The 57671-nt window shown below is 34.8% G+C and carries 41 protein-coding genes (2 of these 41 cut by a window edge); 33 read left to right on the forward strand and 8 right to left on the reverse strand.

Going from position 1 to position 57671, the window contains the following annotated elements:
• The 28 genes from ACE01P_RS10760 to ACE01P_RS10895 all read left to right on the forward strand — a co-directional run.
• Positions 1-1119, forward strand: the end of a protein-coding gene (locus tag ACE01P_RS10760; RefSeq protein WP_379697314.1) for a GH92 family glycosyl hydrolase. 1182 nt of this gene lie to the left of the window's left edge; only the last 1119 of its 2301 coding nucleotides appear in the window; its start codon lies off the left edge, out of view; it ends in the stop codon at positions 1117-1119.
• 29 nt (positions 1120-1148) lie between these two features.
• Positions 1149-3413 carry a GH92 family glycosyl hydrolase gene (locus ACE01P_RS10765; RefSeq protein ID WP_379697317.1) on the forward strand — a complete coding sequence of 755 codons (2265 nt, stop codon included), beginning with the start codon at positions 1149-1151 and terminating at the stop codon, positions 3411-3413.
• A 13-nt stretch (positions 3414-3426) separates the two neighbouring features.
• On the forward strand, positions 3427-3993 hold the full coding sequence (locus ACE01P_RS10770) for a hypothetical protein (RefSeq protein ID WP_379697319.1): 567 nt from the start codon (positions 3427-3429) through the stop codon (positions 3991-3993).
• 403 nt (positions 3994-4396) lie between these two features.
• Positions 4397-5170: a DUF4861 family protein gene (locus tag ACE01P_RS10775; protein ID WP_379697322.1), complete on the forward strand. Its 774-nt coding sequence runs from the start codon at positions 4397-4399 to the stop codon at positions 5168-5170.
• 15 nt (positions 5171-5185) lie between these two features.
• A complete protein-coding gene (locus ACE01P_RS10780) occupies positions 5186-7015 on the forward strand; it encodes a metallophosphoesterase (RefSeq protein WP_379697324.1) in 1830 nt (609 codons plus the stop codon).
• A gap of 51 nt (positions 7016-7066) precedes the next feature.
• Positions 7067-11101, forward strand: coding sequence for a two-component regulator propeller domain-containing protein (locus tag ACE01P_RS10785; protein ID WP_379697327.1), 4035 nt, complete (start codon positions 7067-7069; stop codon positions 11099-11101).
• A gap of 392 nt (positions 11102-11493) precedes the next feature.
• A complete protein-coding gene (locus ACE01P_RS10790; RefSeq protein ID WP_379697329.1) occupies positions 11494-12381 on the forward strand; it encodes an inositol oxygenase family protein in 888 nt (295 codons plus the stop codon).
• A gap of 177 nt (positions 12382-12558) precedes the next feature.
• On the forward strand, positions 12559-15696 hold the full coding sequence (locus ACE01P_RS10795) for a glycoside hydrolase family 2 TIM barrel-domain containing protein (protein WP_379697332.1): 3138 nt from the start codon (positions 12559-12561) through the stop codon (positions 15694-15696).
• Between the two features lie 109 nt (positions 15697-15805).
• The gene (locus ACE01P_RS10800) at positions 15806-16948 is read left to right on the forward strand and encodes an acyltransferase family protein (RefSeq protein WP_379697335.1); all 1143 of its coding nucleotides are present in this window, start codon (positions 15806-15808) and stop codon (positions 16946-16948) included.
• A 56-nt stretch (positions 16949-17004) separates the two neighbouring features.
• Positions 17005-18642: a sodium/sugar symporter gene (locus ACE01P_RS10805; RefSeq protein ID WP_379697337.1), complete on the forward strand. Its 1638-nt coding sequence runs from the start codon at positions 17005-17007 to the stop codon at positions 18640-18642.
• Positions 18643-18819: 177 nt separating this feature from the next.
• On the forward strand, positions 18820-20349 hold the full coding sequence (locus tag ACE01P_RS10810) for a glycoside hydrolase family 28 protein (RefSeq protein ID WP_379697340.1): 1530 nt from the start codon (positions 18820-18822) through the stop codon (positions 20347-20349).
• 191 nt (positions 20350-20540) lie between these two features.
• Entirely contained in the window at positions 20541-21980 is a 1440-nt protein-coding gene (locus ACE01P_RS10815) for a glycoside hydrolase family 28 protein (protein ID WP_379697343.1), read from the forward strand.
• An 18-nt stretch (positions 21981-21998) separates the two neighbouring features.
• Positions 21999-23564 carry a glycoside hydrolase family 27 protein gene (locus tag ACE01P_RS10820; RefSeq protein ID WP_379697345.1) on the forward strand — a complete coding sequence of 522 codons (1566 nt, stop codon included), beginning with the start codon at positions 21999-22001 and terminating at the stop codon, positions 23562-23564.
• Positions 23565-23618: 54 nt separating this feature from the next.
• Positions 23619-25598, forward strand: coding sequence for an alpha-L-arabinofuranosidase C-terminal domain-containing protein (locus tag ACE01P_RS10825; protein ID WP_379697347.1), 1980 nt, complete (start codon positions 23619-23621; stop codon positions 25596-25598).
• A gap of 28 nt (positions 25599-25626) precedes the next feature.
• On the forward strand, positions 25627-28095 hold the full coding sequence (locus ACE01P_RS10830) for a glycoside hydrolase N-terminal domain-containing protein (protein ID WP_379697350.1): 2469 nt from the start codon (positions 25627-25629) through the stop codon (positions 28093-28095).
• Positions 28096-28177: 82 nt separating this feature from the next.
• Positions 28178-30547, forward strand: coding sequence for a sugar-binding domain-containing protein (locus ACE01P_RS10835; RefSeq protein WP_379697354.1), 2370 nt, complete (start codon positions 28178-28180; stop codon positions 30545-30547).
• 75 nt (positions 30548-30622) lie between these two features.
• Positions 30623-31993 carry a glycoside hydrolase family 27 protein gene (locus ACE01P_RS10840; protein WP_379697357.1) on the forward strand — a complete coding sequence of 457 codons (1371 nt, stop codon included), beginning with the start codon at positions 30623-30625 and terminating at the stop codon, positions 31991-31993.
• Positions 31994-33922: a family 43 glycosylhydrolase gene (locus ACE01P_RS10845; protein ID WP_379697359.1), complete on the forward strand. Its 1929-nt coding sequence runs from the start codon at positions 31994-31996 to the stop codon at positions 33920-33922.
• Positions 33923-33996: 74 nt separating this feature from the next.
• A complete protein-coding gene (locus ACE01P_RS10850) occupies positions 33997-34410 on the forward strand; it encodes a helix-turn-helix domain-containing protein (protein WP_379697362.1) in 414 nt (137 codons plus the stop codon).
• A 26-nt stretch (positions 34411-34436) separates the two neighbouring features.
• Positions 34437-35279 (forward strand): SDR family oxidoreductase, encoded by an 843-nt coding sequence (locus tag ACE01P_RS10855; RefSeq protein ID WP_379697364.1) that lies wholly within the window; start codon positions 34437-34439, stop codon positions 35277-35279.
• Positions 35246-35932: an Atu4866 domain-containing protein gene (locus tag ACE01P_RS10860; RefSeq protein ID WP_379697367.1), complete on the forward strand. Its 687-nt coding sequence runs from the start codon at positions 35246-35248 to the stop codon at positions 35930-35932. Before ACE01P_RS10855 ends, ACE01P_RS10860 begins: the two co-directional genes overlap by 34 nt.
• Positions 35933-35958: 26 nt before the next feature.
• A complete protein-coding gene (locus tag ACE01P_RS10865; protein ID WP_379697589.1) occupies positions 35959-36051 on the forward strand; it encodes a hypothetical protein in 93 nt (30 codons plus the stop codon).
• Between the two features lie 448 nt (positions 36052-36499).
• Positions 36500-38863, forward strand: a complete 2364-nt coding sequence (locus ACE01P_RS10870) for a hypothetical protein (RefSeq protein WP_379697369.1) — start codon at positions 36500-36502, stop codon at positions 38861-38863.
• Positions 38863-39840 carry a hypothetical protein gene (locus ACE01P_RS10875; protein WP_379697371.1) on the forward strand — a complete coding sequence of 326 codons (978 nt, stop codon included), beginning with the start codon at positions 38863-38865 and terminating at the stop codon, positions 39838-39840. Before ACE01P_RS10870 ends, ACE01P_RS10875 begins: the two co-directional genes overlap by 1 nt.
• The gene (locus tag ACE01P_RS10880; RefSeq protein WP_379697374.1) at positions 39837-40724 is read left to right on the forward strand and encodes a hypothetical protein; all 888 of its coding nucleotides are present in this window, start codon (positions 39837-39839) and stop codon (positions 40722-40724) included. Before ACE01P_RS10875 ends, ACE01P_RS10880 begins: the two co-directional genes overlap by 4 nt.
• Positions 40714-44301, forward strand: coding sequence for a hypothetical protein (locus ACE01P_RS10885; protein WP_379697376.1), 3588 nt, complete (start codon positions 40714-40716; stop codon positions 44299-44301). Before ACE01P_RS10880 ends, ACE01P_RS10885 begins: the two co-directional genes overlap by 11 nt.
• 739 nt (positions 44302-45040) lie before the next feature.
• Positions 45041-45760, forward strand: coding sequence for a helix-turn-helix transcriptional regulator (locus ACE01P_RS10890; RefSeq protein WP_379697592.1), 720 nt, complete (start codon positions 45041-45043; stop codon positions 45758-45760).
• Positions 45761-45811: 51 nt separating this feature from the next.
• A complete protein-coding gene (locus ACE01P_RS10895; RefSeq protein ID WP_379697378.1) occupies positions 45812-46372 on the forward strand; it encodes a GyrI-like domain-containing protein in 561 nt (186 codons plus the stop codon).
• A gap of 308 nt (positions 46373-46680) precedes the next feature.
• Here ACE01P_RS10895 and ACE01P_RS10900 read toward each other — a convergent pair whose 3' ends face one another.
• The 8 genes from ACE01P_RS10900 to ACE01P_RS10935 all read right to left on the reverse strand — a co-directional run bounded on the left by ACE01P_RS10900 (position 46681) and on the right by ACE01P_RS10935 (position 53600).
• Complete coding sequence (locus ACE01P_RS10900) at positions 46681-47025, reverse strand: nuclear transport factor 2 family protein (protein WP_379697594.1); 345 nt, start codon at positions 47023-47025, stop codon at positions 46681-46683.
• 556 nt (positions 47026-47581) lie between these two features.
• The gene (locus ACE01P_RS10905) at positions 47582-48037 is read right to left on the reverse strand and encodes a VOC family protein (protein ID WP_379697380.1); all 456 of its coding nucleotides are present in this window, start codon (positions 48035-48037) and stop codon (positions 47582-47584) included.
• 1268 nt (positions 48038-49305) lie between these two features.
• Positions 49306-49860 (reverse strand): fasciclin domain-containing protein, encoded by a 555-nt coding sequence (locus ACE01P_RS10910; RefSeq protein ID WP_379697383.1) that lies wholly within the window; start codon positions 49858-49860, stop codon positions 49306-49308.
• Between the two features lie 148 nt (positions 49861-50008).
• On the reverse strand, positions 50009-51022 hold the full coding sequence (gene hemH / locus ACE01P_RS10915) for a ferrochelatase (protein WP_379697385.1): 1014 nt from the start codon (positions 51020-51022) through the stop codon (positions 50009-50011).
• Positions 51023-51146: 124 nt separating this feature from the next.
• Complete coding sequence (locus ACE01P_RS10920; protein WP_379697388.1) at positions 51147-52031, reverse strand: helix-turn-helix transcriptional regulator; 885 nt, start codon at positions 52029-52031, stop codon at positions 51147-51149.
• Positions 52032-52078: 47 nt separating this feature from the next.
• Entirely contained in the window at positions 52079-52630 is a 552-nt protein-coding gene (locus tag ACE01P_RS10925; RefSeq protein WP_379697391.1) for a YceI family protein, read from the reverse strand.
• Positions 52631-52677: 47 nt separating this feature from the next.
• On the reverse strand, positions 52678-53217 hold the full coding sequence (locus ACE01P_RS10930) for a YceI family protein (protein ID WP_379697394.1): 540 nt from the start codon (positions 53215-53217) through the stop codon (positions 52678-52680).
• 14 nt (positions 53218-53231) lie between these two features.
• Positions 53232-53600, reverse strand: coding sequence for a hypothetical protein (locus tag ACE01P_RS10935; protein WP_184160480.1), 369 nt, complete (start codon positions 53598-53600; stop codon positions 53232-53234).
• 171 nt (positions 53601-53771) lie between these two features.
• Between ACE01P_RS10935 and ACE01P_RS10940 the strand changes: the two genes are divergently transcribed.
• The 5 genes from ACE01P_RS10940 to hemA all read left to right on the forward strand — a co-directional run.
• Positions 53772-54161 (forward strand): hypothetical protein, encoded by a 390-nt coding sequence (locus ACE01P_RS10940; RefSeq protein ID WP_379697396.1) that lies wholly within the window; start codon positions 53772-53774, stop codon positions 54159-54161.
• A gap of 27 nt (positions 54162-54188) precedes the next feature.
• Positions 54189-55028, forward strand: coding sequence for a DUF5777 family beta-barrel protein (locus ACE01P_RS10945; RefSeq protein ID WP_379697399.1), 840 nt, complete (start codon positions 54189-54191; stop codon positions 55026-55028).
• 129 nt (positions 55029-55157) lie between these two features.
• A complete protein-coding gene (locus tag ACE01P_RS10950) occupies positions 55158-55592 on the forward strand; it encodes a hypothetical protein (protein WP_142452370.1) in 435 nt (144 codons plus the stop codon).
• A 21-nt stretch (positions 55593-55613) separates the two neighbouring features.
• Positions 55614-56207, forward strand: coding sequence for a hypothetical protein (locus ACE01P_RS10955; protein ID WP_142452369.1), 594 nt, complete (start codon positions 55614-55616; stop codon positions 56205-56207).
• 253 nt (positions 56208-56460) lie between these two features.
• Positions 56461-57671: the 5' portion of a glutamyl-tRNA reductase gene (gene hemA, locus ACE01P_RS10960; protein ID WP_379697401.1), read on the forward strand. 94 nt of this gene lie beyond the right edge of the window; only the first 1211 of its 1305 coding nucleotides appear in the window; its start codon is at positions 56461-56463; its stop codon lies off the right edge, out of view.

Genomic DNA, 57671 nt, shown 5'->3' on the forward strand with positions numbered 1-57671 from the left:
CCGCGCGGACCTTCAGGAGGAAATGACACTTATGTAATGACAGGAGCTTCGGCAACACCTTTTATTGTAAGCGCCATTCAAAAAGGAATTGTAAAAGAAGATTTAGAAGACATTTATGTTGCGCTTAAAAAAGGGCATATGACAGACGGAATTATGTCAAAAGCCGGTTATGAGCACAAAACCAATATTGGAGGAGGTTTAAAATATTACTTAGAAAAAGGATATGTTCCGTATCCGCTTCCAGAAGGTAATTTTGGAAGCCATGAAGACGGAGCCAGCCAAACTTTAGAATATGCTTATCAAGATTGGACTTTGGCGCAATTGGCGAAAAAATTAAACCATGAAGACGACTATAATTATTTCATGAAAAGGTCAAAAAACTATCAAAATGTTTTTGATCCAACCATTGGATGGATGCGCCCAAAAAATGTAGAGGGAAAGTGGCGAGAAAATTACGATCCTTATCAATATGAAAACGGATTTATTGAGTCAAATGGAGCACAGTCAACTTGGTTTGTACCGCACGATATTGAAGGTCTAGCGAATTTAATGGGAGGAAAAGAAAAAGCCATTGCAAAATTAAATGAGCAATTTGAAACGGCTAAAAAGCAAAATTATACTTCTGGTACATCGCACGACGCAGAATTGCATCCAGAATTTAGCCGAATTCCGATAAATTTTGGAAATCAGCCTTCCATGCAGACTTCAAATATTTTTACCGTTTTAGGAAGACCAGATTTAACGCAGTATTGGACGAGAAATGTAGTTAAAGAAACCTTCAGCGGATTATCTCCGGCAACAGGTTATAACGGCGATGAAGATCAAGGATTAATGGGAAGTTTGAATGTTTTGCTAAAATTAGGTATATTTCAAATGAATGGAGGAACAGACAAAGATGCTGTTTATCAAATAGGAAGCCCAATATTCAATAAAATCTCAATTGATTTAAATCCAAAATATTATTCGGGAAAAATATTTGTCATTAAAGCCCATAATAATAGTCCTGAAAGTGTATATGTAAAAGAGATTAAATTCAATAATAAAGCAGTTAAGAATTTTACGCTTTCACATCAGGAAATTACGAATGGCGGCGAGTTAATTTTAGAAATGTCAAAGTAAAATTTAGTCCTTAAAGAAATAGATAAATAATGAAAATATATAGTAAAAATATACTTTTAGGAATATCATTTTTGTTTACAGTAGCCGTAAATGCTCAAACCGTACACCAATACGTTGATCCAATGATTGGTTCCGAAGGAGTTGGTAGAGTTTTTATCGGACCATCATGTCCGTACGGAATGGTGAAACCAAGCCCAGACTGTACTTCGAGTCCAAATAGCGGTTGGCTTCCAATGCCAAAAGAAGTAACAGGATTCAGTCAAGTTCACGTAAGTGGAACTGGTGGAGGGCCAAAATATGGAAATATCCAAATTATGCCGTTTTCTGGAGCTTTGGATAAAATGGATCAGACTTCATTCAGAACCGAGGAAAATGTAAAACTAGGTTATTATGAAACGGTTTTTAAAGAAAATAATATTAAAACCGAAATCACGACAGGAGATAAAGTATCTTTTTATCGTTTTACGTATCCGAAAAATAAATCTAAAGAGTTAAAAATCGATCCAGGGTTTTTTCTTGGAGAGGAAAAGATTCCAGAGGCGAGAGAAGCGCAGCAGTTTGTAGGTTCTCAGATTGAAGTGGTTTCAGAAACAGAAGTGAGAGGTTACAGCAGAATTCGCGGAGGCTGGAACAACGGACGTGCTTATACGGTTTATTTCTGGGCAGTTTTCGATCAGCCGATTGCAAAATATGTCACTTTTAAAGACGGAAAATTTTACAATGAAAAAGCGCAATTTGATTCAGGAAAGAAAACTGCAGCTCTGCTTTCTTTCGGAAATGGAAAAGAAGAACTGAATGTCAAAATTGGAATTTCATTTTTAAGTGAATTAAAAGCAAAAAACAATATAGAAGTTGAAATTCCGCATTGGAATTTTGATGAGGTTCTAAAGACTTTAGAAAACAAATGGGAAAACTTGCTAAGCAGAATCCAGCTTTCTAAAGATACATCAGAAGACTATAAGAAAATGTTCTACACAGGTTTGTATCACACGATGATTATGCCTGTAAACCGAACAGGTGAAAATCCGTTATGGACAAATGATGAGCCTTATTATGATGATTTTTACACGATCTGGGATACTTTTAGAACATCAAGCCCTTTAATCACTCTTATTGATTCTAAACGAAAAGTGGAAATTATCAATGCGATGCTGAATATTTACAAACGTGAAGGTTATCTTCCTGAAGGCAGAAGTGGCAACGACAATGGAAGAACACAAGGAGGATCAAATGGAGAAGTTGTAATTGCCGATGCTTTTGTAAAAAACTTAAAAGGAATAGATTACGAGTTGGCTTTACAAGCTATGCTTAAAGATGCTGAAGTGCCGCCTGGAGGAAATGAAGAAAGAGAGGGTAGAGGCGGACTTATAGATTACCTGAAATTAGGCTACGTTCCATACGGTACAGACCGCGCAGGAAATCGAACTATTGATTATGCTTATAACGATTATAATATTGCAATCGTAGCAAGAGGACTTGGTAAAACAGATCTTTATGAAAGATACATAAAACAAGCCGACAGCTGGCAAAATTTGTGGAGAGAAGACTACGAAAATAATGGCGCAAAAGGATTTATCATGCCGAAAGATAAAGATGGAAAATGGTTGGATGATGTTGTTTTTGGCGAATCTAAAATCCAGAAACCAACTTTCAGATATACGCCTGTAATTATCGAATCTCCTTGGTATGTATGCCATTGGTGCGTTTTCTTTTACGAAGGAAATTCATGGGAATATTCATTGAGTATTCCGCATGATGTGCCAGAACTGGTAAAAAAATCTGGTGGAGAAAAAGCTTTTGAAAATAGATTGAATACTTTCTTTGATTCAGAACTGTATAATGTTGCCAACGAACCTTCATTTTTAACTCCATGTCTATATCATTGGATTGGAAAACCGTATTTGAGCAGCGACAGAATCAGAACAATCATAAAGAATAATTTCAATACTTCGCATGAAGGACTGCCAGGAAACGATGATTCTGGAGCGATGTCTTCTTGGCTTGCTTTTCATATGATGGGATTGTATCCCAATGCTGGACAGCCTTATTATCTGATCAATACGCCTTTCGTTAAAGAAACAGTGATGAAGTTAGAAAACGGCAAAAGTTTTAAAATCACCACTAAAAATTGGAGTGATAAAAACGTATACATAAAATCTGCACGATTGAATGGAAAGCCATACGATAAAGCTTGGATTATTCATGAAGACATCAACAATGGAGGAGAACTGATTCTAGAAATGGATTCTAAACCTTCAGCTTGGGGAACCGTGATTTTACCGCCAAAAAAATAAAAGGATAAGCAAAATGAAAAATATGATTTTAATGTTTCTTTTCTGCATTGTTTATCAGAATGGAACAGCACAGAATTACGTGCCAACAATTAAGAACAATACAGAACTTAATTATGTCTGCAAGCTTCACGGCCAGACTAGAACTTTGACTTTGACAGCTCAAACGGTTGGTGATGGACTAACTTTTAAACTGGAGACTAGAGGCGTAAAAAGTAGTATTGTAATGCTTCCAGAAGCGGTAAAGAATGGAACAGAATTGAGTTTCAATCAAGGAGAGTACGCTCCTGTCTTAAACTTAAAACCAAGTGAAACTTTTTTTATGATTTCTAGATCGGCTTATGAGGATTTGGTAAAAAAAGGCTCTTTCGTTTATAATAATACGACTTACATTTTAGATAAAAATGAAGACAAAAATAGTGTTTCAATTGACGGAAAAACGGTAGAGAGCCTGCATGTAATTGCGCAGATTGATGAAACGGAAATGTGGATTATCAAAAATCCCGAGTTTCCTCTAATTTGTAAAATCATCAAGAATCCGTTAGGGATAAATCCAACATTAGTAAAAGTGACGGATAGATAATATTGATTTATCATAAACACATAGAAACATAGGCTTGAGATGTTAAAAAGAGAGTTTTTTAGAAAAACTAGTTTTTACACATAGCTATGTGCATTATTGCAAGTGAAACGCCTTTTAAAAGCATTTAAATCTATGTTTCTATGTGTTAAAAATAATTATAAGCAAAGTATTTGCAGATAAAAAAGAGGAAGAATATCAATTTAAAAAAAATCACATTTTCAATATAAAATGATAATTTCAAAACATTAGGCAAAATTCTTGGTAAATTGTTGAAAGTTGTTTTTAAATTTACAGGAATTACACTTAAACTTTATTTTTATCAATTATGAAATTATCTATCTTAACCTCTTTACTTTTTTGCTGCATTTGTTTCGGACAAAATAATACAGACACCAGTTTGTATATGAAGTCTGATAAAATTACTTATTTAACAGATATTGGCTCAGAATCAGGAGATTTATATAAAACAATTGGTCATCACGGTCCGGCAGTTGAAAACGAATGGATGGCATTGCGAATTTATTTCAGCGATAAAGTAGCAATCGATGTTTATTCTAAAGCGAAACCAGGTTTAGAATTAAGAAAAGCAAATTGGTACCCAACACCGCAACAGCAAAAAGAAGGATGGGGAGCTGATTATTATAAAGTAGCGTCAACTGTAGGATTAGGCGGTGTTAAGCTTTGGGACGGAGAAAAATTAGTTCCGTTGAATCCAGTGACAAATCGTTTAGCGCGCGTGGGCAAAACTGATACAACTTCTTGGATGGAAATGATTTCGAGAGGTGTTCCATATAAAGGAAAAAAAGTTGACATTTTAGTTCGTGTAACCGTGTTTTCTGGAAAAAGAGAAGCAAAAGTAGAAGCCGTTTCTTTAACTGGAGAAAAAGTACAATTTGCAACTGGAATCAATTATTTTAAAGATTTTGGAACTAAAAAAGGGGCTAATTATATCGCAGTTTGGGGAAAACACCCAGAAGACGTAGCAGCAGAAATTGTAGAAATTGGTGCAGCAATTATGTATAATCCAAAAGATTATGAGAAAACAACAGACGATGGAACACAATATTTATTGATTTCAAAACCTGCAAAAACTTTAGAAACTTCAATTATATCTTCGAGTGCGAGAGAAACAGAATTAAATACTTTAGATAAATTGGAGGCATACATTAAAAAATAAACGCATACAAAATACATGTTTAGAATATCGGCTATATTAGTAATATTACTTTCTTTAAATTCCTGCAGATCACAGCAGATTGTTAAAAAAGAAGTTCAAATTGCTTTTATAGCCGATGCTCATTTACAAGATATTTACGCCAAGTTTGAAGACAACAATTATCAAGGCATTCAAAATCCTGTAACGGGCGAATATGCCAATATCAGAACTATGAATGCGCAATTGCATTCTACACGAATTTTCAATGAAAACTATTTTACTTTTTTAGAAGCCTTAAACGACATTGTAAAAAGAGGCATTAAACAAGTAGTGCTTCCAGGTGATTTTAGCGATGACGGACAGCCTGTTCACGTTCGCGGATTAAGAAAAATTCTAAATGAATATTCCCAGAAATACGGCATTTCTTTTTTTGTGACTACAGGAAATCATGATGTTGTAAAACCATTTGCTCAAGATGCCGTTAAAACTGATTTTCTAGGAAAAGATGGAAAGGAACAGATTATCAGCAGTTCTCCAAATAAATTTAGCAAAAGCAAAAGTGAGCTCGAGCCCATTATAACAGCCGATATAAAAAACTGGGGTTATAAAGAAACGATTCAGGAAATGCGCGATTTTGGTTTTTTCCCAAAAAAGACCGATTTATATTGGGAAACGCCATTTTCAGACTACAATTATCAAAATTATAATTTTGAAAAAGCTCAAAAAGAATCTGTTTTAGAAAAAAGAACGTATGTAATTAAAAACACCAATTTGTATCTTCCAGATGCGAGTTATTTGGTTGAACCCGTAAAAGGAATTTGGCTTTTGGCAATTGATGCGAATGCCTATGTTCCGAATGAGAAATTATCGGGAGAACCAAATAATCCAAAAGATTTTTCGGGAGCCAATACGGGGTACAATAACGTTCTGATTTATAAAAGCCATTTAATTAATTGGGTGAAAAAGGTTTCCGCGGAGGCGAAACAGAAAGGAAAAATACTGATTGCTTTCAGTCATTATCCGATGGTTGAATTTAATGATAATGCTTCGCCAGAATTAAAACAGCTTTTTGGCGCTAATAAAATGCAATTGCAAAGAGTTCCCAGTGAAGAAGTGGCGCAGCAATTTGCAGATGCTGGAATTCAAGTTCATTTTGGCGGACACATGCATATTAACGATACAGGCGTTAGAACGACAGCAAAAGGGAATACGCTTTTCAATATTCAGACGCCATCGCTTGCGGCTTATATGCCAGCTTACAAAATCTTGACGATTCATTCGGATTCAGATCTTGAGGTTGAAACGATTGTCATTGGAAAGGTGAAAAAATTCAATAGTTTATTTCCTTTTTACGAACAAGAATATGCTCATTTAAAAGAAATTAATAGCAAAAACATTTGGGATAAAGATATTTTAAAAGCAAAAGATTATAAAGAATTTACAGACTGGCATTTAAAAGAATTAGTTCGGTTACGATTCTTACCTGAAGATTTTCCGGCTGACTTCTTAAAATCGATTGAGAAACTTTCGGGAAAAGATTTGCTAGAAATAAATAAGAATTCCCAAGAAATTCCCAAGGATTTAAAGGAAAATTCCCTAGCATTTTCTGATTTTGAAACTTGGACAGGATTTGATATGATTTTCGATTTTTACCGATTAAAGAATGCTGACGAACTTGCTATTCCAGAAATTGGCAAAAAGAGATTAAAGGAATATGAATTGGTTTGCAAGGAGTTAAAAAAAGCAAATGATGCCAAACTGATTTTATGGGCAGAAATATTTCTTAAAACCATGCTCGGCGAACCTTCAGATCATTTTAAGATTGACTTAAAAAATAATAAAATTGATAATTTGTCTGTTAAATAATTCCGATATTTATTAATTCAAAAAGATTAAATTGCATTTATAATTTATTTCATGAGACAAAAATTCTTTATACTATTCTTATTATTCGCCGTTTTTTGTAATTCTTATTCACAGAATATAAAATTCGCGCATTATAATGATAATAATGGATTGTCTCACAACTCAGTACGTCATATTGTACAGGACAAAAAAGGTTTCATGTGGTTTGGAACATTCTCTGGACTAAATCGTTTTGACGGTTATCAGTTCAAAAACTACATGAGCTCGACGCCTGGAAAAAATAAACTATATAATGATGATATTACGGCTTTAGAACTTGATGAAGATTCTAACCACTTATGGATTGGTACCCGAAAAGGATTGACGCTTTTCAAAATGGACACGCATGTTTTTACCACTTTTTTCCATAAAAAGGATGATCCAAACAGTCTGCCAGATGATGAAGTAAGATCGGTTTATGTAGATAAATTCAAAAGAGTTTGGGTTGGTACGAAGACAAAAGGGATGTATTTGTTCTTTTTGAAAGAAAATCGATTTGAGAAAATTAAATTAAAAGGGTTTGATTACGTCAAAGAAATTTTCGAAGATAAAAAAGGAAATGTCTGGATTGGAAGTTATGAAAATTCATCTGTTGCCAAAATTACAATGGATGCCAAAGGTGCCATTGTAAGAATTACCAATTATACGCTTTCTGTTCCTTATTCCAATATAAAAAATCCGTACATCAACTTTATTTATGAAGATACGAAACAGGATATTTTTGTTGGAACTCGCGAGGGATTATACAAATTGGATAAGGCTACAAATCAGTTTGTTAATTTATATATTGAAAACAAACAGGTTAGAGGTGCATTAGGACCTTACTTTTTATCTGTTGCTCGTGCTCCAGATGGTAAATATTGGGTAGGAACTTTAGGAGGATTGTTGGTTTGCGATCAATTAGAAGACATTCAGAATGGAAATTACAAATGGTATTATTCTATTTTGTCTGATGATACTTCGCTTGTCGATAATTTAATTTCAGCTCTTTATTTTGATAAATCGGGCGTCTTATGGATTGGAACTGAAGATGGATTGGACAAATATGATCCGTATGAAAATCAGTTTACTTTAAACAAAGATATTTCGCGTTCTATTGGCAATCAAGCGCCAAGAATACGAGGGTTTGCCAAAACGTACGATCAGAAAATTATTGTCGCGACGTACCACAACGGACTTTTTATTTCGAATACAAAAAGCTCAACCCCATTGCACAATACAGGAAAAGATATTGCCAGCATTTATTCAGATGATGGAAAGATTTTTTACTGTGGCCTTTGGGATGGAAATGTTTTGGTTTACAATTATGCTACAAATTCCTCCAGAGAAATTAAAGTTGGTTTTGAAAAATCGCCTGTTTTTGCTTTTAGCAAGATTGGTAACGACTTAATGATCGTAGGGTCATTTGGTGAAGGTGCGGTAGTTTTAAATACTAAAACGCTTCAAGTACAGATTTCTAACGAACTTTTACCAGGTTTTCAGATTAATGCTATCGAAAGAGATGCCAAAAATAATGTCTGGTTTGCTACTGAAACAGGTGTTGTAAAATATAGTATTAGTTCAGGAAAAATAGAAACCTATTCGTCGCTTTTCATAAAAGAAAAAGGAGTTCCGCACGACGAAAATGTAAGTGATGTTTTGGTAGACGTTAAAGGTAAAATTTGGGCTTCAACGCGTTTTGGTTTGTGTTTGTATAACCCGAAAAAGAATGAATTTGAACCTGTAAAAAATCTAAAAGAGCTTTCTGGTAAATGGATTACTGATATTTTATCTGATGCAAGTGGAAATCTATGGCTGAATATCAACAACAATAATATCGCTTTCGTTAAATCAAATCTAAAAGATATCAGCATTTATCATGTAAATAGCGGTAATAGATTGGATGTTTTCAGCTCTAGCGGATTTTTTTATTTTAATAATTCGAATATTTTTCTAGGTGGTAAAAACGGAATTATTTCTTTTTCACCGCCTACGATGAAAAGAAATAATTGGTCTCCTTTGCCAGTGATTTCAGAATTTAAAATTCAGAACGAAGAAGTTTTTCCAGAAATGGAAATAAATGGAGAAATTCCGCTTTCCAAAGATCTGAATTATGGAAAAGAAATTGAATTGAGCCATAAAAATCGAAACTTTTCTCTTCAGTTTTCATCTCCATCTTTCGCAAACGAAAAATCGAATAAATTTCAATACATGTTGGAAGGATTTGATAAACATTGGATTACAGCCAATAGTACTTCTAGAATTGTGCAGTATACGAATCTTTATCCAGGCAATTATACTTTTAAAATCAGATCAAGCAACAGTGATGGATATTGGAGCAAAATAGTTTCTTATAAAATAAAAATACTGCCTCCATTTTGGCTAACGCCGACTTCTTTTTTAATGTTTTTTGCCATTTTGTTTGGTGTTTTCTATTTTGTTAGAAAGGAAATCAAAAATCGAATTCGCTTAAAACAAGAATTGCTTACCGAAAAAGTAAACAGAGAACATGATATCAAGCTGAATAATGAAAAACTGCGTTTCTTCACCAATATTTCTCACGAATTAAGAACGCCTTTGACTCTAATTTTAGGTCCTGCGAAACAATTGCTAGAAGAAAATAGTCATGCAACAGATTACGAAAAAAGCAGATACAATCTGATTTATCAGAACGCTAGCCGATTATTGAATTTGGTAAATCAAGTATTGGATTTTAGAAAAGCACAATCGGGTGAATTAAAATTGAAAGTAACAGAGACCAATATTTTGACGTACTCAAAAAATATTTTTGATTCGTTTAAGGAAATGGCTTATAATAAGAAGATTAAGCTCAATTTTATCTCTGAAGATGATGAAATAAACGGTTGGATTGATAATGATAAGTACGATAAAATTCTGTACAATCTTTTGTCAAATGCTTTAAAATTTACCAACAAAAACGGAAATGTCGATTTGTATATCAGATTAAAAGATACCGTTGAAGATATTTTGGTTATTGAAGTAACCGATGATGGAATTGGTATTCCGTTAAAAAGTCAGGAGAAGATTTTTAAACGTTTTTATCAGGCTTCAAACAGTAAGGCCAATAATACAGGATCGGGTATTGGTTTGTCTTTGGTGAAATCTTTGGTGGCGATTCACAAAGGAAATATTGCTGTAGAAAGCACGCAAGGAAAAGGAAGTACATTTAAAGTTGAACTTCCTATTGACCGTACTTCTTACGTGCACAAAGAAGTGTTTGAATATGCGATTAAAAACGATAATCTAAGTATGCTTATTCCTGAAAAAGCAGCTAAGAAAATTATTCAAAACACAGATTTAAAAGAGAAAATTCTAGTAATTGAGGATAATAGCGAGCTTAGAAAATATCTAGTTGATTATTTGTCAGATTATTATAAAGTCTACGATGCGGAAAATGGTGAGGAAGGTCTAAAAATCTGCCGACAAATTAAACCGATTGTATGCGTTACTGATGTCATGATGCCCATTATGGACGGATTGGAATTTTGCAGACAGCTTAAAAATGACGAGTTCATTAGTCACATTCCAGTGGTAATGCTTACGGCACTTTCAGAAAATATGGATAAAGTAAAAGGCTACGACACAGGAGCTGATGCTTATTTGGTAAAGCCTTTTGAGCCATTATTGCTTAAAACGGTGATTGAAAACATGATCAAATCAAGATTGGAACTTAAGCAAAAATTTTCTGGAGAAGTTGAAAGCAAAGTAAGCATGCTGACGCATTCTCCTATTGACGAAGAATTTATGGAAAAAGTAACCAATTTGATCAACGATAATTTAAGTGAAGTGGATCTTTCTACCGAATTTCTTTGCGATAAGCTCGGAGTGAGTTCTTCTAAACTCTACAGAAAGATTAAGGAATTAACAGATTTAGCTCCAAACGAATTTATTAGAACGATTCGTCTTAAAAAGTCTGCGGAATTGCTTAAAAGTAAAAAATACAATGTTTCTGAAGTAACTAATTTAGTTGGCTTTAATGATCCTTTGTATTTCAGTAGGTGCTTCAAAAAACAATTTGGTTTCCCTCCGAGCAAACTGATTAATTAAGGCTTTTTTTTGCCACGAATTTCACGAATTTTTACGAATTATACGCGCAACCTTTGTCAAAGTTCTAAAACTTTGCCAAAGGTTTTCTGCGCACAATCTTGTCATTCTGAGGAACGAAGAATCACACTCGAGACTCGGCAAAGATTTTAACTCCATTATGAAAAACATAGCCCAAGGTTTCAACCTTGGGAACGCATAGAATGGAATACGTTCTGCTCCCATGGTTGAAACCACGGTCTATCCTTCAAATACAACAAAATCAAAAAAATCGCCATTGTATAATGTAAAAATCTTACATAAATTGAATTTATCCATGTTTTTGATGTATTAATCCATTTTGAACGGAATATGTAATTCTATTTTTGTCTTGTAACTTTTAACTATTTATCATTATGAAAAAACATATAGACACAGACAATCCGTTGAATAATTTAGATGACTGGGAAGATGATTTGCTGATGCGATATCCTGATCCTTCTGAAGAAAATGAAAGTGTAAAAGAAAAGCAAAAGGAAGAATTTAGGAATTATGTCGATTCAGAAAGAGTAGAAACAGTTAAGGAATTTTACAGAATAAATCATACTTATCAAACCTATGATTTTGTATGCAGTAAGGAACAAGAATTTCTGCAATTTAATAGAAAAGAAATGTCAATCTGGGAAGCTGTTGATTTTTTGAATACGCTTGTAGACGACAGCGACCCAGATATTGACTTAGATCAGACGCAGCACCTTTTGCAAACTTCAGAAGCCATTCGCGCAGACGGTCATCCAGATTGGTTTGTATTGACAGGTTTTATTCATGATTTAGGTAAAGTTTTATGCCTGTTTGGAGAACCACAGTGGGCAGTTGTGGGAGACACATTTCCGGTTGGATGCGCTTATTCAGATAAAATCGTGTATTCAGAATTTTTCAAAGAAAATCCAGATTTTACAGATGAAAGATTTAATACCAAATTTGGAGTTTATACAGAAAACTGCGGACTGGATAATGTAAAAATGAGTTGGGGACATGACGAATATTTGTATCAGATAATGAAAGATTACCTTCCGGATCCGGCTTTATATATGATTCGCTATCATTCATTTTATTCACAGCATAAAGAAAATGCCTATGCACATTTAATGAATGAAAAAGACATTGAAATGTTTGACTGGGTTAGAAAATTCAATCCATACGATTTGTATACAAAAGCTCCGGTTAAACCAGATGTGCAGGCACTACTTCCTTATTATAAAGAATTAGTTGCTAAATATTTGCCAGAGAAATTGAAGTTTTAAAAGTTTATTTTAAACACATAGAAACATAGATTTTTCTTTTGAGTGTGAAAGATTTATAGAAGAAACTAGTTTCCACACATAGCTATTTTTTGAAATAATTGAAGCGCTTTTTGATAAAAGAAAAACTATGTTTCTAAGTGTTAGAATAATAATTGCCAGCTATCTAAAACCAAAATAATGCAGAATATCAAAACCAAAATACTTTTATTAAGCCTGCTTGTACTTTCCAATACATTGGTTTTTGCTCAGGAAAAAGACCGCAACGATTGGGAAAATCCAGAGGTTTTTCAAATTAACAGAGAATCGGCCCGCGCTGCTTTTCTTCCTTTTGCAGATGAAAATTCTGTTATAATGGATAAATATGAAAATTCACCTTGGTATTTTTCTCTAAACGGAAAATGGAAATTTTCTTGGTCGCCAACACCAGACGAGCGCCCCAAGGATTTTTACAAAACGGATTTCAGTACGCTGCATTGGAAAGAACTTCAAGTGCCTTCCAATTGGGAACTAAACGGATACGGCGTGCCAATTTATACCAACATTACATATCCATTCGAAAAAAATCCGCCTTTTATCAATCATTGGGATAATCCGGTTGGATCTTATAAAAGAGATTTTGCGCTGCCAGAAAATTGGAAAAACCGTCATGTTTTTCTGCATTTTGAAGCAGGAACTTCAGCCATGTATATTTGGGTAAATGGAGAAAAAGTAGGTTATACGGAAAACACTAAAAGTCCGGCAGAATTTGATATTTCGAAATATCTAAAACCTGGAAAAAATGATGTAGCGATAGAAGTTTACAGATGGAGTGATGGTTCTTATTTAGAAGATCAGGACATGTGGAGACTTTCTGGAATTGACAGAAATGTGTATTTGTACAGCACAGATAATGTGCGTATTGCCGACTTTTTTGCCAAACCAGATTTAGATGCGAAGTACAAAAATGGAAGTTTGAATGTGGATGTGAGTTTAAAAAATCTGACTTCAACTTCGGTTAACAATCAAAAATTAGTTGCCAAACTGGTTGACGCTTTTGGTAAAAATGTATTTGTAAAAGAATTGAATGTCAATTTAGAAGCTACAAAAACTCAGACTTTAAATTTTACTCAAAATGTATCGAGCCCAAAATTATGGAGTAGTGAAACACCTAATTTATACACGTTGATTCTGACTTTAAAAAATGCAAAAGGAGAAATTGTAGAAAGCGTTGGAACACAAATCGGATTCAGAAAAGTAGAATTAAAAGGCAGTCAATTATTGGTAAACGGTGTCCGATTAATGGTTCATGGTGTTAATATTCACGAACATAATCCAGAAACGGGTCATTATCAGGACGAAGCGACGATGATGAAAGACATCAAAATGATGAAGCAATTGAATATCAATTCAGTCCGCTGCAGTCATTATCCGAACAATATTTTATGGGTAAAACTTTGTAACAAATACGGTTTGTTTTTGGTGGACGAAGCTAATATCGAAAGTCATGGAATGGGAACAGAAGGACAGCCGTTAATTTGGATGAACCCAAAAACGAATCCAGGTTATCTTCCAGAATGGAGAGAAGCACATTTGGACAGAATTTACAGTTTGGTGGAAAGAGATAAAAATATGCCATCTGTAATTATTTGGTCATTAGGTAATGAAAGTGCCAACGGGCCTGTTTTTCACGACGCTTACAAATGGATCAAAAAGAGAGATAATTCTCGTTTGGTTCAGTTTGAACAGGCAAAAGAAAACGAAAACACAGATATCGTTTGCCCAATGTATCCAACAATTGAATACATGAAAGAATATGCGGCAAGAAAAGAAGTGAGTCGTCCGTATATCATGTGTGAGTATTCGCATGCAATGGGAAACAGCAGCGGAAATTTTCAAGAATACTGGGATATCATTCGCGGTAGCAAAAACATGCAGGGAGGTTTTATCTGGGATTGGGTAGATCAAGGGTATAAAAGAAAAGATGAAGCGGGCAGGGAATACTGGGCTTATGGCGGCGACATGGGAAGCCAGAATTATTTAAATGATGAAAATTTCTGTCACAATGGTTTAGTTTATGCCGATAGAACACCGCATCCAGGCGCTTTTGAAGTGAAGAAAGTCTATCAGAATATCTTGTTCAAAGCGGTTGATATCAAAAACGGAATTATTGAAATCAATAATGATTTTGGATTCACCAACTTGAATAAATACAACTTTAGATATGAAGTTTTAGAAAATGGAAAAGTTATTAAAGAAGGAACTTTAAATTGTTTTTTAGATCCAAAATCTAAAAAACAATTTAAAATTGATTTACCAAAAATAGAATCAAAAGAAGGAACCGAATATTTATTGAATGTTTTTGCTAATACCAAAACAGGTTCAGAATTACTGCCTCAGAACTTCGAAATCGCCAAAGAACAATTTGTAATTGAAGAGGGTAAATATTTCGCTAAAACGAAGAAAGAAAATGCAGCAAAAGTTCAGGATGAAAATGAGCAATTTATATTGAGTTCTGATAATGTTACAGTAAAAATTAGCAAAAAGACGGGATTGATTTCGTATTACAGTTTAAAAGGCGAGGAATATTTTAAACAATATCCTGAACCGAATTTCTGGAGAGCACCAACCGATAATGATATCGGGAATAAAATGCAGATTAGAACAAATGTTTGGAGAACGGCTGGAAAAAACACGTCGCTGGAAAGCATTCAGCAAAGCGAAGAAAACGGCAAAAAATACATCATAGCCAAATTAAAATTGAATGATGTTGCTTCAGATTACACAATAAAATACGCATTGGCAAATGATGGTGCTTTAGAAATTCAGGCTTCTTATAAAAAAGGAAATAATCCTGTACCAGAATTACCTCGTTTCGGAATGATTTTTACTTTAAAAAATACATTAGAGAATCTGGATTATTATGGAAGAGGACCGTTGGAAAATTATCCTGACAGAAAAACGTCATCATTAAAAGGAATTTATACTAGTAAAGTTGCAGACCAATATGTGCCTTATACACGCCCACAAGAAAATGGATATAAGACAGATGTACGCTGGTTTAAATTATCAGCGAATAAAGGAAACGGCATTGAAATAAAAGGTCTGCAGCCTTTAGGTATGAGTACTTTAAATAATTATCCGAGTGATTTTGATGGAGGAATTTCTAAAAAGAATATTCACTCCAGCGATATTACTCCGAGAAATGAAGTTGTAGTTTGTGTCGATTTAACACAACGTGGATTAGGAGGCGACAACAGTTGGGGATTACCACCACACGAACAATATACTTTAACCCAAAGCGAATACAGCTACGGATTTATTATTAAACCACTTTAACTTAAATAAGTTCAGTTTTCAGTCTCGGTTTTCAGTCACAGTTAGAACTGAAAACTGCGACTGCGACTGAAAACTAACTGAAAACCGAGACCGAAAACTTAAAACTAAAATGAGTAACCCTACAAGCGGAAGATTAATTTCTTTAGATGCACTGCGCGGATTTGTGATGTTTTGGATCATGAGTGGCGAACATATTGTTCATGCTCTGGCTAAAGCGGCTCCAATTCCTATTTTTGTCTGGATGTCATCGCAACTGCATCATGCGGAATGGAATGGTATAACCTTCTATGATATGATTTTTCCAGTGTTTCTGTTTGTTGCAGGAGTTTCAATGCCATATTCTTTCGAAAAGAAAATGCAATTGGCAGGTGTGAAATCTCCAAAAGATTTACCGTCAAGCGAAAAGCGAAAAATATATTTATCAATGCTTAGAAGAACCTGTATTTTACTAGTTCTCGGATTTGTAGTAAATGGATTGTTGCGATTTGATGGTTTTGATCAAACGCGTTTTGCGAGTGTTTTAGGAAGAATAGGATTAGCTTGGTTTTTTGCTGGAATCATCTTTCTGAATTTTGATTTAAAAAAGCAATTAATCTGGTTTTTCGGAATTATAATTGGCTATTATGTGGCAATGAAATGTATTCCAGTTCCAAATTTTGGAGCAGGAGTTTTAACTAAAGAAGGTTCTTTGGAAGGCTATATTGATCGTTTGCTTTTACCAGGAAGACTACACAGTACAGTTTACGATCCTGAGGGAATATTTTCAACTCTTCCTGCTATTGCAACCGCTTTGTTAGGCGTTTTTACTGGCACATTTTTAAAAGCAAAATGTCATTATTCAATAAAAATAAAATTGCTTTTAATGGCTTTAGCTGCTGTTGTACTGATTTTTGCAGGTTTAATTTGGGATATTACTTTCCCAATCAACAAACATTTATGGACGAGTTCCTTTGTATGTTTTGTTGGTGGATTTAGTATCTTATTTTTTGTCTTTTTTTATGTGATAATCGATTTGTTTGGTTTTCAAAAATGGGCATTTCCGTTGATTTTAATTGGTTCAAATTCTATTTTAATTTATATCGCTGCAGAAGGTTTAGTCGATTTTAAACATACCGCAGATTATATTTTCGGCGGACTTATAAATTTTACACCGATCACTTGGCAGCCTTTTTTTGCTGCATTATCTGTCACCGTCGTACAGCTTATTTTACTGTACTTTTTATATAAAAGAAAATGGTTTCTAAAAATTTGATGCCTATTGGATTTTAAAATACATTTTACTTACTAACCACACCTAACCACACTATTATGAATGTATTACAAACCGCAGATTACATTGTTTTCTTTATTTACTTTATCATAGTCACATCCTATGGAATGTATATTTACAGAAGCAAAAAAACTGCAGCAACGAGTTCGAATGAATATTTCTTAGCCGAAGGATCGCTTACTTGGTGGGCAATTGGAGCTTCTTTAATTGCGTCTAATATTTCAGCAGAACATTTTATCGGAATGAGCGGTTCTGGTTTTGCTATCGGACTAGCGATTGCTTCTTACGAATGGATGTCTGCTGCCACTTTAATTATTGTGGCTATGTTTATTCTGCCAATTTATTTGAAGAATAAGATATTTACCATGCCTCAATTTTTGGCTAAAAGATATAGCGGTACAGTAAGTGCAATTATGGCAATTATCTGGCTGTTAATTTATGTGTTTGTTAATCTTACTTCAATTATTTATCTAGGTGCTTTAGCCATTTCTTCTATTGCTCCAGTTAGCTTTCAGTTTTGCGTAATTGGTTTGAGTTTGTTCTCTGTAATCGTCACTTTAGGCGGAATGAAAGTAATTGGATACACAGATATGTTTCAGGTTATTGTTTTAATTTTAGGAGGTTTAGTAACAACTTATTTAGCTTTGACATTACTGTCAGATCAGTTTGGTTTTGGGAAAGATATTCTAAAAGGACTAGCCGTTATTGCTAAAGAAGCGCCAGATCATTTACACATGATCTTAGACGAATCCAGTCCGCATTATAACGAATTGCCAGGAATGTCCGTTTTAGTGGGCGGAATGCTGATTAATAATTTAGCTTATTGGGGATGCAATCAATATATCGTTCAAAGAGCTTTGGGAGCAGATCTAAAAACAGCTCGAAAAGGAATTTTATTTGCCGCTTTTCTAAAATTATTAGTTCCGATTATTGCCGTTTTACCTGGAATTGCAATGTTTGTAATGCATGAAAATGGAATGTTTCAGCAGGAAATGGTTGATGCAGCGGGAGTTTTAAAGCCAGATCATGCTTATCCTACTTTAATGAATTTGCTTCCTGCGGGATTAAAAGGTGTTGCGTTAGCGGCTCTTACGGCGGCAATTGTAGCTTCTTTAGCAGGAAAAGCAAATAGTATTTCGACCATTTTTTCTTTAGATATTTATAAAAAATACTTCAATTCTCAGGCATCAGAAAAAAAGCTGGTTCGTACAGGAAGATGGTGCGTTGTGGTTTGTATGATTATCGCAGCTTTTGTAGCTCCAGCATTAAAATCATTAGATCAAGCCTATCAATTTATACAAGAATATGTTGGATTCTTTTCTCCGGGAGTTTTAGCGATTTTCTTATTGGGAATGTTCTGGAAAAAAACAACTCCAGCGGCAGGATTGGCAGGAGCATTACTTACAGTTCCAATCGCTGCGGTTTTGAAATTCTTGCCAATGTGGACAGAAGGTGCTTTTCCTGATTATCCTTTCTTAGACCGAATGACTATCGTTTTCTTCATCATCGTATTTATAATGGTTGGAATTAGTTTAGCAAAACCAGTTTTTGGAGAAGAAGCAGAAAGGCATCAGATAGAAGTTGACAAATCAATGTTTAAAGTTTCTTCGGAATTTATAGTCGGTTCTTTTATCATTAGCGGAATATTAGTGGCTTTGTACACTGTTTTCTGGTAATTTCTAAAGTTGTCAAAAAATTATAAGATTGAAAATTTTTGGTTTCACGCAGATTTAAAAAAGATCTAAGCAGATCCTACAGATATTTTAAAAAATCTAATTAAATCTGCCTAAATCTGAAAAATCTGCGTGAAACAAAAAACTTTTAGACTTAGCAGAATAAAAACATAAAAAGAAATGAAAAACAAAATTATAATTACACTGCTTATTTTCTGTATTTCATTAACCGTTTCGGCGCAAAAGGTTTTTGATATTAAAAAATACGGTGCAGTTGGAGATGGTAAAACTTTAAATACAAAAGCCATTCAAAAAGCAATTGATGCTGCAAATAAAAGTAAAGGCGGAAGAGTTGTTTTTTCGAAAGGAACTTTTCTTTCTGGAAGTATTGTTTTGAAGAATAATGTTGAATTGTTTTTTGAAGACGGAGCTATTTTGTTAGGAAGCAATAATCCAGATGATTATCCTAAATTTGAAGGAATTAGAGCTTTGATTTTAGCTTTCGAATCCAAAAATATTGCAGTAAACGGAAAAGGAATTATAGACGGACAAGGAAGAGAATTGGCGTTAGCAATTGATAGTTTGCATCATACAGGTGTTCGTATTGATCCAAAATACAATTACAGAAGAATGCGTCCTGAAGATGGGAGAGGAAAACTGATTTCGTTTGTAAAATGCGATTCGATTACAATGACTCATATTACATTAAAAAACAGTCCTGGTTGGGTACAATGTTTTAGAGAATGCAAAAATATTGTCATTGATTTTATGAAAGTGGAAAGCAGAGCGTATTGGAATAATGACGGAATTGATGTTGACGGTTGTGAAAATGTTAGAATAACAAATTGTAATGTAAACGCTGCAGATGATGGAATTTGTTTAAAATCGGAAGAACCGGGATTGCAGAATAATAATATTTATATCGGAAATTGTACCATTAGATCGAGTGCCAATGCAGTGAAATTTGGTACAGGTTCTTACGGAAGTTTCAAAAATGTAACAATAGAAAACATCAAAGTTTTTGACACTTTCAGATCGGCAATTGCAATTGAATCTGTGGATGGGGCAGAAATAGAAAATATTAAAGTTTCTGATGTTACGGCTGTAAATACAGGAAACGCAATTTTAATTCGTTTAGGACATAGAAACGGAGAGAAACCGGGTTATATCAAAAATGTATCAGTTAAAAATGTAAAAGCACAAATTCCGTTTGGTCGTCCAGATATTGATTACGATATGCGCGGACCAGAAGTAGATTATTTCCATAATCCGTTTCCATCTTCAATTGCTGGAATTCCGGGGCATTTGATTGAAAATGTGACTTTGGAAAACATTGAAATCGTGTATCCAGGAAGAGCTTCTAAAGGAATGGCCTATCATCCGTTAAGCAGATTAAAAGACGTAAATGAAAACATAAAAGGTTATCCTGAATTTACCATGTTTGGCGAATTGCCTTCTTGGGGATTTTACGTTCGTCACGTTAACGGAATCGAAATGAAAAACATTAAATTGACTTTAGAAAAAGAAGATTTCCGTCCCGCTTTTGTTTTTGATGATGTAAAAAATCTTTCGATGAATGCTATTGACATTCCTTCAGATAAAATCAATCAGATTATTTTTAAAGATGTTTCATCAAGTAATTTAGATAGCGAAGCTGCAAAAAGAAAAATAGAACCAGAACAAAATAAATTTGAATTGCCTGCTCATTAAGAGGTGGCAGCAAAGACGCTAAGACACAAAGGTTATTGAAAAAATAAAGAAAAAGCTTTGCGACTCTGCGACTTTGCGAGCAATTTCTCAAGTTTCTTTCTTTAATCTCGCAAAGTCGCAGAGTCGCAAAGTCTATTAAAAAAAACTTAGTGTCTTAGCGCCTTTGTGGCAATAAAAAAAACAAAAAAAACATGAAAAAGAAATCAATCATCACGCTGCTAATTTTCTGCCTTTCGTTAACTGTTTCGGCTCAAAAGATTTACGACGTTAAAAAATACGGAGCAAAAGGAGATGGAAAAACCAATGATGCAGCTGCCATTCAAAAAGCAATTGACGAATGCAGCAAAACGGGCGGAAGAGTTTTAATTCCAGCGCCATTTACATTTCTATCGGGACCATTTGATGTAAAATCAAGAGTTGATTTGCATATTGAAGCGGGAGCTAAATTATTGGCAAGCCCAGATGAAAAATTGTATACAAAAAGTGCTTTCAGAAGCAATCCGGGAGAAGGAACGATTTGGATTGGAGGAGAAAATATAGAAGATTTTACCATTAGCGGAAGCGGAAAAATAGACGGAAACGGAATTTCTTTTATGGGTGCAGAAGAAGATGACGCTTATGTTTTGAAACCATTTAATGTATTAGATCCGAGACCTCATGTTTTGACTATTATTGGAGGAAAAAATATCAGAATCAAAGATGTGCATATTGGAAATTCGGCTTATTGGACCGTTCATTTAATTGGCTGTAATGATGTTGTAATCAGCGGAATTACTTTGTTGAACAGTTTAAAAGTGCGTAACAGTGACGGAATCGATTTGGATCATTCAAAAAATGTCAGAATTAGTGATTGTTATATTGAAAGTGGCGACGATTGTATCTGTTTGAAAAACAGAAGAGAATTTGAAGAATTTGGTGCTTGCGAAAATATTACGGTAACCAATTGTACGATGACAAGCAGTAGCTGTGCTATTAAAATTGGTTCAGAAAATATGGATGCGATCAGACAAGTTGTTTTCAATAATTGTATTATTAAAAATAGTAATCGTGCTTTGGGGATCCAAAATAGAGATGAAGGAACGGTAAGTGATGTTATTTTTTCTAATATTATAATCGAAAGTAAATTGAACACCGATACTTGGTGGGGAAAAGCAGAACCGATTTATGTAACGGCTTTTAGCAGAGCAAAAGGAAATCATAAAGATGCAAATTGGCGTTTTCCAAAAGGAGCAACAGAAGGAAAAGTAGGCGAAATTAAAAACATCTATTTTTCTAATATTCAATGTACTGGAGAAAACGGTGTGTTTGTAAGCGGTGAATCAAAAGATAAAATCAAGAATATTGTTTTTGAAAATGTAAGCGTTTTTATAGACAAAACAACTTCTTTTCCTGGCGGGTTATATGATAGACGCCCTGCAAATGTGGACGGTTTTGTAAAAGGAAGCACTTCTGGATTTTATTTTGATACAGCAGAAAGCATAAAAGTTCAAAATTGCACTGTTCAATGGGGAAAAAACAGACCAGATTATTTTAAACATGCGGTAGAAAGCAAAAATGTAGATGTTTTGAAAGTGATTAATTTAGATGGAGAAGCAGCTTTTCCATCTAAATATGAGGCAGTTAAAAAGTAATTTTAAAGCTAAAAAGAAATGAAATATTTTTTCTCTTTCGTCGTCGGCTTCTTCTTTATCACTATTCAGGCACAGAATAATGATCAGCGAATTTTAACGCCTAAAGCTGGTAAACTGCCTAAAGTAAATGCAGTTCGGGTTTTTGGTGTAAGGCCAAACAGCGAATTCATTTATAAAATTCCTGCAACTGGCGAAGGTCAGTTGGTTTATGCAGTAGATAATTTGCCTGAAGGTTTATCTGTTAATGCTAAAAATGGTGTAATCACAGGATTTTTAAAGAAAAAAGGAGATTTTAAAATCATTCTAAAAGCTTCCAATAAATTAGGTTCAGACAAACGCGAAATGATCATTAAGGTTGGAGATAAAATTTGTTTGACTCCGCCAATAGGGTGGAATAGTTGGTATTCGTGGTCGGAATCAGTTGCCGATGATAAAATTCGTAAAACAGCACAAGCATTTGAAAAGTTGGGATTAATAAATTATGGCTGGAATTATATTAATATCGATGACTGCTGGCAAGGAAAAAGAGAAGGAAAAGATCTTGCACTTCAGCCAAATGAGCGTTTTCCAGACATGCAAGGACTTAGTAATTATATTCATAGTTTCGGAATGAAAATTGGAATTTACACCACACCTTGGGTAAGTTCTTATGCAGGTTTTACTGGAGGAACTTGTGACAATGCCGAAGGAAATTATGATGTATTTGCAATTCCGCTAGAAAATAGAAAACAGCTTAATCAAATTGCAGGTAGTTATCCCGGCGTTCATCGAAAAAATTTGTCGCGTATTGGAGAATATTGGTTCTTAGATGTCGATGCCAAACAAATGGCAGATTGGGGATTTGATTTTGTAAAAGTCGATTGGAAACCAAATGATATCAAAACCACAAAAAGATTTCATGATGATTTAGTAAACCAAAATCGTGATATTGTGTTTTCAGTTTCTAATAATGCCCCAATAACAAATGCCGAAGGATTGGCAACGTATTCCAATTTATGGAGAACAACTACAGATATTGAAGATAAATGGGAGAAAATATTAAGTATTGTTGATACGCAATTTGAATGGAGACCTTATGTTGGTCCAGGACATTGGAGTGATCCTGATATGCTTCAAATAGGAAGTTTTGGTACACCAAATAGTTTTGTTAAAAAAACAGTTCCTTCAAAGCTGACGGCTGATGAACAATATTCGCAAGTCAGTTTTTGGGCTTTACAGGCGGCGCCACTTATTATAAGCTGTAATTTGGATGAAATGGATGATTTCACTTTATCTTTAATTACAAATAATGAAGTCATTGATATTGACCAAGATCCGTTAGGAGTTTCTGCTGATAAATTTTGGCTGAAAAGCAATGAAATCCGAGTAATGTACAAAGCACTTTATGATGGAAGTATGGCAGTTGGAGTATTTAATACTTCAGAAAGTGAAAAAGAATATACATTGAATTTGAACGAATTTCATTTCTTGAAAAAATATAAAATCAGAGATGTTTGGCGCCAAAAAGATTTAGGCGAATTTACAGATACTATAAAAGTAATGATAAAGTCTCATGGTGTGATACTTTTGAAATTATCTAAATAGGCACAAAAAGAATAATTTATACATTGCAATATATTCTCAATATAAAAAAGCACAATGAAAAAAAACGTAATTTCTAGAATAATAATAGGAGGTTTATTATTTAGTGGTATTTATGTAAATGCCCAAAAAACGATCTTAGAAGTTGATGCTTCAAAAACTATTGCTAAAATTCAGCCAACGATGTTCGGTTTGTTTTTCGAAGACATCAATTTTGCTGCAGATGGAGGACTATATGCCGAAATGATTAAAAACAGATCTTTTGAATTTGATAAACCTCTGATGGGTTGGGAGCAGCCTAACACCAAAAGGTCTTCTATGAACAAAGAATCGGGTAGTGCTGTGCCAATTAATTTAGCGGCTAATAACACCAATTTTTGTAGAGTAGAAATTAATAATGACAAAGGCTATGCTTTAATAAATGAAGGGTTTAGAGGAATGGGAGTGAAGAAAGATGCCAAATATAATCTTTCTTTGAAAGCGGCCAATCCTAATGGAGCGATCAAAAAAATCATTGTTCAATTAATCGATAAAGATCAAAAAGTAATTGGAGAGACGAGCATTGTTCCAAAATCGGAACAATGGACAAATTATACCGCGCAGATTATTGGTACTCAAACAGAAGCAAAAGCAAAATTAAAATTAACTTTTGAAGGAACTGGAACGATTGATTTGGATATGATTTCTTTGTTTCCAGAAGATACTTGGAAAGGCAGAAAAAACGGACTTAGAAAAGATCTTGTTCAGCTTTTATATGATGTAAAACCTGGATTTTTACGTTTTCCGGGAGGCTGTATTGTTGAAGGGAGAACACTTTCTGATCGTTATCAATGGAAAAAATCGGTTGGAAATATTGACGAAAGAAAAACCATGATGAACCGTTGGAATGTAGAATTCAATCACAAACAAACACCTGATTATTTCCAAAGTTTCGGATTAGGTTTTTACGAATATTTTCAGCTTTCTGAAGATATTGGCGCAGAACCGCTTCCTATTTTAAGCTGTGGAATGGCGTGTCAATACAATACAGGAGAATTAGCTCCGATGAACGAATTGGATCCTTACATCCAAGACGCTTTAGATTTGATCGAATTTGCCAATGGTGCCGTTACGACAACTTGGGGGAAAATCCGTTCAGATATGGGACATCCAAAATCTTTCAATTTAAAATATATCGGAGTCGGAAATGAACAATGGGGAACAGATTACATCGATCGCTACAAAGTTTTTGAAAAAGCAATCAAAGCAAAATATCCAAACATTATCATAGTTTCTGGAAGCGGGCCTTCGCCAAAAGGAGAGCATTTTGATTATGCAATGACAGAACTTAAAAAGCTGAATGCAGAATTGGTCGACGAGCATTATTATGAAAGTCCGAAATGGTTTAGAGAAAATGCTGGTCGTTACGATAATTACGATAGAAAAGGACCAAAAATATTTGCAGGTGAATATGCGGCGCAAAGTGTTTCTGGAGCGAACCCAAATAATAGAAACAATTGGGAATGTGCCTTCTCTGAAGCTGCTTTTATGACAGGTTTAGAAAGAAATGCAGAAGTAGTTCAGTTATCGTCTTATGCTCCTTTAATGGCTCATGAAGACGCTTGGCAATGGACTCCAGATATGATTTGGTTTAACAATTTAGAATCGTATGGATCAGCCAATTATTATGTACAGCAATTATTTTCAACCAATAAAGGAACAGATCTTTTAAATATTACAAAAGATGGAAAGGCTTTAATTGGCCAAAATGATTTGTATGCATCGGCTGTAAAAGATGTAAATAGTAAAGAAATCATTGTGAAATTAGTCAATACAGCAGCTTCAAGCCAAGAAGTTAGTCTGGATTTGAAAGGAGCGAAATTAGGATCAAAAGGTACGATTGTAAGACTGGCAAGCGAAAATACCCAAGATGAAAATACTTTTGCTAATCCGAAGAAAATCACTCCAAAACAAAGCGAATATAAAATTACAAAAGGCAAACAAGATTTGAATCTTCCTGCTTATTCGGTAACGGTTTTAAAACTGAAAATGAACTAATTAATTGTAAATCATTAATTAAAATACCATGCTCCATTATTTTTTTAAAAAGACTTTTGTTTTTATTTCCGTAATTACTGGGATTTCTAGTTATGCTCAGGATTTAAAACTGCAATACGATCAGCCCGCTGTTGAATGGACAGAAGCGCTTCCAATTGGAAATGGCACGTTGGGCGCTATGGTTTTTGGAAGAGTAGATTCTGAGTTAATTCAGCTAAATGAAGCTACTTTATGGAGTGGCGGCCCTGTACAGAAAAACGTAAATCCAGATGCTTTTAAAAATCTTGCTTTAATCAGAGAAGCGCTTTCGAAAGAAGATTTCGAAAAAGCCTATCAACTTACCAAAAATATGCAGGGAGCGTATAGTGAAAGTTTTATGCCTTTGGGAGATCTGATTTTAAAACAAGATTTTGGAGGAAAGAAACCAGGTTTTTATAAAAGAAACCTTGATTTACAAACAGGATTAGCCGTAACCAATTTCAAAGTTGATGGTGTAAATTACAAGAGAGAAATCTTTGCTTCAGCACCTGCACAATGTATTGTAATTAAACTTTCGGCAGATCAACTAAAAAAGCTTTCAATAACAATTGATGCTGCGAGTCTTTTGCGAAATGAAAAATCAATAAACGATAAAGCTTTGGTTTTAAAAGGAAAAGCGCCTTCACACGCAGATCCAAATTATATTGATTACAATAAAGAACCTATTGTTTATGAAGATCCAACGGGATGCAGAGGAATGCGTTTTGAATTGATTATTAAACCAATTGTAAAAGATGGAGAAATAATTGCTGAGGGAAATAATTTGGTTATAAAAAATGCTTCCGAAATTTTACTTTTTGTTTCGGCTGCGACTAGTTTCAACGGATTCGATAAATGTCCAGACAGTCAAGGAAAAGACGAGCATCAATTAGCAGAAAATCCAATTAAAAAAGCTAGTGTCAAAAAGTATGATAATTTACTAAAGGAGCATATTGCTGATTTTCAAAAATTATTCAATAGAGTTTCATTAAATCTGAATCAAAATGAAGCTAGTAAATCTAATTTGCCGACTGATGTAAGATTAGAACAATATGCAAAAGGAGAAAAAGATGCTGGACTAGAGGCTTTATTTTTTCAGTTTGGACGTTATTTATTGATTTCTTCTTCACGTACACATAATGCGCCTGCGAACTTGCAAGGAATTTGGAACAATAAACTTCGTGCGCCTTGGAGCAGTAATTATACCACAAATATCAATTTACAGATGAATTATTGGCCAGTTGAATCTGGAAATTTATCTGAATTGTTTTTTTCTCTTGATGATTTTATCAAAAATGTTTCGGTTACAGGAGCAGAAACAGCCAAAAGTTATTATCACGCAAACGGCTGGGTTTTGCATCACAATTCGGATATCTGGGCGACAACAAATCCGGTTGGAGATTTCGGAAAAGGAGATCCAATGTGGGCAAACTGGTATATGGGAGCCAATTGGTTAAGCAGACATTTATGGGAACATTATGAATATACTGGAGATATAGCATATTTAAAGAAAGTATATCCAATCATGAAAGGTGCGGCAGAATTTAGTTTAGATTGGCTTCAAAAAGATAAAGATGGCTATTTGGTAACCATGCCTTCGACTTCGCCAGAAAATAAATATTTTTATGATGGAAAGAAAGGAGGAGTTGTAACAACGGCTTCTACAATGGATATGGGCATTATAAAAGATTTATTCGAAAATACCATAGAAGCTTCTAAAATTCTAAATGCCGATGCTGATTTCAGGCAAACTGTAAGTACAGCAGAAAAACAATTATTGCCTTTTAAAATTGGAAGTAAAGGACAATTGCAAGAATGGTACAAAGATTTTGAAGACGAAGATCCTCATCACAGGCACACTTCGCATCTGTATGCGCTGCATCCAGCCAATTTAATTTCACCTTTAAAAACTCCCGAACTAGCTGATGCTGCAAAGAAAACATTAGAATTGCGTGGTGATGACGGAACAGGCTGGAGTTTGGCTTGGAAAGTAAATATGTGGGCAAGACTTTTAGATGGAAATCATGCTTATAAACTATTTAAAAATCAATTAAGATTAACGAAAGAAAACAATACGGAATACAGCAGACATGGAGGCTGTTATCCGAATTTGTTTGATGCACATCCGCCTTTTCAAATTGATGGAAATTTTGCAGGAACAGCGGGCGTGATAGAAATGCTGATGCAAAGTCAGAATAAAGAAATTCATTTGCTTCCGGCTTTACCAGACGCTTGGACAGATGGAGAAATTAAAGGTATTATAGCAAAAGGCAATTTTACTGTAGACATAAAATGGGCTAACGGAAAAATGAGTCTTACTAAAATAGTATCTAATGTTGGCGGCAAATGTACCGTAAGATCTGCTGAGCTCTTTATAATTGAGAAATTGAATATTAAAAGCGAGAAATCGTCTATAGGTTACACTGCGACTTTTGATACTAAAAAAGCAACAGCTTACTTAATTAAACCTTTGAAATAGATTTTTAAAAATAATAAAACGAAATATAGTGTTTGCAAATAAGATAATAGTACCCGCATTTCTCTTCTCGTGTTTCTCAGTTATGAGCCAAATTTCGTTTGGAGATTCAAATAAAATCAATGACAATTGGAAATTCAATCTTCAAGATATTTCTGATGCTAAAAATATTTCTTTTGATGATAGCAAGTGGAAGCAAGTAAATGTACCGCATGATTGGAGTGTGAAAGGACAACTAAGTCCAACTTTGGCCAGCTGTACTGGATATCTGCCAGGCGGAATCGCATGGTACAGAAAATCGATAACTGTTCCGCAAACCAAATCTGGAGAAAAAGTCTATTTATATTTTGAAGGAGTTTACAATAGAAGTGAAGTTTTTATCAATGGACATTCATTAGGGAAACGTCCTAACGGATATATTTCGTTTGCTTATGATGCTACTGAGTTTATAAAATTTGGAGGTGAAAATATAATTTCAGTTCGCGTAGACCACAGTCAGAGCGCTGATTCAAGATGGTACAGTGGGTCGGGAATCTACAGAAATGTTTGGTTGGTTTATGCAAATCCAGTTCATATAGCGCAATGGGGCGTTTATGCTTATCCGCAAGTTGCAAATGGAAACGGAATTTTGAATGTTGAAGTTGATGTCGAAAATAGTTCAAAAGGAAAAGCAAACCTTACGGTTGTAAATGAACTTTATTCGAAAGACGGAAAATTAGCAGGAAAATCTTCTTCTAAAGTAGATGTTGCTGTTAATGCAAATGGAAAAATTTCAACAAAAATAAACGTTAAGAATCCGCAGTTATGGGATTTAGATAATCCGAATTTGTATGAGCTGAGAACAACAGTTTTTCAAAATGGAAAAGAAATAGACAAAACAGTTACTCAAACAGGTTTTAGAACTTTCACATTCGATCCAAATAATGGTTTTGCCCTTAACGGGAAGTGGATGAAAATGAAAGGTGTTTGTCTGCACCACGATGCTGGAGTTTTGGGCTCTGCGGTTCCAAAAGAAGTTTGGAAAACGAGACTAGAAACTTTGAAGGAGATTGGAGTAAATGCCATTCGTACAAGCCATAATCCGCAAGCACCTGAATTTTATGAGCTTTGCGACGAATTAGGTTTATTGGTTTTGAACGAAGCTTATGATGAATGGGAATTTCCAAAACGTAAATGGCTTGAAGGCTGGAATTACGGAACTCCTGGATTTGAAGGTTCATTTGACATTTTTGCTGATTGGGCAGAAAAAGACTTGGAAGATTTTGTACGCCGTGACCGAAACCATCTTTCTGTTTTTGCGTGGAGTATCGGAAATGAAGTAGATTACCCAAACGATCCTTATTCTCATCCCGTTTTAGATCAGGGAAAAAACGGATTTGGACAAGCGGCTTACGGAGGATATAAAAAAGATGCTCCAGATGCAATGCGTCTTGGAGCAATCGCAAAACGTCTGGTTGCAGCGGTTAAAAAATATGACAAGTCACGTCCGACAACAGCTGGTTTAGCGGGAGTTGCAATGTCAAACGAAACCGAATATCCGGGCGCTTTAGATATTACAGGCTACAATTATACGGAAAGCAAATATGGTTCAGATCACGAAAAATATCCTAAAAGGGTGATTTACGGAAGTGAAAATACGCATGATATGCAACCTTGGCTTGCAGTAAAAAATAACAAACATATTTTCGGGCAGTTCCTTTGGACGGGAATTGATTATTTGGGAGAATCGGGAAGATGGCCCTCAAGAGGATTCTATTCAGGTTTAGTTGATTTTGCTGGTGTTATCAAGCCTAGAGGATATTTTCGCCAGTCACTTTGGTCAGATAAACCAATGGTTTATTTAGGAACGTATCCATTAACAAATGAAAAAGAGATTTCAAAAGACGCATGGGCAATTTGGAATTATGAAAACGGACAAAAAATACGTGTGGTTTGCTATACCAACGCAGCAAAAGCACGTTTGGAATTGAACGGAAAAGTAGTGGGAGAAACTAAATTATACGACGAAAAAACTGGGATTATATATTGGGACATTCCATTTACTTCTGGAAAATTAGAAGCAGTCGGTTTAGACAAAAACGATAAAGAAGTAAGTCGTTACGCTATTAACTCAACTCAGCAGCCAGTTGAATTAACCATTGCCGATAAAGATATTACGATAAACAAAAACAAAGGAGTGGCTAAAATAATGGTTCAAGTTAAAGACCAAAACGGACTTCCGGTTATGCTTTCAGATAACGAAGTGACTTGTACTATTACCGGCGCAGGAACTTTATTAGGATTGGAAGCTGGAAATAACAGCGACATGACTGATTATACTGATAATGTACAAAGAGTTTTTCATGGACATATTGCAGCCTATATTCAGGCTAATGGAGATTCGGCAGAACCTATAAAAGTCAAATTTACAAGTCAATGGTTAAAACCTGTTGAAGTAACTATTAATGTGAAATAGCCAAGTCCTTGTTTTTCTCTGTAGCAATAAATTTCATTATATTTAAAGTGTAAAAACCACACATAAACACACGCAATGAAAACCAAAAACTTACTTACCATGGCGATAGGAGCTTTTTTACTATCAGTCACTACTAACGCTCAAAACAAAACGTTTCAAAAAGAAGAATTCAAACAATGGGCACAAACTCCGCCAATGGGCTGGAATAGCTGGGATTGTTATGGACCAACTGTAGAAGAACACGAAGTAAAAGCCAACGCCGATTATATGGCAAAAGAATTGAAGAAATTTGGCTGGGAATATATCGTAGTCGATATTCGATGGTTTGTTGAAAACGACAAAGCTGGAGGCTATAATCAAACCGATCCGCGTTATGTAATCGATCAATACGGAAGATATTTGCCAGCCGTTAACCGTTTTCCTTCAGCAAAAGACGGTCAAGGTTTCAAGCCTTTAGCAGATTACATTCATAAAAAAGGATTAAAATTCGGAATCCATATTATGCGTGGAATTCCTAAAAAAGCGGTTGAAGACAAACTGCCAATAAAAGGAGCAAACGGAATTACCGCAGATCAGGTTTATTCTACAGCCTTGCAATGCGAATGGCTAAGAGATAATTACACTATTTTGGCAGACAAACCGGGAGCACAGGAATATTATGATTCCATATTCGAATTGTACGCGCAATGGGGAGTAGATTTTATTAAAATTGATGATTTGTCAAGACCTTATCACGAAGGTGAAATCAACTTAATTAGAAATGCAATTGACAAATGCGGGCGCAAAATTGTATTGAGCACTTCGCCAGGAGAAACACCAATTTCGGCAGCAGCACACGTTACGTCTCATGCCAATATGTGGCGTATGGTGGATGATGTTTGGGATACGTGGCCTCACATTACGCATTTGATGGATGTAGCGCAAAAATGGTATCCACACATTGCAGCGGGAACATGGCCAGATTGCGATATGATTCCGCTAGGGCGTATTTCGATAAGAGGAGAAAGAGGAAATGATAGAATGACTCGTTTAACAAAAGACGAACAATATACTTTGATTACATTTTTCAATATTTTCAAATCTCCATTGTTTTTTGGTGGAGACTTGCCAAGTAATGATGCTTTCACGTTGTCTTTATTAACAAATAAAAATGTAGTGAAAATGCATAACGAAAGTACAGGCGTAAAACAGCTTTTCCAAAAAGATGGAAAAATTGCTGTGACTTCAAAAAATGCAAAAGATGGCAGCGTTTATTTGGCTTTATTTAATGTTTCAGATAATGCTTCAGAAAAAGTTGCCGTTGCTCTTTCTGATTTAGGGATTTCAGGTTCAGTTGAGGTTTTAAATATGTGGACAGGAGAAAAATCAAAAACAAATGGAAAAGAAATTGGAGCTGATTTAAAACCTCATAGTTCTGTTTTGTATCAATTAAAAAGCAAAAAATAAATGAAAAGGATATTCTTTAGTCTATTGTCATTTTTTACTGTTTTTAATTTTTCTCAAGCGCAGAATAATCTAAAAGGTAGTCCGCCAGTTATTGCAGAGAAAGATTTGACGGCTTATCTCTTCGTTTATTTCATTGGAAATAAAGTCGAAGAAGAAGCTGTAAATTATGCTGTAAGCACAGATGGATATCATTATTATGCTCTCAATAATAATAAACCAATTTTAGATAGTAAAACAATCAGTTCAACTGGTGGCGTTCGCGATCCACATATTTTACGTGGTGAAGACGGAAAAACATTTTATATGGTTTTGACCGATATGACTTCGTCAAAAGGTTGGGACAGTAATCGTGCTATGATTTTACTTAAAAGTACCGATTTAGTTCATTGGAAAAGCACTGTTGTCAATATGCAGACAGCTTTTTCTGGAAATGAAAACTTAAAAAGAGTTTGGGCGCCACAGACTATTTATGATGATAAAGCTGGTAAATACATGATTTACTTTAGCATGCAGCATGGCACAGATCCTGATAAAATTTATTACGCTTATGCGAATGAAGATTTTACTGCTTTAGAAAGTGCTCCAAAATTATTATTTGTTCCAAAATCCAAAGGAGCTTGTATTGATGGAGACATTATTCAGAAAGATGGCGTTTATCATCTTTTTTATAAAACAGAATCAGAAACTGCGGGAATAAAAACGGCTACCACAACCGATTTAACTTCTGGAAATTGGAAAGAAAATGACAATTATCTGCAGCAAACCAAGGAAAAAGTTGAGGGGTCGAGTATTTTTAAACTCAATAATTCAGATGAATATATTTTAATTTATGATGTTTATTCAAAAGGAAAATATCAATTTACGAAAACAAAAGATTTAGAAAATTTCACGGTTATAGATAATGATATTTCAATGGATTTTAAACCGCGTCACGGAACTATTTTACCGATAACGCGTTCTGAATTAAAAAGAATTACGTCAAAATGGGGAATGCCAGTGCAACTTTCAAAAATAAACAATAATCCAGTTTTGGAAGGTTATTATGCCGATCCTGAAATTCTATATTCGAATAAAACAAAAAAGTATTATATCTACCCAACAACGGATGGATTTAACGATTGGTCAGGTTATTATTTTAAAACATTTTCTTCCGATAATTTAGTCGATTGGAAAGACGAAGGCGTTATTTTAGATCTTAAAAAAGAAGTTCCTTGGGGAAACAGAAATGCTTGGGCGCCTTGTATTGTGGAGAAAAAGATCAAAGGAAAATACAAATACTTCTATTATTTCACGGCTGCACAGAAAATTGGTGTTGCCGTTTCGGATCATCCAACGGGACCATTTAAAGACAACGGAAAAGCAATTGTGGCGACTAGACCTGAAGGTATAAAAGATGGTCAGGAAATTGATCCAGATGTTTTTACAGATCCGAAAACAGGAAAAAGTTATTTGTATTGGGGAAATATGTATATGGCCGTTGCGGAATTAAATCTGGATATGGTCTCGCTAAAAGAAGGAAGCACTAAAATAATTGCAGTAGATAAAACTTTTCGTGAAGGCACTTATGTCGTTTACAGAAAAGGGAAATATTATTTCTTTTGGAGTGAAGACGATACGAGAAGCCCCAATTATAAAGTAAGATATGGAATTTCAGATTCACCACTCGGCCCTCTTGAAATTCCGCAAAATAATATTGTCATTCAGGGAATTCCGGAACAAGGGATTTATGCTACGGGCCATAATTCGGTTTTGCAGATTCCAGGAAAAGACGAATGGTATATTGTGTATCATAGATTTTCGTATCCAACAGGTATTAAAATGGGACGCGCAGGCGGCTTTCATCGAGAGGTATGTATTGATAAACTAGAGTTTGATGCTAATGGCCGCATTTTAGAAACTAAACCTACTTTTGAAGGTGTAAAACTTTGAAATAAGATGATTAAATTCTTTTAGAGAGCTATTTAAGGAATTTGGTATTTGATATTTTGCATCAGACCAATAAAATGCAGCCTGCAAAGAGAATTGAAAAACAGGAAATAAATGCTTCTAATAGGATTTCGATCCTATTTCTGGAATTACTGGAAAGACAATTTCCTATAGAAGACATAAGACAGCGAGTTTCTTTTCGCACCGCTTCAGATTTTGCAGACCAACTTTCCATACATGTAAACCATTTAAGCAGAGCAGTAAAAGAAATAACAGAAAAGACTACCTCGCAGATTACAGCTGAACGTTTGCTGCAGGAAGCCAAAATTCTTTTGAAGCAAACGGACTGGAATGTCTCTGAAATCGCATTTGCATTAGGATTTACTGAAGTGACTCATTTCAACAATTTCTTTAAGAAACATTTAAACATAAATCCTACTAAATTCAGAAATGTTAGAATTTCGTTATATCTCCTCCTAGGACCATTCTAACTTTGTCATCATAAAAATATAAAATTATGGACAAAGTAAAAAAAGTATGGTTAGTCACCGGTGCTTCCAAAGGTTTAGGAGCATCATTGGTGAAAAAGTTACTAAAGCAGGAATTTAGGGTAGTGGCAACATCTAGAAACATCCAGGCTTTAACAAATGAATTTGGTGCTATATCAGATACATTTCTACCTCTTGAAGTCAGCTTGTCTGACAGCGAAAACGTTAAGGAGGCAATTGCGAAAATTATTGCACATTTCGGTCAGTTGGATATCATTGTGAACAATGCTGGTTTTGGCCAGATAGGTACACTGAAGGAGCTGACAGACGAAGAAGCAAGAAGCAGCTTTGATATACATGTTTTCGGTTCACTGAACATTATCAGACACGCAATGCCTCATTTACGAAAAAATGAATCCGGCCATATCTTTAACATTTCTTCTATAGGTGGATTCTCCCGCGGCTACGCGAGCTGGGGCATTTATTGTGCGACCAAATTTGCAGTTGCCGGTTTTACAGAAAGCCTAGCTGCAGAAGTAAAAGGATTTGGTATGAACGCAACAGTGGTCTATCCCGGTTACTTCCGCACAGATTTTCTTGCCAAAGGCTCTGTCAAAACACCTCTAAATACTATCGATGCCTACAAGTCAGCAAGGCAGTCAGAACAGGCACACATGAACGATATCAACCGCAGCCAGCCAAATGATCCGGAAAAAGCGGCTGATGTACTGATTGCCATAAGCAAAGAGTCAGACCCGCCAGTTCATTTTTTTTTAGGCAACGATGCCTATGATGTAGTTTATGAGAAAGTTAATCTTATAACCAACCAAGTAGAACAATGGAAAAGCCAAACGTTGTCAACCTCACTTTAGTTTTTGCGTTTATTCTTGCGTTTTTAATCTGTTCTGCATCGGCACAAGAAAAGCAAGATTCCAGCGTGGAAAACTCATTGAAAATTGTCGCTGACCAGTTTCAAAAATGGAAAAACAGAACAGCTGTTTTTTTCGAGCTTTTGTCCGACGATGCAACATGGACGGTCAGCGGTAGGTCTCCGGTTTCAGGAAAATATGAAGGAAAAAAGGATTTCATGGAGCATGCCGTAAAACCGATCATTGAAAAATTAAAAGAACCTTTAAAGCCTGAAATGATAAGCCTTACGGCTGATGATAAATATGTATGGCTTCATTTCAAGGCAAGTGCGGCAAACAAAGCGAACGAGATTTATCAAAATACATATGTCTGGAAGCTGCAATTGGAGTACGGCAGAATAATTAATGCTGTTGCTTTTCTAGATACCTATGAATTAGTCAAATTAATGCAAAAAGATACAGTTACAATGACACAGACAATAGAACAAACCAAAGGATATATCGGTATGTGGGTTACGAAAGACGGATACATCCGCCAAGAATTATTAACAAGCGACCGCTACGACGAAGCACGCGGCAACCGCCAGAGCGCCTATCAAGGAGAATATTATGTAAAGGAAAATGATATCTATTACAAAGATGATACATCCTTCTAAAACATTCAGATTGGTCAATATCTGAAATTGCTTATAGTCTTGGATTTAGAGACGCACCCCATTTTAATCATTTTTTCAAGAAAATGCATGGTGTAAGACCTTCTGATTTTAGGAGTTGAAGATAAGTATTTCTCGGCTTTATCGTTTTTTATAACTTTTGTTTATCTTGAATTGCCCCACCTTGATATAGATGTTCCGGGCTTAAGGCCACTGAGATGGAAGTAGGGAAGATTACTGAAGGGATGGAAAAAAAATACTTGGTTTTTTTGTAAGTTTTTGTTTTGGTGTTAAATATTTTTTTGTAAGATAATAAACAGGTAATTATACCTATTGTGTTTTATTTCAAATAGTTGTTATTTTGATTGTTGTTGTTTTATTGCTAAGTTTTAACAAGTAAATGTAAGATCACCACAATGTCAATTAGGACTGGCCATCCCAAAATCTAGTATGAATTATTAAAATGTGAAGCATATTCACTTTAAAAAAAAGAACATTTAGATTATTATTTTAAGCAATTGAAAAACAAAATCTTAATTATTTTTCAACCTTCCAAAAACTATTTCAATTATGATTAATATTAGAAACAGCCAGATCGTCACCTATGACAATGGCAATAAAAACATTACTGTTTATTTTGATTTTGATGACAGTTTAAAAAAATATTATATTGTTCCAATACCTCATTTAGTGAAAGCTACTGATAGTGATGTACCCGTTTTTTCTTTGACAAAGTATAAATCGAACAAAGGAGGAATTAACGGCGTTTGTACTTTTGATGTTGAGCTTTATGTACCGCAAGACGCATTGAATGCTGTAAAGGATGCTCTCCAAAGAGAAGGAAAAGGAGAATATGTGCAAGGACAGTTTGATTGGGTCAGTGTTAATACTTTTTTTAAATTCATATTAAATGGAGAAGAAGAATTTATAAACGCAGTGCCTTCTATGTATGGACAGAACAGAGTTTCATTTGTTGTTTTATTAAAAAAAGACGAAGATGTAACTACTTTTATAAATGCTTTCCACAATGGATCAGGTTCTGTTTCTCCTTTCAGCATACAGTATGATATGACAAGCCTTACCAAGTTAGTGGGTATAAGAGCATCAGTTGGTTACAATGCTTCTATTGCTATAGAATGGCAGCGTACCTATAGAACAGAAAAAGATACTTGGGGAAACACAAAAACGGTACTTGCTGAGGTTAAGAAAAACCTTAAACAATCTGGCGCTGGAAGCGTATTAATCGATCCGGTAGAACCTGTAAGTGACGAAACAAAGGCTAGAGTACAAGATTGGGCATGGACTACATTAGAAAAAATGGTTTCTGATTCTGTAGCAGTCGCCAATGCTGCAGCAACAAGCCAAGATCCAGTTGAATCTACAGGTTCATTTACTCAAAATTATCAAGAAAATGAGGTAATAGAATGGTCTGTAAACAGCAGTGATAATCTGCCTATGTTTGATAACAGTATTTGGAACAAAGTATATCATGAGGTAGATTTAAGACAATTAGTTGTTAATTTCAATCTTATAGGAAGCTTGGCTTCCGATTTAAAAGAAGGTGTCGAAAAAGTAGAGATTACGGTTTTTTACCCAAGTGTAGCACCACGTACAGAAACATTATATCCAACTGAAGGTAAAAATAACTTTACCTATCAGGTTCCAGGGAATTTTGAAGGAGATGATTTTAATACTTATTATGAATATAAATACAAGATCTATTTTAAAGACAGCACGCTACAGCCTTATCAGAGTGAATCTATAAAATCAAACTTGACGATTGTTAGTATTACTCCTGCGATGCTTGGTATACAAAGTATTAAGTTTACAGCAACTAATGTTCCATTTACAACAGAGATTCCTAAGTTTATTTCAAAAGGAGGTGTCACTGTTGAACGATTAATTGTTGATTTTTATTTTAATAGACCGGAAGGAGTTGCCAATAAGACCGAACAAAAAGAAATTAAATCAAATGATGAAGTAATTACTTTTAATAGTTATTATATGCTTCCTATTGAAAATAGCTACGTTTACAAGCTTACTTATATTATGAGTGATCGTACGCAATTGGTTATTGATCCGGTAAGAAATTTTGGTGCCGATAATAGTAATACAGTATTAATTAATTTTCCACTTCAGGATATTACTTTTTCACTTTATGCCCGCAAAGATGGAAAAGAATTATTAGAAGTAGTTTTACTGGATGCAGAATATATAGATACTCAAAACAGCGAAATTAAGTTATTTAAAAGTTTTGAACCTTGGGAAGTCGATTTTAAATCAAAAACATTTATTATAGATGACGACAAATGGAACTTTAGAGCTGTAAAAAACCCGGATGGAGCTTATTACAGATTCAATGGAACATTACTTTATAAAGATTATGAGGTTGACATTAATGATTATCTTATTCAGGCTAATCAATCAAATTTTACGATTTATACTGATAGAGAACAAGCGTCTTTGCTGATTGATTGGAATAATGTAGACTGGAAAAGTGTTGCCAATGTAGAGATAACCTTATTTCAGACTGAAAATGGTTCAATGTCTAATGATCGCATACTAAAAGTGCTGCATCCAAATAAATTGGAAAGCTTAGCAGATCCTAAAGAAGTAAATAAACAAACCTATCCTCTTCTGTCTACTGCAAGCACTAAAAAACCACGTCTTATCTATAATGTAACCAGAAAACCTGAAGATCCTAAATTTGAATATTGGATGGGGATAACTTATAATCAAAATGATGGCACAAAGCTTTATCTTGAGAATGTAAAAATGGACAAATTGCTTTATACTTTGCCACCCAATGGAAATTCTCCAAAAGCACAATTGGCATTTGTGACCCTTGATGCTAAAAGCAATATGGCATTAAAAAAGGCAAGAAGGGAAGTTACAGAAAAAGGGCAGAGCACAGTTATTGAATCTGAAGAATAATGATTGCCGAAAGCGTTATGTACAGCGGTGCCTTAAAACGTAATGCTGTCATGCAAAGTCTTATGCTCTTAGAGAATTATCCAGAATTACATGCTTGGTTGTCAAAATTGTTTGAAGCAAATGAATTTAATTCAACAATTGCATTTAATGCTGAAAGCCGTCTCACTGCAAAGGGGGTGCCTATTGAATATGCGATAGTGTGGCCTTCACACAGCGTGAGATGTACTGTAGATGTTTTGCCGCACAGAACTGCAAAAGAGCGCATAGCACGTACATTAGATTTGGCAGGATCATTCGGGAATGCATTTCAACAGGACATATGCAACGATCTTTTGCAGCAGCAAGAAGAAAAAATGCTAAGATATGGAGCATGGTTAGGAGTCAGAGAAGGAGAGGATAAGGTAAATGCTAAATTATATCTTGAGGTTGCCGATACTTGTAAACCAGACTTTTTTGATGCTTTAAAGCTATCATACGATCTTTTGAAGAATTTTGGAGTAAAGCCCGTTATGCTAGGCTTGCCAATGGATAAAGGAGGAGTTGAAATCTATTTTAAACTTGCAAAGCTAGACCGTCCTTTCATGAAATGGCTGTTAGCTTATTTCGGTTTTCCAGATAGAACTCAAGAAATTTTCGGAATGCTGGAAGAATTTTGTGAGAGCAGCCTTAGCGGTTCATTAGATTGGAGTAGTCTTGGTTTCAGCATCGCATGGTCAAGCGAAAAGAAAATGGAAACCGTAACCTTTTATTCTTTTGCTAGTTCTGCAATTGGTTCTGATAAAAACGTACGCAAGCATGTAATGCGAATTGGGCAAAGGCACAATTGGGACATGGCTTTGTATAGTAAATTATCCGAAGAAGCAAATGGTGATACTGATCTTAATACTTTTCATGGTATGGTAGGAGTAGTCGCAGGAACAAAAGGAGAACTTCATTTTACTGCTGGGATAAGTCCAGTTGATGTAGGACTCTTATGAATCTATTATCTGATCTTTTAGACAGACAGACTGTAAATGGTGCATTTTCATCGGAAGTAAAGATGAGGGGAAATCTAATTATCGAAGATGAAAATGTGTTCATTACAGTACTGGTGGTTTTCGAATTATTTCGACTGAAAAAAAAAACCGAGGTAACAAATGCGATTAATCGTGCACTTGATTTTATTGAATGCTGTGAAGAAAAACCCAACTCAGGCATTTTCAAATTTTATCCCGAAAAATTGCCCTCTGCAAAACTTAATATTTCGTTGCATGGCGATTTAGATGATTCAGCGTTATCAATATTGGCACTGGTATATTTTGGCAGAAGAGACAAAGAATGGGCTAACAGTATTTTAGTAGACGTATTTGAAAAAAACAGGTTGCTATACACTAACGCACATCCTGCTTGGGTCAGACCGGGTACATTCAAAACGTGGATTAGTGATAGCCATGATAATCCTATCGATTGTTGTGTAAACCTAAATGTATTGGCCTTATACGCCTATTTGGGACACACAAAAGCAGATGTTTATAGTAAAGCGCTTGAATCGGTCATGCTTGGTTTTAGATTGACAAATCTTGATCCTTTGCACATGAGGCATCTCGCTCCTTTTTACGCACACCCCTCCGAAGTATATGAAGCCATAAGAAGGGCTGCGAATTTTGGAGTCGTAGAGATGACAAACGAACTGAATGTTTTTCAATATTTTGAATCACATAGAACGGACAATGCTATTCGTCCGGTATGTTGCAACGGCTGGGGACAGCCCTTATGGTTTAGTAAAGCGCTTCAAATAGCTCGCACTATTGAATTGGCTAATTCTCCAACAATTTTACTTCAAAAAAATATTCATTTTAAAGAATCTAATCATGATTACTGAAAAAAATATACTTATTACAGATGAGATTAAAGAAAAGCCTGTATTAAAGGCAAGCAGCAATTATATGGAAACGCTTGTGAAACTTGAACCTGTTTCAGGAGGATCAGATATTCATGCGTTTATGAATGATGATAAACAAATTGACCTCTATTCTGTTGGTACAGACCTTGGAGTTTATCGTCTCAGACCCAAGAATAATGCTCAGGCACCCTATTTATTGGAAGATTTAAAAGTAAATTTAGAACAGCTTTCATTATTTCAAGCTATTAAAGGAGATAATGCAAATCCCTCTATTCTCGGTATTAATAGTGCAGGGCAGCTTGCATTGGCATCATTTTCGGGAGCGTATTCTCAAAAAGTATTTCAACCCTCTCAAGCCTCAGAAAAAATTAGGCAGTTTTTAAGCTTGCGCGGCGTTACAGGAAATATTTATGCGAATGTATTGCTTAACGATGATACGTTAGCCAGCAATTTCTTCTCACCTACTGATTTAAAATGGAAATCTGAACGCTGGGTAAAAGTCTTAGACCCTAATGGAAATGAGGCTAAAGTCAAATCAATTGCGATGTGTTCTAACAGTCAAGTGCAATCTTCATTATTTGCTATTGGTAAAGAAGACAAATTTGAAGATCATGTGCTTTTTGCTGAAGATAGTTTTACATTTACAAAAATGCGCGATCTGGCAGGAAAGAAAGTAATCGATTTATCTGTTGTGCTTGATGAAAACAAATTGCTTAATATTTTTGGTATTGAAAAGGACACAGGCATATTATGGGTAAAACGTCAGAAGAAATACTCAACAAATTTCAAAATTGATTTTGATGACTGGCAGAAAGTAGCCAATAGTGCTACTGCCTTTGGAACAGTTAAACTAAAACGTGTATTTGCAAATATCAGATTAGACAATTTCCTAGAAGTGTTTGCTATTGGAGAAGACGGAAAACTTTATCATACCTATCAATTGGCTAATTCTACGGCCAAACAAACTTGGGCAGAATTCTTTCCTTTGGGTAATGGAGTCGGCAATTCCATTTTTACATTAGCAAGAAGTTATACTGGCTATTCAGAAGCATATACCGTAACTAATGACAATTTGGTAATGCGGTTTTGGCAAAATCCAGAAACCTCTCAATGGTTTAGTACTCTTATTGAAATAGAAAAAACTAGCCAGAATGTTGTAAGTGTGCCCACTCATGCGCTCGAAATTACAGTGCTTGACAACGATGGAGTGCCGCAGCCCAATGCAGAAGTTGGACTTTCCGCTTCATTTCTTACTAATTTATCAATCAATGGACTTTCTTATCAGGCAAGTTTAGTGGGGAAAATTAAGGTAAAAGCAGACACCACCGGTAAATTAGTAATCAACCAGCGTGCAAATAGCTTAGCGGCGGCAAGCATTTTAATCGAAACTGAATTTACAGGCGCAATGCCCATACAGGTAGAACCCAATGCCCAGCTACAGGAAAAAATTAAACTTACAACTGCAGATTGCGTATTGAATGCTAAAGATAAAAATGGCAATTATTTGCTTGCAGATAAAGATCGAACGCGAGAAAATGCCGAAAGTATTGCAAAGATCATGACAAGTTCAATGTCGCTGACGGGACAAAATGCAGGGAAACAAAATTTTGTATATCAATCAAAAGGCAAACTTGGTAACTGGTCTCCAAACATTAATATGGCTAATGTCAATGAACAACATTGGGAAATTAATTTTGGAGGTGGATTTCCCACATATAAAACGTTAACTTTTGAAGAAGTATCGCTATACAGACAGAGTAATTTTGATGCTTTAGGATTTCTCGGAATTGATTGGGGAGATCTCTGGAATGCCTTTAAAGAAGGTGTAGGTTCTGTTGTAAGTACGATAAAACGTATCATAGTTTCTGTAGGTGAAGTTATAAAAGTAGCCTTTGAATTTATAATTGATGGTATTACAAAAGTATTTGAAACCGTAATAGAATTTGTGCAGCAAGCCTTTGATTTTGTGGAAGGAGTATGGAACTGGCTTAAAGTAAAGGTTGAACAATTGTTTGAATGGCTTGGCTTTCTTTTTGAATGGGAAGACATACGCAGAACAGCAGACATTGTAAAGTTTAATATTAATACCATACTTGATTTTTCGGTTGTTGCAACTGATCACGTCAAGGGTGTTTTTGATACGTGGATACACGAATTAAAGGACACTCTTAAAGAAGCTGTAGATCATTATATTAATGAGCTCGGAACGGGTTCAACACTTGGTAATTATGGAGACCAATACAAAAAGAGCGATCCAGAAAAAGAACATGCACTAGATCATAATATCTTGCTCAATTCGGTAAAAGAAAATTATAAAGATGCCTCATCGGTCAATGAATTTAAATTCTTTATTGAAGATAACAGTCCAATAATGGATTTGCTTGATCAAATGAAAGCTCTTTCTGAAAATTTCGAATTTGGTGATGGCAAACAAGCATTTGATGAAGCGCTGGGGTATTTTTCCAATATAAAAGAAAACCCAAGTCAAGCCTTGCAGTTAGTACTCAGCGGTCTGCTTAAAATAGGAGAAAGTGTAGCCATGTTCTTGATTGATTTTGGAGCAGGTGTGGTGAGAACTATTCTTGATGTGGTAAAACTATTAATTGAAGCTTTTAAAGATCTGTTAAATACCGCATGGAGAATTCCTATAGTGTCCGACATCTTTAAATTCATAACAGGACACGATCTTTCTTTCAGTATTATAGACCTTATTTCATATCTTATTGCAATTCCTACTTGTGTATTGTTTAAAGTAGTGTACAAACAAGCGCCTTTTCCTACTGATGATTCAGTAACTGCTTTTAAAAACACCTACAATTTGGCCTATCTAAAAAGCCGATCTGGAATTGATAATTCAAAAGAAGCTATTCTAATGAGGAATGCTGTGCAAACTGTTGATCCATTAGTGGTAAATTTATTCAAGACAGGTTTTGCGGTGAGTATGTTTGTAAAAATATGGTCAGATATAGGTACATCCATAGCTTCTTCTGCGAATCAGGTTAGTGATGTTTTGGGGTATGTATCGCTTGGAGCAGGTATAACAGCTGCCGCATTTACAAATCCTTGGATCGTAGAAGTGGACCCAGGTAAATTATTATGCGGTAAAAGCGATGCTGCTAATGGAGAAGCAAGTTCTAATGTTGGTTATTTAGCTACAGTAGTTAGTGTGGTGAAAGGGGTAGTAGTTTATGCTGTCAAAAAGAAGAACCCGCAATTCCCGCCCACTGTTGTTGTTAAAGTAAATGAGCTTTCATCGACTATTGCGGGATCGCTTCGATGTGTATTATATGTTGTTGAATATGTGCTTTCTTCAAAAAAGAAACCCAAAACATTAGCTCGTAATCTTACAGCAGCAATACCTGGTGAAACATTACGTTTTATGTCCTTAAATGAACTAAACACAGGTACTTTTTATATACCTGAGGCAATTTTAGGAGTACTCACCTTTGGAGGATATACTTCATCATTAGTTATTTACCTTACAGATGACGATGTATCATTATTAGAAGCAGAAGATACTCTGTTAGAAAATAATATTGTTCAAGAGATTATTTAGAAAATTATTGTTTAGTCAATAAAGATAAAGTTAGTTTGAATGGAAATCTCTGACTAATATGTTTATTTACTTATTTTTCAATATGCTATTTTTACTTGGGGTAGAATTTTAATTTGGTTAAGTTGTTTGTTTTAAGTATGTTGTGTAGAAAAAGCGCTAGGTTTTTATTGAGAAATGAGTCAATTTTTAACTTCGGAGGAACAAATATTACTAAACACAGATATAAAATCTGTGCTCAAAGAAAATCAATTGAAATAAAATAAAACAAAAAAGCTTCAGAGAAATTTGAAGCTTTTTCTTTGTAGCCTTAACGGGACAATTCTCGAACCATTTTGTGGACGATTTAAATAAAATAAATATTAATTTATATTGATTTCCATGTTGAAATTTGATCTTAGTCATTTTATAATATTGAATTAGTGGAATACAAGTCTGCTTATTTAGTTCTTATTTTATTCTCAGAAACTAGAATTAATTATAGTCTAAACAAGAATTAGGTTTACATAAAGTTTATACTATTTAAATTGTACTTACATATGTATTAAAGGATTCAACAAATATAAGTTCGTTTGAATATTGTTAAGTAAATATCCTATTTTTGAAAATAAATTGACACTGATATTTGTCAGACATACGGATCCACTTTAGGGGAGATAAGTCGGATTTTATAAGACATATTTACAAGTTAGGCATAATGCCTCAAACGACACTCTACAAACATCAACAGTCAGACAGAAAAATGGACAATAACGATACAAAACGACTTTCACGACTGACTGCAATTCTAACACAACTGCAAACAAAACGACTTTTGACGGCTTCGGAGCTGGCAAACAAATTTTCGGTTAGCAACAGAACAATTTATAGAGACATTAAAGCATTGGAACAAGCAGGCGTTCCCATTCTGACAGAAGACGGAAAGGGTTACACTTTAATGGACGGTTACAGAATTCCGCCAGTAATGTTTTCCGAAAGCGAGGCTAATGCTTTGATCACAGCTGAACAATTGATACTTAAAAATAAGGATGCTTCATTAGTAAAAGAATATTCGGAAGCTATCAGCAAGATAAAATCTGTACTGCGAAACAACACGAAAGACAAAGCTAATTTGCTTTCCAACCGCATTATATCAGGACAAAATACCGACAGCAATCGTACAAGCAATAACTTATCAACTCTTCAATTGGCATTGACAAATTTTAATCTTGTCAAAATAAAATATTTTTCCCCAGACAATAATCAGACGACAGAAAGAACCGTAGAACCTTTTGCAATTTATACTTCACAAGAAAATTGGCTGCTCATTGCACTTTGCAGATTGAGAAATGATTATAGAGCATTTCGTTTAGACAGAATTGAAAGTTTGCTGGTGCAAAGCCACACATTTGAACCTCATAAAATGACCTTTGAGGAATATTTTGATACCTGCAGAAAAAAATGTTTGACACCCTTGACATAGGGCTGTCACAAGAGCATTTTAACTTTGCAGCTTAATCAAAATAAAATAATAATGAAAAACAACTTTCACAATTTAATTCTTCTTGCATTATTACTATGCTCACTTACCGCTCAATCTCAAATACAAACCAATACATTAAAAACAATGGACAATCAAAACATTAAAAAATTTTACCTAATCGGAATTTCAACAAGAACAACTAATGAAAATGGACAATCAGCAAAGAACATTGAAGCATTGTGGGGCAGGTTTTGGGGTGAAGAAATTCAAAAACAAATCCCGAATAAAGTAAGTGATGATATTTATGCTGTTTATACTGATTATGAAACTGACTTTACAGGAGCTTATACCACCATTGTAGGATTGCCGGTAAGTTCATTAGAAAATATTCCCAAAGGATTTGTGGGCATAACAATTGAAACGGCGGTATATCAAAAAATTGTTTCCAAAGGTAAAATGCCGGAAGCTGTTTTCAATACTTGGTTAGAAATATGGGGAAATAAGGAACTAAACTTAAAACGTGCCTACAAATCAGACTTTACTATTCACGGACAAAAATATTATGATGGAGATAAAGCGGAGGTAGAAACTTTCATATCTGTAAAAGGATAAAACGGCGATAAATCAGCTGTTTGCAACAGATGGGCATCAATTGTTAATAGGAGAAAGGATTAAGAAAAGATTGAGTTTTTGGGCAATCGAAGAACAAATCTTCAATTTTGTAAAAAAGTTGAAACGAACAAATCCTGTTGAGTTTTGCAGTTTCGCCATACTGCAAAACTCTTGCTGGCGGTTCGTTGTTTTCGCTGGTGTTTCATTTCTTTTCACAGCATTCAGAAATTATCAAATTTGCTAATTTTTTGTTCAATTCAATACTAAATTAATCCATTAGATTATCAATTTGCCATCTGTATGTTTTCTCAGCTTTTATCTGTCAGCTTAATGATTTTGCTGTCCTGAAATGTAAAAACTGATGTCCCTTTCAATTCGAGTTTCTCTCCTTTTTTCAAGCCATTTGGAAAGTCAATTGCTAAAACAGCTATATAGTCAATCTCAATTTCTGTTTGGTCATTATGATGATTAATTGCCGTTATTTTTTGTTTCCTGGTTTCAAAATATGATTTTGCTTGCTCGGCTTGTTCTTTTAAATCAGCAATTCCGTTTATTGTCATATTAACTTTTCCATCCTGTAGATTCTGAAAAACGATTTCATCGTTAAAATCATGGGTCATTTTTTCAACATCAAACTCGTTGTAGCCTTCTATATAATTTTAGATAATTCTTTCTACATTTTCGTTCATAACTATTTTGGTTTAATTTTTAACGGTTGTTCTCTGTAATGACCTGCAGCTAATTTATACCAGCTGTAAAATGGCATCAATACTGACTCATATAATTCATGGTTTCATCAAGCAAATGTAAATAATTAGAAGGCTCAGATTTTCAAGAATTGAAATTAATAAAAGCAGTCAATATTCCATCAGGTGCAAATATGGATTTGAAGCGGTCTGCGGTCTGATGGTTTTACAAAAAGGTTAACATTCTTGTAAGATGTACAGATTTAGAATTAAAGCTCTAAAATATGCAATTTGGCACTATATACTCAAGTTGGCCTGAATGGCTAATTTTATTTTGATGTAACGCTGTCTTTCGCTGGCCTTAAGAATCTGGTTGGGATGTCCTGTTGGAGATTATAAAATTGAATTGGTTTGCAACAGCTCGTGCCGTTGGCAGTGGCCGACCCGCGGTACGGATACCCGTGGATGCAGGTTAAACAAAAAAGGTAAGGTTAAAAGCTTTTCAGTAAAACAAACATTTTTTTTACTGAAAGGCTTTCTGCATAAATTCTTTTAAACTCTGGTCCTCGAGTATTTCAATTGAAAATTCGCCAAAACGTTTTGGAAGCCAGATGATGCGCACCCCGCTTGGGGAATTCAGGTCTTCCTTTACAATGGGTTTTCCGTTTTCATCTTCAGGCTGCAGGCCATTGGCTCTCAATTCGTCAAAAGCTTTTTCAATGTCCGGGGTAGAGTAGCAGTGCCTGTAAATGGTTCCTTCCCCTTTGGCATCCAGCAGATTTTTAAGATTTCCTGAGAAAGGCTGTACCAGCATGAAATGTTCTGTTCCGATCCTTACAACCGCATAAATAACGCGCAGCTCCTCTCTTTCCCATGTAAACGTCTTTGATATCTGGGCATTGAAAATTTTATTGTAGTAATCGCAGGCTGTCTCAAGGTCTTTTACCAAGATATCGATGTGGCTGAATTTAAGTTCCATTGTCTATGTCTTATTTTGAATTGTCTTTGTGCTCATCTCTAAAACGAAAATACAATTTTGAATGGATTTCATTGCTAAAAGGAAGATTTTAATTTTCTTCATACACAAAAGCTGTTTTGGGCTAGAAAAAAAGGAAAAAGAAAGCCAGAAACCAGTGGGCCGCTGGAGTATTCGGAGTTGTATAAGATTCGAACCTAAGCTAGTTAGACTATGTATCAGCTGGATTTTTAATTTTCCAAATATCAATGTGCCACGATATTGCCACAAACATTTTGGGCGTTTTTAAAAGATATGAAAACTGCAGTAAAGCAAAAAAGCCTGCGAATCTCACGATTTGCAGGCTTTACCACGTTTTTTATGGGTTTTTGAAAAGATTGAAAAACTTTCGTTTCGGCTTCTTTTACCCTTTTTGTGGGGAGAGCAGGATTCGAACTTTATGTGTTTAGATCCCGTCTTTGCTACGTATTTGTAAATGTCTTGAACCTAATGCACCGATTCTGCACCCAAATTCAATTTTACTATTTCAATAAATCATGCACAAAAATTAAAACGCTAACGAATAACTGAAAGTAGTATTATTCTTTTTTGTACTACAAATATACCAAAAATACTTAATATTTACGGTTAAATGGAATTGTCACTTACACAGATTTTTCAGATTGAACTTTTCGTTAAACATATTTACAGTTTTAAATATGATTACATTATTTCAAGATTTGAAAACGAAAACTCAAGAGGAAAAAATTCTTTTTTAGAGATTGGGTGATTACAATATGGAAATTTAATTTCTGGATATGTAATTAATAATATTGAATTATCTTAATTTAAGTCCATTTCTAAACTGACTCTTTTTATTCGTTTTTTACTGTTTAACTAGTACTTAGTTATAAAAAATAATCGATTTGTATGTCCTGTCGGGGGACCCCTAAAGGACAGATTACAAACCATTTTATGGAGGATTTAAAGAGATTGGCATACTGGAAGTAGAGGCTGTCTTTCTATGTCTTCAGTATTTTGGTTTAGATGTCCTGTTGGGGATTGAAGCAGAAATATATTTAGTTTTATGTATTATTTTACCCAAAATAAAAAGAGACAGCCTTAATTTTTTGTAAAAAAAAGATATCAATTCCTTACATTTAAAGTTTTGAGTTGGCAATAAAATGGTAATCAAAATCTCTTATACAACTGAATATTACTATTTTGTCGCATAGTAATTATATAAAAAGCCCTGAAATTTCAGGGCTTAATTGTAATTTATTTTCAGCAAACTACATTTTTGGAAGCAGTACTGTATCCACTACATGTATGACACCATTAGATTGATTTACATCTGAAATTGTAACTTTAGCTTTATTGCCACTCTCGTCACTAATGTACAAATCTTTTCCATCCATCCAGGCAGTTAGAGTTCCGCCGCTACCTGTTTTTAAAGAAGCTTTTCCTTTACCAGCTTTTATTGCTTTTGCAATATCAGAACTATTCATTTTACCGGCCACTACATGATATGTCAATATAGTTTGTAATGATTTAATATTCTCAGGTTTCAATAATGTTTCAACAGTTCCAGCCGGCAATTTACTAAATGCTTCATTTGTTGGTGCAAAAACAGTAAATGGACCTTTACCTTGTAAAGTTTCAACTAATCCTGCTGCTTTTACTGCTGCTACCAAGGTGGTATGATCCTTTGAGTTTACCGCATTTTCTATAATATTTTTATTAGGATACATAGCTGCTCCACCAACCATTACTGTTTTTTGTGCAAATGATGTCAATCCAAATCCTAATGCCAGGATTGTTGCTGCTAAAAATTTTCTAGTTTTCATAATTACTTTTTTTAAGTTATAAAGTCATTTACGCTTTAATATTCTTTTTGGTTTTAAAAGAGGTAAAAAAATAAATTAAAATGAATACAAGGGGCGAATTGATATATTAATAATGAAAACTCCAATATTCCCTATTGCTATTATAGCATTATTCAGCCCACTCATTAATCCAGCTGCTAACAGTCTGGCACCACTTCTGGTCGTCATTCAAACAGGGAATAGCCAGGAAATTTTCTCCTCCATTTTTCTCAAAATCTTCTTTGGCGCGCATGGCGATTTCTTCGAGCGTTTCTAAACAATCCGAAACGAAAGCAGGTGTTACAACAGCCAGATTTTTAATTCCTTTTGCCGGCATTTTATCAATTTCAATATCAGTATAAGGCTCCAGCCATTTATCTCCAGCTAATCGCGATTGAAAAGTAAGACTGTATTTGTCTTCAGGAAGACCTAATAATTTTACAACTTGTTTGGTTGTTTCATAGCATTGATGACGGTAACAAAAATCATGCGCAGCCGAAGGCGTGTTGCAGCAAGAGCCATCAATTTTGCAATGGGATTTGGTTACATCTGTTTTGCGGATGTGACGTTCCGGGATTCCGTGATACGAGAATAACAAATGATCGTAATCAAAACCAACTAAGTGTTTCTGAATTGAATCGGCTAAATTCTTGATGTAATCGGGTTTGTTATAAAACGCAGGAACATCGGTAAAACTCATTTGTGGAAATTTCTTTTTACGGATTTCTTCTGCTTTTACCAAAATAGTCAATGTTGAAGCCATTGCGTATTGCGGATACAGAGGAAAAAGCATCACTTTGGTTACACCTTTATCGTGCAGTTCCTGCAGTCCTTTTTCAATAGTCATACTTCCGTAACGCATTGCCAAAGAAACCGGAACGTTTACCAGAGGCTGAACTTTTTTCTGCATTCTTTCAGAAAGAACAACTAAAGGCGAACCTTCATCCCACCAGATTTTTGCATAAGCATGTGCCGATTCTTTGGGTCTTTTTCTTAAGATGATACCTCGGACTAATAAAGCTCTTAGTAAATACGGAACATCGATCACATATTTATCCATTAAAAATTCATCTAAATAGGGCTTTACATCTTTTGGTGTCGGGCTTTCGGGAGATCCTAAATTTACTAATAATACACCTTTCATTTTTTTTTTTTTGGCTTTTTACTTTAAGCTTCAGGCTTTAAGTATTTGTTGTTTAAATTGATGCTAAAAATAGTATTGGCTGCCTTTTAGAAAAAGGAAAAATCAATTTTATTTATGCTGTAATTTACAAAATCGACGCTGTTTTAAATTTGGTATTAACAGACATCAGGTATTTCTTTGGAGTTGTGGAAAATTTTTTCTTGAATCCCGCAATAAAGTGGCTTCCGGTGCTGTAACCTATTTTAAGCCCCACTTCATTTACATTGTAGGAACCGCTGTCAAGCAGTTTTCTGGCGAAATCCATTTTGTAATCAAACAGAAAACCATAAACGGTATCTCCGTAAATTTGTTTGAAACCTATTTTTAATTTTTTCATGTTCAGTCCAATTTCATCTGCCAATTGCTGTAATCCTGGTGGTTCGGCCATATTGGCGATAATGATTTCTCTGGCTTTTCTGATTTTCAGGACGTTATCTTCATCGATCAAAAATGGACATTGTCCTGCGTTTGAATCTTCCATTTTATTGAAATACAAACTCAACAATTCGTATCCTTTTCCTTTATAATAAAGGTTCTTTAGGGAGGGATGAAGGCTGTAATGAAACAACTGTCTCAAAACAATAGCCATCGAAGGACTAATGTTCCCTTCGGTATAATCCTTTTTTTTCTTATTATCGGGGCTTAAAATAGTAATATAATCTGCTTCAACAGAAAATAATGAATGAAATTTCTCAATCGAAACAATAACTGAAATCACCCATGAATTTGGAGAAAGCTCTAAATGAAGCAATGACTGTTTCTGCAGATTGCACAAAATAAGGGATTTTTCCTCTTTCAATTCTAAAGCACAATGATCATGATTGGACAAAAACAATGCATTGCCTTTTAGTCCGAAATGAAACTGTAACAGGCCAGCACTAATTTCGTGCTGTGCAAAAAAAGATTCTGAACTGTCGTTCTGGAAACGAATAAGGGTAAGACCGTCCTCAATTTGTATTTCTTCCTCCATTTTTTTGATATAAAAATTACTGACTTTTCAAGATAGTGTTTAGGAGGTTATTGTCTTTTTGTACCTAAGACTGCGACAACCTGGATATTTATTTTATTGGAAAGCTTGCTTTTAACCAAATTTGGGATTTCAATATTAAAATCACTGGCATTTACGCTGAAATTACATGAAATGCTGACACCTGATGGTGATCTGCTTATCTTTGCAGCTGTATTTATATCCCTGGATTTACCGTGAAGTTCTAATTTGCCTTTAATGATAAAATCCTTAGCATCTGCGCTTAAACTTTGAAGATCAAATCCTTCTATTTTTCCTTTAAATACGGCTTTTGGATATTGGTCACTTTCGATGTAATTTTCATTAAAGTGTTCTTCCATTAAAGCAACCTTAAACTGGAAACCTTTCATCAGGGCTAAACTTGCAATGTCTCCTGTTGCTGGATTCAAAACAAAAGTAACATTCCGATTTACTGCTTTAACTTCTTCAAAAGAAGGAACGGAAGCTTCAAAAGTAACTTTTGCCGATTTACTGACCATTTTTTCTTGTGATACGCCAATGGCGCAAACACACAGCATTGCAATAAGTATTGTTTTTTTCATTATTTCGCCTTTATTTTTTTATAAAATCATTCTACTTTTGCGCAGTCTTATTTTAAAACTGCAATAATTTGAATTTTGACTTTATTATCCAGTTTATATTTAATAAGCGCTGGAATTGGAATGTTAAAATCACTTGCATTTATTTCAAAATCAGATATAAGGGTGATTCTGGAACCCGATCTTGTAATTTTTGCATCGGCACTTATATCCTTGGATTTTCCATGTACTTCTAATTTTCCTTTTATGATATAATCTTTATAATCTTCAGTTAGATTTTTAATGTCGAATCCTTCTATTTGCCCTCTAAAAATAGCTTTTGGATATTTATCGGTTTCCATGTAATTTTCATTAAAATGTTCTTCCATCAATGCCATTTCAAATTCAAATCCTTTCATTAAAGCCAGACTTGCTACTTCTCCAGTTGCGGGATTCAAAACAAAAGTTACATTGCTGTTAGTCCCTGCAACCGGCTGAAAAGAAGGTACTGAAGCTTCCAGAGTTATTGTTGCAGATTTGGTTACTATTTTTTCTTGTGAAAAAACAATAAAAGAAGCCAATAGCATTGGCATTATTATGATTTTCTTCATGTTCTTGTTATAGATTATTTTTCTAATAATCCATCCTGATTCCATTTATTTATAATGTCAATAGTCGCTTGAGGCAATCTTGGGCCACCCTGTGGCATTAAGGAGCTATCTCCATTTTCTAAAGAAATTCGTGTAAGCAATCCTCGATTTAAAACTGCATTTTTAACCTGTTCATAAGTAACTAAAGACATCGGCGCTCCATTTTTAGGAACTGCCGCATGGCATACAACACAGTTATTATCAATAATAGATTTTACATTTTGGTTGTATGTTGCCAAACCATTAATTGGTGTAGAGTCAATTAAAGTACTTGGATCATCGTTGGCACAACTTACAAAAATTGAAGCTAATGATGAGATGGCCAGAAGGGTTTTTAAATTCATAAGATTGGTTTTTAGTTATAAATAAATGCATGATTTTTTTAAGGATCATCAGGCATTTCAAAATTATATACGTTGAAAAGAATAATACAGATTTGGCAAGAGGCATATTTAATGATTTAAATCCAATAGGTATTTTTTAACGTAGATAATTTGAAATACTAAAAACCAGTTATGAGAAAAAAAATACTAATTACAATTTTCCTTTTTATAATAATCGGAATTTCAGCGTACCTCTACATCTACAAAGGGCATAGAAATATAGAATCAGAAACTGCCGATTATGCCCTAACGGTTAACGAACTGGAAAGAGAGTTTACTTCAAACGACAGTCTGGCTTACATCAAATATCAGGACAAAACAATTGAACTATCTGCAAGAGTAACAAGTATTGATAAAGCCAGTAATGGAATTGTTATGAGCGAAAAAGTATTTGTGACATTCAAAAACCGTTTGCCGCAAAATATTATATCTGGAAAAACCCTAAAAATTAAAGGGCGTTTTTTAGGATATGACGAATTGCTCCAGGAATTTAAAATAGACCAATCTTCAGTTGTACACTAATACAAATAACAATTTAAAACTAACCTCATGAAAAACTTTATTCTATTATTTTTTATATTTCCGCTGTTAACCTTCTCCCAAACCGATTTATTGTCTGGAGTAGAAACTCCTTCTGCAAAAGAAAAAGTGACATCTGCATTCAAAGCCTTAAAAATCGTTAATCTCGAATCTACAAAATTGGCCGCAAAAGGCGATTTGTATTTTGTTGTTGCACACCGATTCGGCTCTATTAAAGATGGTTTTGAAGGTTTTTATGGACTCGATAATGCCAATACGCAGATTAAATTTATTTACGGTGTAACAAATGGACTTAATGTAAGTGCAGCCCGAAGTGAATTTGCTTATGACTTTGCAACAAAATATATGCTGTTTCCTCAAATAAAAGACGGTTTCCCTGTTACTATCGCCGGATTTAATAGTTTGTCTATTAATAACACATTAAAAGAAAGTCTGTATCCGAAACTTCAATTTAAAGACAGGCTTACTTATGTTGCGCAGCTGCTGATTTCCAGAAAATTTTCTGAAAAGCTGTCTTTAGAAATTGTGCCGTCATTCTTTCATCAAAATTTTGTTGAAGACGTAGACCAAAGCAATACTCAATATGCCGTGGGGTTTGGAGGTAGATATAAATTCGCTAAACGCTGGTCTTTAAATATGGATTATGCGGCGCATTTAAACAGAGCACCAAATTCTCTTTATAAAAATCCGCTGTCTATAGGTTTTGATTTAGAAACCGGCGGGCATGTTTTTCAAATGCATTTTACCAGCTCTCAAGCAATTGATGAAGCTGGATATCTTGGAAGAACAACAGGAGACTGGACAAAAGGAGATATATTTTTTGGATTTAATCTTGCCAGAGTTTTCTAGTATCTGCTTTATAATTAAATTATTAGGTAATTTCTGTATTTAAAATGATTCTAAATTGATCGATTTGCAACTATTTCTAAAACCGCAGCTCTGAAGTACACGTAGATAATTTTAAAACCATAAAAAATTATGAAGACTAATAAAATAATCAAAAAAGGACTTTTAATTCTGAGCGGAATATTTGTACTGTTTGTCGCGATTTTGCTTTTTCACATTATAACGGCCAAACCGCCCGTTTATGACACCCCAAATCTTCAGGTAAGCAGAATCGATTTTAAATCAGATATTGATTCTCTGCAGGCCAGAAAAATCTGTGCCGACCTGAGAAGCATAAAAGGCCTGACATCAGACTCTATCATCGTTAAAAGAAATGTTGTGGTGTACTTCCACAATAATAAAATTACAAACTCTGAGAAAGTTTTCAACGAGTTGATGGCTAAAGGACGTTATGATGCCCAGCGTTATATTTTACCAGCCAATTTAGCAAACAAAGAAGTCTGCCCCATGAATCAAAATAGTTTGAGCTATAGACTGTCTCAAAAGATAAATCGTTTTTTTAATTAACCCTTTAATACCTTTAAATTTATGAAAATTTATTCAAAACTTACACTTAGTGTATTACTTGCTGCATCTGCAGCTATGATTTCCTGCAGCAGTAATGACGACGAAACCCCAGCACCTCCTGTAAAGGCATCAATCTATGAACGCTTAGGCGGGACTAAAATGGTTGCCGATCCGGATAATTCAGGTCAGATGATCGAGCAGGGACGTTTGAGTTTCCGAAAAGTCGTAAATTCAGCTATAGGATTAATTGTTGCTGACGTTCAATCGAATGCTGCAGGAAACCTGCAGGCACATTTTGCCCCTTTGTTGGCAGAAACTGGAACTACCCAGTCTACTAATATTGCTAAATTATCAGATAATCTGACTGATTTCTTTTCATTTAACACGGGAGGCACCAATGCTGTAAATACATATTCTGGTTTGAACATGGTTGCTGCTCATGATCCTGCAAAAAATCCTCGTATGGGAACAAAATCCAGCAGTGCGGATTATACAAAATTCGAAGGGTATGTAGGGGCTGCTGCCAATGCAAACGGTGTTGCTTCAAATACAGAGCTTTATACTGATATCGTTGCTGTATTGGAATCATTGAGAACTCCTATAGTTCAAAAATAATTTTCTTCTCAAAACGCTGCCTTATTAAGGCAGCGTTTTATATTTCATTACTATTTGCAGTGCCGGACTCTTAATATTATACAATCAGTATATAAGTATTTTGAAACTCTGATTTCTTGTATAATGGCATGAATTATATAAAATTGCCAATTTGAATCCATTTATTCCACAGCGATATATTAAATCCTTCTGGCGTTGTTATATATAAATTAGTTAGTAATATTTTTTTGAACTTTTTAAGCAGATCATAAATATGGAAAATTTTAATATGTCCAGATCCACTACTTTTTACGCATTAGGGTTAAGCTATAAGAAAGCAGATGCAGCAATTAGAGGAAAATTTAGTTTAGATACTAAAGCGCAATCTGATTTATTGATGCAGGCCAAAGCGGAAGGTATAGAATCATTAATAGTTACTTCTACCTGCAATAGAACTGAAATTTATGGTTTTGCCCATCATCCTTATGAGCTCATCAAACTGCTTTGCGAAAATAGCAATGGATCTGTAGAAGAATTTCGGCAGGCTGCTTATATATATAAGAATGAAGAAGCTGTCAGCCACATGTTTCGGGTAGGAACAGGTTTAGACAGTCAGATTCTGGGTGATTTTGAAATCATCAGCCAGATTAAAACCGCCTTTAACAATAGTAAACGGGAAGGTTTGGTCAATACATTTCTGGACCGGTTGGTAAATACAGTTATTCAGGCGAGCAAAAAAGTTAAAACGGAGACGAAAATTTCTTCTGGTGCAACTTCAGTTTCTTTTGCATCAGTGCAGTATATTATCCGAAATGTGGCGGATATTGGAAACAAAAATATTTTGTTATTCGGAACGGGGAAAATAGGAAGAAATACGTGCGAAAACTTAGTAAAACATACTAAAAACAGCCATATTGCCCTTATAAACAGAACAAAAAACAAAGCCGAATTACTGGCTGGCAAGCTGAATGTTATTGTAAAAGATTATGCTGATTTAAAACAGGAACTGCAGCAGGCCGATGTGCTGGTTGTAGCTACAGGAGCACAAAATCCGACTATTGACAAAACATTGCTTGCTTTACAGAAACCCTTATTGATCTTGGATTTATCCATCCCTCGCAATGTAGATACCAATGTAGAAGAAATCCCCGGTGTAACTTTGATACATCTGGATGATTTATCTCAAATTACTGATGACACGCTGGAAAAGAGAAAACAGCATATTCCTGCTGCAGAAGCCATTATTGATGATCTGAAATTAGAACTGAATACCTGGGTGAACGGCCGAAAATGTGCTCCGACTATTCATGCCTTAAAATCCAAGCTAAATGATATTGTATCAGCAGAATTTGCTTTTCAAAAAAAGAAAACAACCCATTTTGATGATGCACAGATGGATTTAATCAGTTCAAGGATTATTCAAAAATTAACAAACCATTTTGCATCCCACTTAAAAAATGAAAATACTTCAGTAGATCAAAGTAT

The organism is Flavobacterium sp. HJSW_4 (genome assembly GCF_042436695.1).
Taxonomy (GTDB): domain Bacteria; phylum Bacteroidota; class Bacteroidia; order Flavobacteriales; family Flavobacteriaceae; genus Flavobacterium.

Coding starts and splice junctions, on each gene's coding strand:
- ACE01P_RS10930 (WP_379697394.1), bottom strand. CDS start 53,217: ATGAAGAAAATCATAATAATGCCAATGCTATTGGCTTCTTTTATTGTT.
- ACE01P_RS10830 (WP_379697350.1), top strand. CDS start 25,627: ATGCTCCATTATTTTTTTAAAAAGACTTTTGTTTTTATTTCCGTAATT.
- ACE01P_RS10860 (WP_379697367.1), top strand. CDS start 35,246: ATGGAAAAGCCAAACGTTGTCAACCTCACTTTAGTTTTTGCGTTTATT.
- ACE01P_RS10895 (WP_379697378.1), top strand. CDS start 45,812: ATGAAAAACAACTTTCACAATTTAATTCTTCTTGCATTATTACTATGC.
- hemH (WP_379697385.1), bottom strand. CDS start 51,022: ATGAAAGGTGTATTATTAGTAAATTTAGGATCTCCCGAAAGCCCGACA.
- ACE01P_RS10855 (WP_379697364.1), top strand. CDS start 34,437: ATGGACAAAGTAAAAAAAGTATGGTTAGTCACCGGTGCTTCCAAAGGT.
- ACE01P_RS10795 (WP_379697332.1), top strand. CDS start 12,559: ATGCAGAATATCAAAACCAAAATACTTTTATTAAGCCTGCTTGTACTT.
- ACE01P_RS10770 (WP_379697319.1), top strand. CDS start 3,427: ATGAAAAATATGATTTTAATGTTTCTTTTCTGCATTGTTTATCAGAAT.
- ACE01P_RS10950 (WP_142452370.1), top strand. CDS start 55,158: ATGAAGACTAATAAAATAATCAAAAAAGGACTTTTAATTCTGAGCGGA.
- ACE01P_RS10890 (WP_379697592.1), top strand. CDS start 45,041: ATGGACAATAACGATACAAAACGACTTTCACGACTGACTGCAATTCTA.
- ACE01P_RS10805 (WP_379697337.1), top strand. CDS start 17,005: ATGAATGTATTACAAACCGCAGATTACATTGTTTTCTTTATTTACTTT.
- ACE01P_RS10790 (WP_379697329.1), top strand. CDS start 11,494: ATGAAAAAACATATAGACACAGACAATCCGTTGAATAATTTAGATGAC.
- ACE01P_RS10820 (WP_379697345.1), top strand. CDS start 21,999: ATGAAATATTTTTTCTCTTTCGTCGTCGGCTTCTTCTTTATCACTATT.
- ACE01P_RS10905 (WP_379697380.1), bottom strand. CDS start 48,037: ATGGAACTTAAATTCAGCCACATCGATATCTTGGTAAAAGACCTTGAG.
- ACE01P_RS10840 (WP_379697357.1), top strand. CDS start 30,623: ATGAAAACCAAAAACTTACTTACCATGGCGATAGGAGCTTTTTTACTA.
- ACE01P_RS10845 (WP_379697359.1), top strand. CDS start 31,994: ATGAAAAGGATATTCTTTAGTCTATTGTCATTTTTTACTGTTTTTAAT.
- ACE01P_RS10880 (WP_379697374.1), top strand. CDS start 39,837: ATGAATCTATTATCTGATCTTTTAGACAGACAGACTGTAAATGGTGCA.
- ACE01P_RS10945 (WP_379697399.1), top strand. CDS start 54,189: ATGAAAAACTTTATTCTATTATTTTTTATATTTCCGCTGTTAACCTTC.
- ACE01P_RS10825 (WP_379697347.1), top strand. CDS start 23,619: ATGAAAAAAAACGTAATTTCTAGAATAATAATAGGAGGTTTATTATTT.
- ACE01P_RS10935 (WP_184160480.1), bottom strand. CDS start 53,600: ATGAATTTAAAAACCCTTCTGGCCATCTCATCATTAGCTTCAATTTTT.
- ACE01P_RS10850 (WP_379697362.1), top strand. CDS start 33,997: ATGCAGCCTGCAAAGAGAATTGAAAAACAGGAAATAAATGCTTCTAAT.
- ACE01P_RS10835 (WP_379697354.1), top strand. CDS start 28,178: ATGAGCCAAATTTCGTTTGGAGATTCAAATAAAATCAATGACAATTGG.
- ACE01P_RS10785 (WP_379697327.1), top strand. CDS start 7,067: ATGAGACAAAAATTCTTTATACTATTCTTATTATTCGCCGTTTTTTGT.
- ACE01P_RS10780 (WP_379697324.1), top strand. CDS start 5,186: ATGTTTAGAATATCGGCTATATTAGTAATATTACTTTCTTTAAATTCC.
- ACE01P_RS10875 (WP_379697371.1), top strand. CDS start 38,863: ATGATTGCCGAAAGCGTTATGTACAGCGGTGCCTTAAAACGTAATGCT.
- ACE01P_RS10815 (WP_379697343.1), top strand. CDS start 20,541: ATGAAAAAGAAATCAATCATCACGCTGCTAATTTTCTGCCTTTCGTTA.
- ACE01P_RS10925 (WP_379697391.1), bottom strand. CDS start 52,630: ATGAAAAAAACAATACTTATTGCAATGCTGTGTGTTTGCGCCATTGGC.
- ACE01P_RS10940 (WP_379697396.1), top strand. CDS start 53,772: ATGAGAAAAAAAATACTAATTACAATTTTCCTTTTTATAATAATCGGA.
- ACE01P_RS10920 (WP_379697388.1), bottom strand. CDS start 52,031: ATGGAGGAAGAAATACAAATTGAGGACGGTCTTACCCTTATTCGTTTC.
- ACE01P_RS10955 (WP_142452369.1), top strand. CDS start 55,614: ATGAAAATTTATTCAAAACTTACACTTAGTGTATTACTTGCTGCATCT.
- ACE01P_RS10800 (WP_379697335.1), top strand. CDS start 15,806: ATGAGTAACCCTACAAGCGGAAGATTAATTTCTTTAGATGCACTGCGC.
- ACE01P_RS10910 (WP_379697383.1), bottom strand. CDS start 49,860: ATGAAAACTAGAAAATTTTTAGCAGCAACAATCCTGGCATTAGGATTT.
- ACE01P_RS10765 (WP_379697317.1), top strand. CDS start 1,149: ATGAAAATATATAGTAAAAATATACTTTTAGGAATATCATTTTTGTTT.
- ACE01P_RS10810 (WP_379697340.1), top strand. CDS start 18,820: ATGAAAAACAAAATTATAATTACACTGCTTATTTTCTGTATTTCATTA.
- ACE01P_RS10775 (WP_379697322.1), top strand. CDS start 4,397: ATGAAGTCTGATAAAATTACTTATTTAACAGATATTGGCTCAGAATCA.
- ACE01P_RS10870 (WP_379697369.1), top strand. CDS start 36,500: ATGATTAATATTAGAAACAGCCAGATCGTCACCTATGACAATGGCAAT.
- ACE01P_RS10885 (WP_379697376.1), top strand. CDS start 40,714: ATGATTACTGAAAAAAATATACTTATTACAGATGAGATTAAAGAAAAG.